The organism is Streptomyces sp. SID5464 (assembly GCF_009862985.1).
In the GTDB taxonomy this organism is placed as follows: Bacteria; Actinomycetota; Actinomycetes; order Streptomycetales; family Streptomycetaceae; genus Streptomyces; species Streptomyces chartreusis_D.
Map to the genome: position 1 here is coordinate 79,602 of NZ_WWIQ01000005.1, position 57,671 is coordinate 137,272.

44 protein-coding genes (1 of these 44 only partly in view) are annotated in these 57,671 nt (G+C 71.3%); 32 read left to right on the top strand and 12 right to left on the bottom strand.

What is annotated here, in order from left to right; translation table 11 throughout:
• Positions 1–8 precede the first annotated feature (8 nt).
• Positions 9–107 (top strand): RICIN domain-containing protein, encoded by a 99-nt coding sequence (locus tag GTY47_RS05280; protein WP_234025770.1) that lies wholly within the window; start codon positions 9–11, stop codon positions 105–107.
• Between the two features lie 57 nt (positions 108–164).
• On the opposite strand, the gene GTY47_RS05285 is transcribed toward GTY47_RS05280, so the two are convergent.
• On the bottom strand, positions 165–935 hold the full coding sequence (locus GTY47_RS05285) for a FadR/GntR family transcriptional regulator (RefSeq protein ID WP_029180988.1): 771 nt from the start codon (positions 933–935) through the stop codon (positions 165–167).
• A 158-nt stretch (positions 936–1,093) separates the two neighbouring features.
• Between GTY47_RS05285 and GTY47_RS05290 the strand changes: the two genes are divergently transcribed.
• From GTY47_RS05290 to GTY47_RS05330, 9 genes are all read left to right on the top strand, one after another.
• Complete coding sequence (locus tag GTY47_RS05290) at positions 1,094–2,365, top strand: extracellular solute-binding protein (protein WP_010037414.1); 1,272 nt, start codon at positions 1,094–1,096, stop codon at positions 2,363–2,365.
• Between the two features lie 4 nt (positions 2,366–2,369).
• Positions 2,370–3,245 (top strand): sugar ABC transporter permease, encoded by an 876-nt coding sequence (locus GTY47_RS05295; RefSeq protein ID WP_010037415.1) that lies wholly within the window; start codon positions 2,370–2,372, stop codon positions 3,243–3,245.
• Complete coding sequence (locus GTY47_RS05300; RefSeq protein ID WP_010037417.1) at positions 3,245–4,072, top strand: carbohydrate ABC transporter permease; 828 nt, start codon at positions 3,245–3,247, stop codon at positions 4,070–4,072. The genes GTY47_RS05295 and GTY47_RS05300 overlap by 1 nt, the downstream gene beginning before the upstream one ends.
• Positions 4,073–4,075: 3 nt before the next feature.
• The gene (locus GTY47_RS05305) at positions 4,076–5,278 is read left to right on the top strand and encodes a mandelate racemase/muconate lactonizing enzyme family protein (protein ID WP_010037419.1); all 1,203 of its coding nucleotides are present in this window, start codon (positions 4,076–4,078) and stop codon (positions 5,276–5,278) included.
• A complete protein-coding gene (locus GTY47_RS05310; RefSeq protein WP_010037420.1) occupies positions 5,275–5,508 on the top strand; it encodes a hypothetical protein in 234 nt (77 codons plus the stop codon). The genes GTY47_RS05305 and GTY47_RS05310 overlap by 4 nt, the downstream gene beginning before the upstream one ends.
• A 68-nt stretch (positions 5,509–5,576) precedes the next feature.
• Positions 5,577–6,398: a sigma-70 family RNA polymerase sigma factor gene (locus tag GTY47_RS05315; RefSeq protein WP_010037421.1), complete on the top strand. Its 822-nt coding sequence runs from the start codon at positions 5,577–5,579 to the stop codon at positions 6,396–6,398.
• 516 nt (positions 6,399–6,914) lie between these two features.
• Entirely contained in the window at positions 6,915–8,396 is a 1,482-nt protein-coding gene (locus GTY47_RS05320; RefSeq protein ID WP_010037422.1) for a ricin-type beta-trefoil lectin domain protein, read from the top strand.
• A 121-nt stretch (positions 8,397–8,517) separates the two neighbouring features.
• Positions 8,518–11,439, top strand: coding sequence for a glycoside hydrolase N-terminal domain-containing protein (locus GTY47_RS05325; protein ID WP_029180989.1), 2,922 nt, complete (start codon positions 8,518–8,520; stop codon positions 11,437–11,439).
• Positions 11,436–12,755, top strand: a complete 1,320-nt coding sequence (locus GTY47_RS05330) for an RICIN domain-containing protein (RefSeq protein ID WP_102514914.1) — start codon at positions 11,436–11,438, stop codon at positions 12,753–12,755. The genes GTY47_RS05325 and GTY47_RS05330 overlap by 4 nt, the downstream gene beginning before the upstream one ends.
• A 271-nt stretch (positions 12,756–13,026) precedes the next feature.
• Here GTY47_RS05330 and adh read toward each other — a convergent pair whose 3' ends face one another.
• Both adh and GTY47_RS05340 read right to left on the bottom strand, forming a co-directional pair.
• Positions 13,027–14,544 (bottom strand): aldehyde dehydrogenase, encoded by a 1,518-nt coding sequence (gene adh, locus GTY47_RS05335; RefSeq protein ID WP_010037429.1) that lies wholly within the window; start codon positions 14,542–14,544, stop codon positions 13,027–13,029.
• A gap of 106 nt (positions 14,545–14,650) precedes the next feature.
• Positions 14,651–15,883, bottom strand: a complete 1,233-nt coding sequence (locus tag GTY47_RS05340) for a helix-turn-helix domain-containing protein (protein ID WP_010037430.1) — start codon at positions 15,881–15,883, stop codon at positions 14,651–14,653.
• Positions 15,884–16,186: 303 nt separating this feature from the next.
• Here GTY47_RS05340 and GTY47_RS05345 point away from each other — a divergent pair, with 303 nt between their 5' ends.
• Positions 16,187–16,489 carry a hypothetical protein gene (locus tag GTY47_RS05345; protein ID WP_050810205.1) on the top strand — a complete coding sequence of 101 codons (303 nt, stop codon included), beginning with the start codon at positions 16,187–16,189 and terminating at the stop codon, positions 16,487–16,489.
• Here GTY47_RS05345 and GTY47_RS05350 read toward each other — a convergent pair.
• A complete protein-coding gene (locus GTY47_RS05350) occupies positions 16,455–16,943 on the bottom strand; it encodes a hypothetical protein (protein WP_029180991.1) in 489 nt (162 codons plus the stop codon). The genes GTY47_RS05345 and GTY47_RS05350 overlap by 35 nt on opposite strands.
• Positions 16,944–17,652: 709 nt before the next feature.
• Between GTY47_RS05350 and GTY47_RS05355 the strand changes: the two genes are divergently transcribed.
• The 20 genes from GTY47_RS05355 (at position 17,653) to GTY47_RS05450 (ending at position 47,784) form a co-directional block, all read left to right on the top strand.
• Positions 17,653–19,518, top strand: a complete 1,866-nt coding sequence (locus GTY47_RS05355) for a phage tail sheath subtilisin-like domain-containing protein (RefSeq protein ID WP_029180992.1) — start codon at positions 17,653–17,655, stop codon at positions 19,516–19,518.
• A 34-nt stretch (positions 19,519–19,552) separates the two neighbouring features.
• Positions 19,553–20,077, top strand: coding sequence for a phage tail protein (locus GTY47_RS05360; protein WP_004003113.1), 525 nt, complete (start codon positions 19,553–19,555; stop codon positions 20,075–20,077).
• A 105-nt stretch (positions 20,078–20,182) separates the two neighbouring features.
• The gene (locus GTY47_RS05365) at positions 20,183–20,917 is read left to right on the top strand and encodes a hypothetical protein (protein WP_010037438.1); all 735 of its coding nucleotides are present in this window, start codon (positions 20,183–20,185) and stop codon (positions 20,915–20,917) included.
• Complete coding sequence (locus GTY47_RS05370) at positions 20,910–21,662, top strand: hypothetical protein (RefSeq protein ID WP_010037440.1); 753 nt, start codon at positions 20,910–20,912, stop codon at positions 21,660–21,662. Before GTY47_RS05365 ends, GTY47_RS05370 begins: the two co-directional genes overlap by 8 nt.
• Before the next feature lie 79 nt (positions 21,663–21,741).
• On the top strand, positions 21,742–22,656 hold the full coding sequence (locus tag GTY47_RS05375; protein WP_010037450.1) for a DUF4255 domain-containing protein: 915 nt from the start codon (positions 21,742–21,744) through the stop codon (positions 22,654–22,656).
• A 35-nt stretch (positions 22,657–22,691) separates the two neighbouring features.
• Positions 22,692–24,719, top strand: a complete 2,028-nt coding sequence (locus tag GTY47_RS05380; protein WP_010037461.1) for an ATP-binding protein — start codon at positions 22,692–22,694, stop codon at positions 24,717–24,719.
• Positions 24,710–25,045 (top strand): hypothetical protein, encoded by a 336-nt coding sequence (locus tag GTY47_RS05385; RefSeq protein WP_010037462.1) that lies wholly within the window; start codon positions 24,710–24,712, stop codon positions 25,043–25,045. The genes GTY47_RS05380 and GTY47_RS05385 overlap by 10 nt, the downstream gene beginning before the upstream one ends.
• The gene (locus tag GTY47_RS05390) at positions 25,042–32,052 is read left to right on the top strand and encodes a DUF4157 domain-containing protein (RefSeq protein WP_010037463.1); all 7,011 of its coding nucleotides are present in this window, start codon (positions 25,042–25,044) and stop codon (positions 32,050–32,052) included. The genes GTY47_RS05385 and GTY47_RS05390 overlap by 4 nt, the downstream gene beginning before the upstream one ends.
• Before the next feature lie 23 nt (positions 32,053–32,075).
• Complete coding sequence (locus GTY47_RS05395; protein WP_010037464.1) at positions 32,076–32,690, top strand: HEAT repeat domain-containing protein; 615 nt, start codon at positions 32,076–32,078, stop codon at positions 32,688–32,690.
• Complete coding sequence (locus GTY47_RS05400) at positions 32,687–33,373, top strand: hypothetical protein (RefSeq protein WP_010037465.1); 687 nt, start codon at positions 32,687–32,689, stop codon at positions 33,371–33,373. Before GTY47_RS05395 ends, GTY47_RS05400 begins: the two co-directional genes overlap by 4 nt.
• Positions 33,374–33,382: 9 nt before the next feature.
• On the top strand, positions 33,383–33,751 hold the full coding sequence (locus tag GTY47_RS05405; protein WP_010037466.1) for a hypothetical protein: 369 nt from the start codon (positions 33,383–33,385) through the stop codon (positions 33,749–33,751).
• Entirely contained in the window at positions 33,744–34,883 is a 1,140-nt protein-coding gene (locus GTY47_RS05410) for a hypothetical protein (protein ID WP_010037472.1), read from the top strand. The genes GTY47_RS05405 and GTY47_RS05410 overlap by 8 nt, the downstream gene beginning before the upstream one ends.
• 39 nt (positions 34,884–34,922) lie before the next feature.
• Positions 34,923–35,459: a phage baseplate assembly protein V gene (locus GTY47_RS05415; protein WP_010037474.1), complete on the top strand. Its 537-nt coding sequence runs from the start codon at positions 34,923–34,925 to the stop codon at positions 35,457–35,459.
• Positions 35,460–35,478: 19 nt separating this feature from the next.
• Complete coding sequence (locus tag GTY47_RS05420; RefSeq protein ID WP_010037476.1) at positions 35,479–35,823, top strand: hypothetical protein; 345 nt, start codon at positions 35,479–35,481, stop codon at positions 35,821–35,823.
• Positions 35,820–36,212, top strand: a complete 393-nt coding sequence (locus tag GTY47_RS05425) for a GPW/gp25 family protein (protein WP_010037478.1) — start codon at positions 35,820–35,822, stop codon at positions 36,210–36,212. Before GTY47_RS05420 ends, GTY47_RS05425 begins: the two co-directional genes overlap by 4 nt.
• Complete coding sequence (locus GTY47_RS05430) at positions 36,209–39,319, top strand: putative baseplate assembly protein (protein WP_010037479.1); 3,111 nt, start codon at positions 36,209–36,211, stop codon at positions 39,317–39,319. The genes GTY47_RS05425 and GTY47_RS05430 overlap by 4 nt, the downstream gene beginning before the upstream one ends.
• On the top strand, positions 39,316–43,137 hold the full coding sequence (locus GTY47_RS05435; RefSeq protein WP_010037480.1) for a putative baseplate assembly protein: 3,822 nt from the start codon (positions 39,316–39,318) through the stop codon (positions 43,135–43,137). Before GTY47_RS05430 ends, GTY47_RS05435 begins: the two co-directional genes overlap by 4 nt.
• Positions 43,137–45,284, top strand: a complete 2,148-nt coding sequence (locus GTY47_RS05440) for a hypothetical protein (protein ID WP_010037483.1) — start codon at positions 43,137–43,139, stop codon at positions 45,282–45,284. The genes GTY47_RS05435 and GTY47_RS05440 overlap by 1 nt, the downstream gene beginning before the upstream one ends.
• 59 nt (positions 45,285–45,343) lie before the next feature.
• Complete coding sequence (locus GTY47_RS05445) at positions 45,344–46,888, top strand: DUF6519 domain-containing protein (RefSeq protein WP_010037485.1); 1,545 nt, start codon at positions 45,344–45,346, stop codon at positions 46,886–46,888.
• Entirely contained in the window at positions 46,888–47,784 is an 897-nt protein-coding gene (locus GTY47_RS05450; protein WP_010037487.1) for a peptidoglycan-binding protein, read from the top strand. Before GTY47_RS05445 ends, GTY47_RS05450 begins: the two co-directional genes overlap by 1 nt.
• 38 nt (positions 47,785–47,822) lie before the next feature.
• On the opposite strand, the gene GTY47_RS05455 is transcribed toward GTY47_RS05450, so the two are convergent.
• The 6 genes from GTY47_RS05455 to GTY47_RS05480 all read right to left on the bottom strand — a co-directional run bounded on the left by GTY47_RS05455 (position 47,823) and on the right by GTY47_RS05480 (position 53,774).
• Positions 47,823–49,073 (bottom strand): glucarate dehydratase family protein, encoded by a 1,251-nt coding sequence (locus GTY47_RS05455; RefSeq protein WP_010037489.1) that lies wholly within the window; start codon positions 49,071–49,073, stop codon positions 47,823–47,825.
• Complete coding sequence (locus tag GTY47_RS05460; RefSeq protein WP_010037490.1) at positions 49,070–49,978, bottom strand: 5-dehydro-4-deoxyglucarate dehydratase; 909 nt, start codon at positions 49,976–49,978, stop codon at positions 49,070–49,072. Before GTY47_RS05460 ends, GTY47_RS05455 begins: the two co-directional genes overlap by 4 nt.
• Positions 49,979–50,006: 28 nt before the next feature.
• Positions 50,007–50,951, bottom strand: a complete 945-nt coding sequence (locus GTY47_RS05465) for a carbohydrate ABC transporter permease (protein WP_010037491.1) — start codon at positions 50,949–50,951, stop codon at positions 50,007–50,009.
• Positions 50,948–51,859 (bottom strand): sugar ABC transporter permease, encoded by a 912-nt coding sequence (locus GTY47_RS05470; protein WP_010037492.1) that lies wholly within the window; start codon positions 51,857–51,859, stop codon positions 50,948–50,950. Before GTY47_RS05470 ends, GTY47_RS05465 begins: the two co-directional genes overlap by 4 nt.
• Entirely contained in the window at positions 51,856–53,175 is a 1,320-nt protein-coding gene (locus GTY47_RS05475; RefSeq protein WP_010037494.1) for a sugar ABC transporter substrate-binding protein, read from the bottom strand. Before GTY47_RS05475 ends, GTY47_RS05470 begins: the two co-directional genes overlap by 4 nt.
• Before the next feature lie 206 nt (positions 53,176–53,381).
• The gene (locus tag GTY47_RS05480; protein WP_010037496.1) at positions 53,382–53,774 is read right to left on the bottom strand and encodes a DUF5997 family protein; all 393 of its coding nucleotides are present in this window, start codon (positions 53,772–53,774) and stop codon (positions 53,382–53,384) included.
• 58 nt (positions 53,775–53,832) lie between these two features.
• Here GTY47_RS05480 and GTY47_RS05485 point away from each other — a divergent pair, with 58 nt between their 5' ends.
• Positions 53,833–54,594 carry a LysR family substrate-binding domain-containing protein gene (locus tag GTY47_RS05485; protein ID WP_029180995.1) on the top strand — a complete coding sequence of 254 codons (762 nt, stop codon included), beginning with the start codon at positions 53,833–53,835 and terminating at the stop codon, positions 54,592–54,594.
• 34 nt (positions 54,595–54,628) lie between these two features.
• On the opposite strand, the gene GTY47_RS05490 is transcribed toward GTY47_RS05485, so the two are convergent.
• Positions 54,629–55,381, bottom strand: a complete 753-nt coding sequence (locus GTY47_RS05490) for a DUF4142 domain-containing protein (RefSeq protein ID WP_010037500.1) — start codon at positions 55,379–55,381, stop codon at positions 54,629–54,631.
• 142 nt (positions 55,382–55,523) lie between these two features.
• Positions 55,524–57,671 carry the 3' portion of a beta-L-arabinofuranosidase domain-containing protein gene (locus GTY47_RS05495; protein ID WP_029180996.1) on the bottom strand. Its footprint extends 675 nt past the window's final position, so 2,148 of the gene's 2,823 nt are visible here — the last part of the coding sequence; the start codon falls outside the window, past its right edge — the gene reads right to left on this strand; the stop codon is at positions 55,524–55,526.

Here is a 57,671-nt window from a genome sequence, read left to right on the forward strand (position 1 = left end):
AGTCCGGACTGTGCCTCGACGCCAACGCCGGCGGCACCGCCAACGGCACCAGGATCATCCTCTGGTCCTGCAACGGCGGCAGCAACCAGCAGTGGGCGCAGCGATAGCGGAACGCGTCGGCCTCGCTCGCGGCAGGACCTGTCGGTCGCGAGCGGGGCTCGCCTCTAACGCCGTAGTCGGGTCGGCTCGCCCGGTCCGCTGCGGCGCACCACCCACGCCTCGGTGATGTGGGTGAACATCGCCTCGGCCGCACCCCTGGGGTCGTGCGCGGCGATCCGCTCGTAGATGCGCCGATGGCCGTGGTTGGAGGCGACGCAGAAGGCGCGGCCGGTTCGGCCCACGTAACGGGCGGAGTCGATGACCTGACGCTCCAGCGAACGCACCACGGCACGGCCGATGCGGTTCCCTGACGCCTGCATGACGGTGTCGTGGAACGCCCGGTCCTCTTCGTGGTACGCGGCGGGGTCGTCGACGAGCTCGTCCATCCGCTCCACCAGACTGCGTAGCCGGTCGATCACCTCGGCGTTCGCCAGGCGGGCGGCGACGTTGGCCATGTCGGCCTCCAGCGCGCGGCGGGTCGCGACGAGGTGATCGAGGATGGCCAGGCTCTCGTCCTCCGTGATCGTCGCGCGGAGGACCAGCTCGTCGAGCATGTTCCACTTCGCCGGCGGGGTGACCATCGTGCCGGCGCCCTGGCGGACCTGAACCAGCCCCTTCTCCTGAAGGATCTTCACCGCCTCGCGGACCACGGTGCGGCTGACCGAGAAGGTCTCGCAGAGTACGGGCTCGGGGGGAAGCGGCGAACCGGACGGATGGACTCCACGGACGATCCGCTCCACCAGCTCAGCCGTGACCGCGGCGGCAAGGTTCGCCGGGCGCCGGCTCCAGGCTGGGGCCTCGGAGGCCTCTGCGGATGACTGCGGTACTGCCGTCATGACACCCCCCGGGGCCCGTGCCGTACCACGGATGCTCGCCAACTATACGGCATCCGGTTGACGTCATACGTCATACGAGTTACATACGTCATACGAGTTGCGTTCCTCCTCAGCCTCAACCGCCGGACAGCCGGCCACCTCAGGAGAGTGGGGCAGCAATGAAGCAACGAACACTGTGGTCGGTGACCCTGGTTGCCGGCCTCGTCGTCTTAGCCGGCTGCGGCAGCGCCTCCGACCCGGATGCGGCGTCCGGTGGTTCGAAGGGCAAGCTCGTCGTCTGGGACTGGAAGTCCGGCGACGCCACAGCGTCCTCCTACGTCAAGAAGGCCAAGGCCGACTTCGCCCAGCGGCATCCCGGCGTGACGGTCGAGTTCGTCGCGCAGCCGTTCGATCAGTACTACACCCTGCTCGGGGCCGCCATCCAAGCCGGCAAGGGGCCGGACGTCATGCTCTTCAACGGTGGCGGGCAGATCCGTGACCGCGCGGACTCCCTGCTGCCGCTGGACGAGTACGTCCGTGACGACAGGAAGCGGCTGGCCGGGTGGGATGCCTTCACCAAGGACGGCAAGACCTACGCCGCCCCGGTGACCTTGCAAGGTCACCCGATCTACTACAACAAGTCGCTGTACCGGAAGGCGGGGCTGGACCCGGAGCAGCCGGCCACCCGTTGGGACGAGTTCGTCGCCGACTGCCGGACCCTCACCAAGGCGACCGGTGCCAGATGCTTCGCGCAGGGCAACAAGGAAGGCATCGGCATACAGTTCTTCCTGTCCGGGCTCGGCTCGGGCGTCCTGTCGCCCAAGGAGTACGACGACTGGATCGCCGGCAGACGAGACTGGTCCTCGCCGGCGGTCAAGCGGGTCTTCTCGCTCTGGAAAGAGGTCAACGACAAAGACCTGAACAACGACGGGGCGAACTCGACGGCGATGTTCAACGACGCGTTCGCGGTGTTCCAGTCCAACAAGGCCGCCCACGTCATCGGGCTGATGTCGGACACCGGGCACTGGAAGGACTTCACCGAGTTCCTCGACGCCGACGACGTCGGCGTCATGAAGTCGCCGGTCGTCATGGCCGGCGCCACGCCGAGCCTTCCCTACGACGGCGGCATCGGCTACGCCGTCGCGAAGTGGACCAAGGACCCCGAGGTCGCCGCCGACCTGGTGCGATCCCTGACCTCGACCGACGCGCTGAAGTCGTTCTACGCCGACGCGGGCGCCATCGCGGCCGACCGCACCGTGGACGTCTCGGGCGGCGGCCCGGCCGTCGCCACCATCGTGTCCGGGATCGACCGTGGCAAGCCCGCTCTGCACGTGGCCCTGCCGTCCAGGACCGTGGAACTGATGGGGCGGCTGTCTCAGCAACTGCTGAGCGGATCGGTCACGGTGGACGCGGCGGTCAGGCAGCTGGCGGCGTCCGACCAAGCGGGCTGAGGCCATGTCACCGGTCGGCCGGCGCGCCGAACGCCTCGCCCCCTACGTCCTGGTCGCTCCCGCTGTCCTGATCATCGTGGTGCTCCGGCTCTGGCCACTGGGACTGGGCGTCAGCTTCTCCTTCACCGGTGACGGCGAACGCAACGGCGCCACGGTGGGGCTCGACAACTACGCGGAGCTCATCCACGACCCGCTGTTCCGCACCGCGCTGCGCAACGTCGGATGGCTGGTGCTGCTGCTGCCGGTCGCGGTCGCGATCCCGGGACTGCTCGCCACCTTCATCCACCTGCGGGTGCCGGGGCATTCGTTCTTCCGGAGCGTCTACTTCTTCCCGGCCGTGCTCTCCCCGGTGATCGTCGGCGCGATCTTCAACCTGCTCCTGGCCTTCGACGGTCCGCTGAACACCGTGCTCGGCGGCTCGGGAGTCGGCCCGGTCGACTGGCTCGGCGATCCCGACGTAGCCATCTTCACCGTCGTCGGCGTGCACATCTGGGCGACGGCGGGGATGGCGCTGGTGGTGTTCCTGGCCGGGTTCGCGACCCTGGACTCCGCACTCCTGGACGCCGCCCGGGTCGACGGCGCCTCGCTCGCGCGGATGATCTGGCACGTCATCATCCCGGGTCTGTCCCGCACCATCCAGTTCGTCGTCGTCACCACGATGATCGGAATGCTGACCTCGATGTTCGGACTGCTCTACGTCATGACCAGTGGTGGCCCGGAAGGGTCGACATACCTGCCGGAGTACTACATCTGGGTCCAGCAGGGGCAGATGAGCCGCCCGGCGCTCGCCTCGGCCGCGTCCACCGTCCTCTTCCTCGTCATGCTGGTCGTGGGCCTGCTCCAGGTCGGCCTGCTGCGCCGGGCGGGGAGGGAGGACTGATGTCCCGCCCGGGGCCGGGCAGATGGCTGGTCGCCGTGCCCATGGGCCTCCTCGCCATGGCGACGGTCTACCCGCTGCTGTTCACCGCCAACGTCGCGATGAAGACCCGCCGGGAGTACATCCTCGACCGGTTCTCCCTGGCGAGCACTCTCCGGTGGGACAACCTCAGCACCGCGTGGAACAGCGTCGGCATGGGGCGGTACTTCCTCAACTCCGTGATCGTGGTGGCCTGTGCCGTGGCGCTGTTGCTGCTGATCGGGTCCATGGCCGGGTTCGCGCTGGCCCAGGTGCGGTTCCGTGGCTCGTCCGCGCTGGCCCTGGTCTGCCTCACGGCACTGTTCATCCCATTCCAGGTGATCATGGTGCCGCTGGCCAGGATCATGGCCGACGGCGGTCTCATCGACACCTATCCCGGGCTGGTCCTCGCCTATGTCGCTCAGTTCCTGCCGTTCACCGTCTTCCTGCTGACGAGCTACTACCGAGCGGTGCCCACCGAACTCGTCGACGCCGCACGGATCGACGGAAACACCCTGTACGGCGTCTACCGGCGGATCATGCTGCCGATGGGTGCTCCGGCACTGCTGTCGGTGGGCATCCTCGACGCGCTGTTCTGCTGGAACGACGTGCTCATCTCGCTGCTGATGATGCCGTCGGCCGACCATCGCACCCTGATGGTGGGCATCACCTCACTGCGCGGCCAGTACTCCGCCGACATCCCCACCTTCGCAGCCGGTGTCCTGATCGCCGGGCTGCCCGTGTTGGTGACCTACCTGTTCCTGCAGCGCCAGATCGCCGACGGCGTGACGGCCGGCGCGACGAAGGGCTGACGCATGCGCATCACCGGGTACAGAACCCTGACGACGGCACAGCGATGGGGCCGACCCGTCGGTGACGCCAACGGCGTCTACGCCGACGGCGTCATGCCCGTGCCGGTCGTCATCGTCGAGACCGACGAGGGGATCACCGGAGTCGGCCTGGGACCGCACGTGGAAGCCGAGGCGATCTTCGCCGCCATCGACGGCCAGGACCCGCGCGCGGTGACCGCCCTCTACGACCGCATGCTGCGGCACACCTTCAAAGCCGGGCACGCCGGCGTGGTGTTCGGCACGATCGGCGCGTTCGACACGGCGTTGTGGGACATCAAGGCACAGGCGGTGGGGGAGCCGCTGTGGCGGTTGCTCGGCGGCAGCGACCGCGTGGTCGACGCCTACGCCTCCGGCCTGGACATCGGCCTCACCGATGACGAACTCGTCGCCACCTACCAGGTCTATGCCGAACGGGGGCTGAGGGCGGCGAAGCTCAAGGGCGGCCTGGACATCGAGCGTGACCTGCACCGGCTGTCGCTCGTACGCGAGGTACTGACCGAGGCCGCGCACGGGAGGCGGCCAGGGCTCATGCTGGACGCGAACGAGTCCTGGAGCCGCAAGCAGGCGGTACGCCACGTCGGTGAACTGGAACGCGCACTCGACCTGACCTGGATCGAGGAGCCGGTCCGGCGCTGGGACGCCGACGGCCTGGCCGCTGTCAGCCGTGGCGTACGGGCGGCGGTCGCCAGTGGGGAGAACCTCACCGGCCTCGAGCAGTTCGGCCCGCTGATCGCGGCGGGAGGCGTCGACATCGTCCAGACGGCCGCGGTCTGGGGAGTCACCCACTTCCTGCGTGTCGCCGCGCTGGCGCACGCCTACGACCTGCCGGTCAGCCCGATCGGCAACACGCCCGTCGCGCTGCTGCACGCCGCGACATCGGTGCCCAACCACCTCGTCAGCGAACTGCAGGGCCTGCGGCCGCCGATCGGCGTCGCGATGGACCTGCACGTCGAGGACGGCGCCTTCGTGCTCGGTGACACGCCGGGCCTGGGCATCCGGATCGACGAAACGGCGATGACCTCGGCCCGTCAGCGAACGGCACACGCACCCGACGGACCGCACATACGGCCGGAGCGGGCCGGTCGGCGGCTGCTCGCGGTCACTCCTGGACCATGCCGATCCACCGCTGAAGGGACGTTCGACACCATGGGGATGGAGGATCGATGAAGGCGGTTGTCCACCGCGGGCCCCGGCCCCTGGAGATCGAGAGCCGGGCCGCCGAGGCGCCGGTCCCGGCGAAGGAGCGCGGCGGGCGCGGCGTCCTCGGCCGGATCCCGGCCGGTCGCCGGAGGTACGCCGACGATCTCGCCGCGGCCACGGTGTTCCTCGCCTTTTCGGCGCAGGAACAAGTCGACGGCATCGTTCTTCCCGTTGACGGCGGACGGCCGGGGCGATGACGGGCTGCCAGGCATTACCAGCCGGCCGCCCCCGAGTCGGTCGTGCGCGCGAATCCGACGGTGGCGACATGCGCGGCACGCGGGGCGGCCTTGCCCGAGGCAACGCGTACGGGCACGTGATGCGAGCCGGCCGAGCCGACGAGACGAGCCTGGTCGTCGCCGCACAGGCCGGCGATCCACGAGCGCTCGACGACCTGGCCGCGACGTACCTGCCGCTGGTGTACGCGATCGTGCGCAGGGCGCTGGGTGAGCTCGCGGACGTCGACGACGTGGTGCAGGACACGATGCTGCGCGCACTTCCCGAGCTGCGCACGTTGCGCGCCCCGGAGTGCTTCCGGCCCTGGCTGGCCACGATCGCGACACGGCAGATCAGCACCCATCTGCACCGGCGGCAGGCGGACGCCGAACGGACGGCCCCACTCGACGAGATGACCGACCCGCCGGACGCCGACGCCGAGAACCTGGCCCTGATCCACGTCGAGCTGTCCGGTCATCGCCGAAGGACCGTACGCGCCAGTCGATGGCTCGACCCGGACGCCCGGGCGCTGCTGTCGCTGTGGTGGCTGGAGACCGCGGGCCGCCTGACGAGGGTGGAGCTCGCGGCAGCGCTGGGAACGAGCGTGGCTCACGCGGGTGTGCGGGTCCAGCGGATGCGCAACCAACTGGAACTGAGCCGGGCAATCGTCGCCGCGCTGGAAGCCAGCCCTCGGTGCCCACTGCTGACCGCCGCGCTGGGGGGCTGGGACGGCGTACCGAGCGCGCTGTGGCGCAAGCGCATCACCCGGCACACCCGGTCCTGTGCGGACTGCGGCCGGGCCGCCGACGAACTGGTCCCCCTTGAGCGGCTGAGTGTCGCCTTGGCGCTGCTCCCTTCGCCTGACGCCGCTTAAAGAGAGCTGCCGTGATTTACACGCGAGCGTCACTCGGATTCACCGACTGAAAAGGTTATGCGGGGTGGCAGCCGAAAGTCGCGCTTCTCCATTTGGTTGCGCGGCGGCGCAGGCCCAAAGATAACCATGCTTCTCCTCTTGAATAGACCATGACAATCTGCCAATGTTCTAGTGCTCTACTCGCTGCTTTCTCCATTCATGACCTGTGAAATCGAAAGCGGCACGCCCAGCATTCCGGCGGCGTTCGCCGGCGGTGGTGATGACGGTCGATGGGGCTACTCACCCAGACAACTCCCCCTGCCGACCGGAGATTCGGGCGAAGCGGGGGAGTGAGGCTTTCCAGGCGCCACGGCAGCGGCATGACGCTGACATGCTCGCTGCGCGAGCGATCTGGGAGGGGCCGGCGCGGAGAGGGCAAGCTCCGCGCCGGCTCGGCCGACTGCCGCCGGGCGGCCCGCGTCAACGGACCCCGCACAGCGCAGACGTGACCACACCGCCAACCGGGAAGGCACGACCATGCCCCACACCCCTCGCCGGCGCCACCTCGCCCGGGCGCTCGCCTGCGTCCTGACCGCTCTCAGCGCGCTCGCGGTCGCCGAGCACCAGAGCGCCTCGCCGGCCGCCGCCGACACCGCCCAGTTCCGCGGCGTCAACTGGGCCCGACTCGGTGACAACTTCCACGGTGGACCGCTGGTCCTGCATGGGTTGAGCGCCTCCGACAGCTACGAGACGGTCGTGGCGAAGGCCAACGCCGTCTACACCGGCTTCGAGAACAACCTCGGCGCCAACACCGTTCGGCTCCCGATCAACACCTACACAGTCGGGACGAACTGGTGGAGCGCGTACGCGGGCGCGATAGACGCGGCCACCGCGAAGGGATTCAAGGTCGTCCTCTCCTACTGGGACGACGGGGTGGCCGCCCGCGACGGTCGCATCGTCAACCCGAGCGCCTTCGACACCATGTGGAACACCGTTCTCGCCCGGTACGGCACCAACAGCCTCGTCCACTTCGAGCCGATGAACGAACCGGGCGGGCACAGCGCCGCCGAGTGGGCGAACGTGGTGAGCAACTGGATCAGCAGCCACCCGTCGATTCCGCGGAACCGCGTCTTCGTCAGTGGCGCCGGCCTGAACACCGACATCAAATCCATGTGCGCGGACCGCCGCCTTGACGGGACGTTCCTGTCGCTGCACCACTACACCTTCTTCAGCGGCGCGAAGACCTACGACCAGTGGGTGGCGTACCTGCGGAACGCGATCGGCTCCTGCGCCGACCGCACTGTCGTCGACGAGTTCGGCGCGCCGATGGATACCGGGCTCAACTACCACGACGCCGGCAGCACCGACAACTTCGTGCGCTACTTCCGGGCCACCACCACGGTGCTCCGGGAACTGCGGATCGGCTCGATCTACTGGCCCGGCCTAGGCGGGAAGATACGCGCCGGCCAGGGCGACGACTGGTACGCCATGCAGAAACTGCACGGCACCGGTACCAACCTCACGCTCAGCACCCCCAGCCCCAGCGGCCGCGAGCGCCTCAGATACGGCTGGGGCCTGGACGGCGACGTCCCGGCCCCGACCAGCCTGCTGCGCGACGTCAGCACCGGGCGCTGTCTCGACATCCCCGGCGGGACCACCGCGAACATCCAGGTCCAGGTGTCCACCTGCGCCAACACGGTTGGCCAGCAGTGGACCTTGACGGCGGGCGGGCAGATCACCGCACTCGGGGGCCAGAAGTGCCTGGACGCCTACGGCAGCGGGACGACGAACGGCACCGTGGTCGGCACGTGGGCGTGCAACGGCGGCGACAACCAACGTTGGACGGTGGGCGCTGACGGCACCATCCGCAGCGTGCGCTCCGGCCTCTGCCTCGACGTGAACACCGCCACCTTCAAGGTGCAGCTGTGGGCGTGCTGGGGCGGCGACAACCAGAGATGGCAGATCCAGAACACCGACGCGCGACGTGGCGCCCGACTCGGCGGAAACGGTGGACGGTGACCGCTCGGCCTGTTGGCCACCCGGCCACGCGCCCACCGGGGCAGGGGTGGCGGCCGGGGCCTCGACCGTGACGGGTGACGAAACGTCAGTGACCTGCTCCATTCCGTGAAGGGAGAACGACATGTCCGAGGTGACACGCAGACGGTTTCTCGCCGCGGGAGCGGCGGCTGGAGCAGGGATCGTGCCGGGTGGGTGGACGGCCACCGCCAGGAGCGGCTCGGCCGCGCCGCCGAAGGTCCTGGCCGCCAACGATTTCGCACTGTGGTACGACAAGCCGGCCGGCACGGAGTGGCTGCGGGCACTGCCGATCGGCAACGGACGCCTCGGCGCGATGGTGTTCGGCAACGTCGACAACGAACGGCTGCAGCTCAACGAGGACACCGTCTGGGCCGGCGGTCCGTACGACTCCGCCAACCCCCGCGGCGCCGCCAACATCGCTGAGATCCGGCGGCGGGTCTTCGCGGATCAGTGGGGGCCGGCGCAGGACCTGATCAATCAGACGATGCTGGGCAGCCCGGCCGGACAGCTCGCCTACCAGCCGGTCGGAAACCTTCTGCTCTCCTTGGGCAGCGCTACCGGCGCGTCGCAGTACAACCGGACGCTCGACCTCACCACCGCCACGGCCGTCACGACCTACGTGCTGGGCGGCGTGCGGTACCAGCGTGAGGTGTTCGCCAGCGCGCCGGACCAGGTGATCGTGGTCCGGCTGACGGCCGACCGGGCCAACTCCATCGCCTTCAACGCCACGTTCGACAGTCCGCAACGGACCACGGTGTCCAGCCCGGACGGGGCCACGATCGCCCTCGACGGCGTCTCCGGCACCATGGAGGGCATCACCGGGCGGGTCCGGTTCCTCGCCCTGGCCCACGCCGCCGTGACGGGCGGCACGGTCAGCAGCTCGGGCGGCACACTGCGGGTCTCCGGCGCCACCAGCGTGACGGTGCTGGTGTCGATCGGCTCCGGCTACGTCGACTTCCGGAGGGTCGACGGCGACTACCAGGGGATCGCGCGGCGCCACCTCAACGCCGCCCGCGACATCGGCATCGACCAACTGCGCAAGCGGCATCTCGCCGACTACCAGGCGCTGTTCAACCGCGTGTCGGTCGATCTGGGACGTACCGCGGCGGCCGACCAGCCGACCGACGTACGCATCGCACAGCACGCGCAAGCGAACGACCCGCAGTTGTCCGCCCTGTTGTTCCAGTTCGGCCGGTATCTGCTCATCTCGTCCTCGCGGCCGGGCACCCAGCCGGCGAACCTGCAGGGCATCTGGAACGACCAGATGGCTCCCTCCTGGGACTCCAAGTTCACCATCAACGCCAACCTGCCGATGAACTACTGGCCCGCCGACACGACGAACCTGTCCGAATGCTTCCTCCCGGTCTTCGACATGATCGACGACCTGACCGTGACCGGCGCCCGGGTGGCCCAGGCGCAGTACGGCGCGGGCGGCTGGGTGACGCATCACAACACCGACGCGTGGCGGGGCGCCTCGGTCGTCGACGAAGCGCGGTGGGGGATGTGGCAGACCGGTGGCGCATGGCTGGCCACCCTGATCTGGGACCACTACCTGTTCACAGGTGACACCGACTTCCTCCGCTCGAACTATCCGGCCCTGAAGGGCGCCGCCCAGTTCTTCCTCGACACCCTGGTCGCCCACCCGTCGCTCGGATACCTGGTCACCAACCCGTCGAACTCCCCGGAACTCGCTCACCACGCGAACGCCACCGTCTGCGCCGGGCCCACCATGGACAACCAGATCCTGCGCGACCTCTTCAACAGCGTCGCCCGAGCCGGCGAAGTCCTCGGCGTGGACGCCGGCTTCCGCGCTCAGGCGCTGGCGGCCCGGGACCGGCTGGCGCCGACGAAGGTCGGCTCCAGGGGCAATGTCCAGGAGTGGCTGGCCGACTGGGTGGAGACCGAGCGGACGCACCGGCACGTCTCCCACCTGTACGGTCTGCATCCGAGCAACCAGATCACCAAGCGCGGTACACCTCAGTTGCACGAGGCCGCGCGGCGGACGCTGGAGCTGCGCGGTGACGACGGGACGGGTTGGTCGCTCGCCTGGAAGATCAACTTCTGGGCGCGGTTGGAGGACGGTGCCCGGGCCCACAAGCTGATCCGGGACCTGGTGCGGACGGACCGGCTCGCGCCCAACATGTTCGACCTGCACCCACCGTTCCAGATCGACGGCAACTTCGGCGCCACCTCGGGCATCGCGGAGATGCTGTTGCAGAGCCACAACGGCGAACTGCACGTGCTGCCGGCGCTGCCGGCCGCCTGGCCCACCGGGCGGGTGAGCGGACTGCGCGGCCGCGGCGGTTACACCGTCGGCGCCGAGTGGAGCAGCGGCCGGATCGAGTTCGTCGTCACACCCGACCGAACCGGTGCCGTCCGGGTGCGCGGCCGGATCTTCACCGGCGAGTTCACGCTGCGGGACGAATCGAGCGGCGAGCCGGTCCAGCCGAAGCGGCTCGAGGCCGATCTCATCGAGTTCACCGGCCAGGCCGGCCGCACCTACCGCGCGTCCGCACTCAGGTCGGGTCCGGTGGAGGCCGGCGTGGCCTACCGGCTGGTGGCCCAGCACAGCGGCAAGGCCGCCGATATCAACGGTGCGTCCACAGCCGCCGGTGCGCGGCTGATCCAGTGGCAGATCACCGCCGGTCTCAACCAGCACTTCGAGTTCCTGCCCTCCGACGGCGGGCACTACAAGATCCGGCTCGGGCACAGTGGTCTGTTCCTGCAAGTCGCCGGTAGCGGCAGCGGCGCCGACATCACCCAGCAGCCCGGTACGGACGCCGCCGGCCAGCAGTGGCGGATCGTCGACCACGGCGGTGGCGTGATCGGTCTGGTCAACCGGCAGAGCGGCCTCGCCCTGGACGTGTGGGAGGCCTCCACCGCCGACGGAGCCCGCATCTCCCAGTGGGCGGCCACCGGCAGCACCAATCAGCGCTTCCGACTCGACCGCATCCAGCCCCAGGGCGAACTGCGGTCCCACCGACCAGTCAGAGCCATGTCACCGAGCAGCGAGGGAGTCGCATGATGTCGATCCACAGATGGTTGTTCGGGCGAGCCGTGTCAGCGGCATTGCTCGTTCTGGCCATGGCCGGCGGGGCAGGAGTCAGCGTCGCGGCCGACACGTCGCCCACCGCCGGGGCCACCCTTGCGGGGACCGCCGGATGCGGACGTGCCCCCACACTGACGAGCGGTACGCACACGATTCAAAGCAACGGCAAGAGCCGCTCCTTCATCCTGAGCATCCCTGAGAACTACGACAACACCCGCCAATACCGACTGATCTTCGGATTCCACTGGTTGGGTGGCACCGCCGGGCAGGTCGCCGGGGGCGGAAGCGATGGCGATGTCTATGCCCACTACGGACTCCGGCGACTGGCGGACAACAGCGCGATCTTCGTAGCTCCGCAGGGCCTCAACAACGGCTGGGGCAACTCCGGCGGCGAGGACGTGACCTTCGTCGACGACATGATCAGGCGTATCGACAACGACCTCTGTGTCGACACCACGCAGCGCTTCGCCCTCGGCTTCAGCTACGGCGGAGCCATGAGCTACGCACTCGCATGTGCCAGGCCGAACGTCTTCCGCGCGGTCGCCGCGATAGCCGCGCCCGGGGGGATCAGCGGGTGCAGCGGGGGCACCCAGCCCTTCGCGTACATGGGAATCCACGGCATCAACGACAACATCGGCGCCGGCCGCGGGATGCGGGACAGGTTCGTCAGGAACAACGGCTGCACTCCCCAGAACCCGCCGGAGCCCGCGCCGGGCAGCCGCACCCACATCACCACCGCCTACTCGGGTTGCCGAGAGGGGTATCCGGTCGTCTGGGCCGCGTTCGACGGAGGTCACCAGCAAGGCCCCGTGGACGGGTGCGCCGGCTGTGAGAGCGGCGCCAGGAGCTGGGTCAAGCAAGAGGTCTGGAGCTTCTTCACGGGTGCTGAGCCGAACCCGAATCCCCCGGACCCGACCACCTTCCGGCTGCGGAGCCAGTCCGCCGACCGATGCCTGGACGTCAGCGGTGCCAACTCGTCCAACGGCGCCCAGATGATCATCTGGGACTGCCACACCGGCACCAACCAGCGGTTCACTCAGACCGGACAGACCCTGCGGGTGATGGACAGATGCCTGGACGTGCCGAACGACGCCGCCCCCGGCACCCGAGCACGGATCTGGGACTGCACCGGTGGCGCGAACCAGCAATGGAATGTCAACACCGACGGAACCGTCAGCAACGTCCGGACCGGACTCTGCCTGGACGTCAACGGCGGCAGCACCGCCAACGGCGCCGCGGTGATCGTGTGGAGCTGCCACACCGGCGTCAACCAACGCTGGGCCCGAGCGTGAGCAGACACGGAGCGGCGCGTTGGACATCGCCAACCGGTACGGCGCGCAGCCCCCGTGTTCCATCACGGCACAGGTTGCAGAGACCGTCCGTGGGCCTCCATGCCAGTCCAAGATGTCGATGCTGCGGCGGGCCAGTCGTAGAACCGTTCGCCCTTGGCTCCCGGCCCCGCCGACAGACGCTGCCGCGCGCAAGCCGGGCTCGATCGAGAGCGGGTTGAGTGAAGGGCGCCTGACAGGCGGAGGCCCAGGTCAGGCGCCTTCTCGCATGTGTTTAGAAGAAACCCAGCTTCTTCGGCGAGTACGACACCAGAAGATTCTTCGTCTGCTGGTAATGGTCGAGCATCATCTTGTGCGTCTCGCGTCCGATGCCGGACTTCTTGTAGCCGCCGAAGGCCGCGTGCGCCGGGTACGCGTGGTAGCAGTTGGTCCACACCCGGCCCGCCTTGATCGCGCGGCCCATGCGATAGGCCGTGTTGCCGTCGCGGGTCCAGACGCCCGCGCCGAGGCCGTACAGCGTGTCGTTGGCGATCTTCAGGGCTTCGTCGACGGAGTCGTACGTCGTCACCGAGACCACCGGGCCGAAGATCTCCTCCTGGAAGATCCGCATGTCGTTGGTGCCGCGGAAGATCGTCGGCTCGATGTAGTAGCCGCCTTCCAGGCCGGGCACCGCACGGGGGTTGCCACCCGTGACGACCTCGGCGCCCTCCTTCCGGCCGATGTCGAGGTAGGAGAGGATCTTCTCGTACTGGTCGTTGCTCGCCTGCGCGCCGAGCATGGTGTCCGGGTCCAGCGGGTCGCCGCCCACGATGGCCCGGGTGCGCTCGACACAGCGGGCCATGAAGTCGTCGTAGATCGACGAGGGGATCAGGGCGCGGGACGGGCACGTGCAGACCTCGCCCTGGTTGAGGGCGAACATCACGAAGCCCTCGACCGCCTTGTCCAGGAAGTCGTCGTCGGCGGCCATGACGTCGGGCAGGAAGATGTTCGGGCTCTTGCCGCCCAGTTCCAGCGTGACGGGGATGATGTTCTCGCTCGCGTACTGCATGATCAGGCGACCGGTCGTGGTCTCCCCGGTGAACGCCACCTTCGCCACGCGCGGGCTGGAGGCCAAGGGTTTGCCCGCCTCCACGCCGAAGCCGTTGACCACGTTGACCACGCCGGGCGGGAGCAGGTCGGCGATCAGCTCGATGACGTAGAGGAGACTGGCCGGGGTCTGCTCGGCCGGCTTGATGACCACGCAGTTGCCGGCGGCCAGCGCGGGGGCCAGCTTCCAGGTGGCCATGAGGATCGGGAAGTTCCACGGGATGATCTGGCCGACCACGCCCAGCGGTTCGTGGAAGTGGTACGCGACGGTGTCGGCGTCGATCTCCGCGATGCTGCCCTCCTGCGCGCGGACGACGCCGGCGAAGTACCGGAAGTGGTCGACGGCCAGCGGGATGTCGGCGGCCAGCGTCTCGCGGACCGGCTTGCCGTTCTCCCAGGTCTCGGCGACCGCGATCTTCTCCAGGTGCTCCTCGATGCGGTCCGCGATCCTGCCCAGGACACGCGCGCGTTCCGCGGTGGAGGTGCGGCCCCACCGGTCGGCCGCCCGGTGCGCGGCGTCCAGGGCCAGGTCGACGTCGGCCGCGGAGGAGCGGGCGACCTCGCAGAAGACCTTGCCCGTCACGGGGGTCGGGTTTTCGAAGTAGCGGCCCTCCACGGGGGCGACCCAGTCGCCGTCGATGAAGTTGTCGTAGCGGCGGGCGAAGGCGACGATGCTGCCGTCCGTTCCGGGCTGCGCGTACACCATGGCGGCTCTCCTCGGTGAGATGACGGGCGGGTGACGGTTCACGCCGTCGTGACGACCTCACTGTGCTCCCGGGAGGTTGGCGCAAGGTTGGCGCCGTGGCGGGCCGTCAGTCCCGTCGGGCCGTGGTCAGGCGGCCCCGCGCGATCGCCCGGCGGGTGTCGCCGGGGCCGAGCAGGTGCAGCGCGTGTTCGTGGATCTCCGCGTCGTACGGGGCCCGTTCGCCGTAGCGCAGGGCGTGTTCCGGGTGCGTGCTCGCCAGTACGGCCTCGCGTACGGCCACTTCGAGGCGGGTTCGCCACTCCTCGATGCCGGGGGCCTCTGAGCGGGGGAGCAGCGGGCCGCCGTAGAGGCGCAGGGCGGTGTCGGTGTCGCCCTGCTCCAGGGCGCGCAGGACGTCGTCGGCGTCGCAGGAGACGGGGATCGTCAGGGCGTAGCGGCGTGGGGAGACGCCGCCGCCGAGGGCGCGGCGCAGGTGGGAGATCTCCGCTTTGAAGGTGGACGCGGTGACCGGCCGGTCGCCGTAGAGGGCGGCGCGCAGCCGTTCCGGGGAGAAACCGTCGGGTTCGAGCGCGAGCAGGGTGAGGATCTCCACCTGGCGGGGGCGCAGGGGGAGTGGCCGTCCCTCCCGCACGGCCGGGACGGCTCGTTCCGCGCCGAGGCAGGTGAGCCGCAGCTGTCCCGGGCGAGGCTGTTCCGTGGCGAGGCGGGCCTCGATGGTGGACACCAGTGTGCGTACGGTGGACATGGCCAGGGGGTGCGAACGGTCCCAGGTGGTCGACAGGTCCAGCACGCCGAGGACGCGCCCGTCCGGGCCGTGGACCGGGGCGCAGTAGCAGACCCAGCCGTGCAGGGCCGACACCAGGTGCTCGGCGGAGAAGACGGAGCTGGGACGGCCGGTGCGCAGGGCGAGGGACAGGGCGTTGGTGCCCATGGCCTGCTCGTCCCACCGGCCGCCCGGGGCGAAGTTGACGCGCTCGGCCCGGCGGCGCATGGTCGGGCCGCCGCAGGTCCACAGGATGGTGCCGGACTCGTCGGTGACGGCCGTGACGAAGCCGGCGTCCTCGGCGATGCTGCGCAGTTCCCCGGCGAGGCCCGCGACCGGCCGGTACAGCGGCGAGGACGTCCAGCGCTGGTGGACGGGGCCGGCGTCGGTGACCGGGGCGCTGTCCCGCCCGGGGTCCACGCTGCTCAGTGAGCGCGCCCAGGACTCGGTCACCTCGTGGCGCAACGCCGCGCTGCCGCCCGGCCGCGCGCCCGCGGCGCTCAGCCGCGGCACCCAGCGGGACCACTCGTGCTCCAGCACGGCCCTGCGCTGCCGGAGGTCAGGGCGCTGTGACATGGCCTCTCCCTGCCGTCGTACCGGGAGGCCCGGTTCCGGGCGCGGTGCCGGCCCGGTCCTCGGCCTGAGGTCAGTGTTACCGGATGCGTACGGCCGGGGTCGAGCAGCCCGCCGGAATGCGAAGCGGCCCGCGCCGCCGTGCCGGAAGCCTTCACCGGGAACGACCCCGTCCTGAACGTGCGACCGCCTCACTGGATGTTTGTCCGGTGCCCGGGTGCCGCCGTACGGGTGACGGGTTCACCCGACCCGACGGACGGGACCCGGCCCGCGTACCACCGGCGTGCCGCGTCGCGTTGACCGGGCATGGACAGCACTGAGACGGCGCGGCGCCTTCTCGGGAACGACGCCGCTCCCCGGTCGTTCGCCGAACTCACCAGCGGATACGGGGGGCATCCGCCCATCTACGCGGCCCTCGTCGCCGAATGGCAGGCCAGGGGCCACGCGATCCCGGAGCACCGTGACGGCCAGTGGGTCTCCTTCGCGGCGCCGTCCGCGAGCGAGACCTGGGCCGCCCTCACCACCTGGACCGTCGGCCGGCACCCGGGGACGGCCGCCCCCGACGGCACTCACCTCACCAGCAGTCGGCCACCGCGTGTTCCGCGCTGACCGGTGCCAGCACGGCGAGGGTCTCGGTGGCCTCCCGCAGGGCCGACTCCAGCGTGCCGGGGGCGTGCAGGCTGCCCGTGCCGTCCGGCGGGACGAGCCACTCCAGGCGCCCGGCGGGCCGGTAGGGCGGCGGCACGGCGACCCAGGAGCCCCGGCCGACGTGCCGGACCCCGAAACCGACCCACTCGCTGACGGGGTCGGGTGGCAGGAAGAAGCCCACTCTGCGGGCCGCGCTGTCCACCAGGGTGGGGCCGGGCATCTTCAGGGGGTCGCGCCACAGATAGTCCAGGGCGAGCAGGCCGAGCCGGTCGGGGACGCTGAGCACGTCCCAGTACCGCCCCGCCTCCACCAGCGCCGTCCCCGTGCCGTAGTCCCACTCCCGCTTGCACTCCTGAGGGTCCCTGGCGGCCGCGGCGAGCCACTCGACGGCTTGCTTCCACATCACGCTCTGCATGGCCACCCCAGGCACAGTCGGCAGCGCCCCGACGGGCGCACGCTGGACACGGGCCGGTGACCCGCGGAGCCTCGGGCTCCGCGTGCCGGTCCGGCACTGGCCATGCTCGTAGATATTTCTACGCGCTGGAAGGGGTGGCGCAGCCTGGCGTTCGGGTCGGGCATGTCCCGGTCGAAAGGGGGCACTCGGGGGTGGATCCCGTAAGGCATCGATCAACTCCGTGCGTGTCCATGGCGCCCCGCCGAAACCGGCCATCGAGGGATGTACGACTGGGGGAGAACCTGCGGAGTGCGCCGGGCGGATGAGGCACCGGTGCCGGAGGCGCGGGGTCTTCCAGGCATGCCCTCCGCCCGGCGATCACCGCCGCTGTGCAGGAGGTGTGGACCACTCCACGAGGGCGCGCGGGTGTGATGTGCGGATCGCGGAATTCTGCCTTCACAGAACCTTCCACTGTGCTGGCCAGAACCCGTCTTGTTCGGCCAACTCCGAACGCAAGAAGGTGGGTTGAGCACTTGAGCATCAGGAGTCACAAGCGTGCTGCTTGACCCGGGCGACCGAACCGCACGGGTACTGACGGGGGAACTGATGAGGTGCGCGTGTGTCCCCCGCCGGCGGGCGGGGGCCCGAGTCCTCGCGCATGGCCGGAACGTCCCTCCCTCACCTCTCTTGGTGCCGTCATCCGGTGCCCGAGACAGGGATAGGAGGGGGAATGCCGATGAGTGCAGTGAGCGCCGCCAAGCCGACGTATCCCGGTGTCTACGTCGAAGAGCTTCCCAGCAGCACCCGCACCATCTCGACCCTGACCACTTCGGTGACCGCCTTCGTGGGCCACACCCGCCGCGGTCCGCTGAACGAGCCGGTCCGCGTCACCAGCTTCACCGAGTTCGAGCGCCGCTTCGGGGGGCTGAGCGCCCAGAGCGCCGTCGGCTACGCCGTTCACCAGTTCTTCGGCAACGGCGGCACCGTCGCCGTGATCGTCCGGGTCGCCAAGGCCGGCAGCGGCAAGGCCGCCCGCGTCACGCTGGAGTCCACCGAGGGCCACAGCGAGTGCGACGTCCTCGCGGTGCACGCCAAGGAACCCGGCGTGTGGGGCAACGGCCTGCGCGTCGCCGTCGACTACGACACGCCCCGCCCGGAGGAGACCTTCAACCTGCGGGTCCACGACGCCAAGGGCGAGGCCCGCGAGAGCTTCACCGGCCTGTCCACCGACCCGTCCCACGGCCGGTACGTGCAGACCGTCGTCAACGCCGGCTCCCGGCTGGTCCGCGTCGAGGTCGTGGGCGAGGGCCGCCCCGACCCGTCCGGCACCGTCTCCAAGCCCTTCGGGCACGACCTGCCCGACCTCGCCGTGGACCTCACCGTCAAGATCGGCGACGTCGAGCGGGAGTTCACGCTCTACGACCCCGACTGCGACGGCGAGGCCCCGCACTCCGTCGCCGAGCTGGCGCTGCTGCTGGAGCGCAAGCTGCGCGCCCTGCCCGACGCGCCCGGCAAGCACGCCTTCGCGGGCGCCGAGGTCACCGCCTTCGGCCGGCGCATCCAGGTCGTCGCGGGCTCCACCGACCCCGAGGACGTCGTCCGCTTCCTCGGCGAGTGCGCCAACGACCTGGGCCTGGAGGCCTCCGTCAACCCGCCCGTCTTCCCGCTGGAGGGCGGCGAGGACGGCGAGGCGCCCGGACCGCGCGACCTCATCGGCTCCGAGGCCGACAAGTCCGGCATCCAGGCGCTGCGCGGCGTCGCCGACGTGAACCTCCTCGTGCTGCCCGAACTCGCGGGCTACGAGAAGACGGAGGACGCCGTCACCGTCGTCTCGGCCGCCCAGCGGCTGTGCCAGGAACGGCGGATCTTCCTGCTGGTCGACGCGCCGGGCACCTGGGTCAGCGTGGACACCGCCCGGGCCGGGCTCGCCGCCTTCGACGCCGTGCGCGGCAACCACGCGGGCCTGTACTTCCCGCACCTCCAGCTCACCGACCCCCTCACGGGCCGGCTGCGCTCCTTCCCGCCGTCCGGCGCCGTCGCGGGCGTCATCGCCCGTACGGACTCCGAGCGCGGCGTGTGGAAGGCCCCGGCCGGCACCGAGGCCCGGCTCGCCGGCGTGCACTCGCTCACGGTCAACCTGACCGACCGCGAGACCGGCCTGCTCAACCCGCTCGGCGTCAACTGCCTGCGCACCTTCCCGGTGACCGGCCCGGTGGTCTGGGGAGCGCGCACGCTGGAGGGCTCCGACGCACTCGACAGCGAGTGGAAGTACGTGCCGGTGCGGCGGCTCGCCCTGCACGTCGAGGAGAGCCTTCAGCGAGGCCTCCAGTGGGTGGTGTTCGAACCCAACGACGAGAACCTGTGGCAGCAGATCCGGCTCGCCGCCTCCTCGTACCTGCACACCCTCTTCCGCCAGGGCGCCTTCAAGGGCGGCACGCCCCGCGACGCCTACTTCGTCAAGTGCGACAGCGACACCACGACCGCCGAGGACATCGAGAACGGCATCGTCAACGTCCTGGTCGGCATCGCGCCGGTCCGCCCGGCCGAGTTCGTGATCGTCAAGATCCAGCAGACGTCCGGGCAGTTCGCGCTCTGAGCAACGCTCCAAGGAATCCCTGAGGACATTTTCGATGGCAGAGTTCACGGTCAACGCCCATCGTTTCGACCCGTACAAGAACTTCAAGTTCCTGGTCCTGTGGGACGGTCGGACGGTCGCCGGCATCAGCAAGATCAGTCCGCTGAAGCGGACCACCGAGGTCGTCAAGCACCGGCACGGTGGCGACCCCTCGTCCCCCCGCAAGTCGCCCGGCCGCTCCGAGTTCGAGGGCATCACCCTGGAGCGCGGCGTCACGCACGACCCCGAGTTCGACCGCTGGGCCAACAAGGTCTGGCAGGTCGGCGCGGGCCTCGGCTCCGAGGTGTCCCTCGCCGACTTCCGCAAGGACATCGTGATCCAGGTCCTCAACGAGGCCGGCCAGGTCGCCGTCTCGCACAAGCTGTACCGGACCTGGCCGAGCGAGTACCAGGTCCTCGGCGAACTGGACGCCAACGCCAACGCGGTGGCCATCCAGTCGCTGAAGCTCGAGTGCGAGGGCTGGGAGCGGGACTACGAGGTGCCCGAGCCGGAGGAGCCGTCGTTCCTGAACCCGGCGTAAGCGCTCCGCTGGGAAGCGCCGGGTGGGGTTGTTGTTCGTCTGCGGGTTCGTGGGGGCTGGTCGCGCAGTTCCCCGCGCCCCCACGGGGCACGTGTTGGGGGAGGCATGGCCATCACACAGGCGGCCGAGTTCCTGGTCACCTGGGAGTCCGGGCTCGGCCAGGCACCGGCCGGGCGCGCCCTGCTGCTGCACCGGGCCGCCCGCCCGGACCTGGGCGATGACCCACAGGCCCTGCTGTCGCTGCCGGTGGGGGAGCGCGAGGCGGATCTGTTCGCCCTGCGCAAGGCCCTGTTCGGCGAGCGGATGCAGGTGCGCCTGGAGTGCGCGGCGTGCGGCACGGACATGGAGTTCGAGCTGGACGCCGGGGAGTTCGCCCGCACCCTGGCCGACCGGGGCGATCCGCTGGTGCGGGTCGCCGAGGACGGCTGGGAGGTCGAGTTCCGGGTGCCGGCCGTCGCCGACCTGACGGCGGCGGCCCGGGACGCCGACCCGCGCCGGGCCCTGCTCGCCCGGTGCGTGGTCACCGCCGTACGCGACGGGCAGCCCGTGTCAGCGGACGCGCTGCCGGTCGCCGTGCAGCGCCGGATCGCCGAGGCGGCCCGGGCCGCGGACCCGGGCGGCGACGTCACGCTGAACGTCGCCTGCCCCGAGTGCGGCGAGGCCACCCGGGCCGAGCTGGACATCGCCTCCTACCTGTGGACCGAACTGGACGCATGGGCCCGGGACCTGCTGCTCGACGTCCATCTGCTCGCCACCGCGTACGGCTGGAGCGAGCCGGAGATCCTGGCGCTCAGCCCGCTGCGGCGCCGCTACTACCTGGAGCTGTGTGCGGATGCCTGAGTCCACCGGGGACGATCGCCCGGAGCCCGACTTCCTCGACCGGCTGCTCGCCCGGCACGCGGCGCCCGCCGCGCGGCGTCCCGGCGTGGTGCGCGTACGGCCCCGGCTGGCCGGACCGTTCGAGCGGATCGAGGCGGTACGGGGCGCCGCGCCGGACCCGGACGGCACCGAGCCGCTGTGGCCCGTCGCCGCCCCGGCCGCCGTCGCCCGGCCGGACCTGGCCCGCCCGGCGGCCCGCGAGGTCGTCCGTACGGAACGGGAGCGGACGGTCGTACGGACCGAGCAGGCACCGGCAGCGGCCGAGAGCGGGATGCGTCCGGCCCGGCCGGCCGAGCCCGAGGGGCCGCTGCTGCGTCCCGTCACCCCGACGGGCCCCGCGCTGCGGCCGGCCACCGACACCGCGCGCCGCGCGGCGGGCCGGGGCCGTACCGAGCGGGCGGCCCCCACGAACGCGGCGTCCGTGCCAACCCCCCCTGGTGCGGACGCCGCTCCGCCCACCGCCGTGTCCGCCGCGCTGCTCCCCAGCGCGGCGGACACGGCGGCCGCACGGGACGCCGTCCGGCAGGCGGCGGCCCGGCGGCCCGGGCGCCAGACCGAGCAGGTGGTGCAGGTGCAGATCGGGCGGCTGGAGGTCACCGCCGGCGGCCCGCCCCAGCGCGGTGGCGGCAGGCCCCGGCCGACGGGCGCGGAGCGCCCGCGGGCCGCGGTCAGCCTGGCGGACTACCTGGCCAGGGGGCGCGAGTGAGGACGACGAGACCGACCGGCGGGACGAGCAGGACCAGAGGGACCGAGGACAGGACCGGAAGGACCGGGGAACCGACGCCATGAGTAACGCACTTGCCATCGCCCATGTCACCCAGGCCCTCGCCCTGCTCATCGAGACCAACCTGCCCCCGGACATCGACATCGCCGTCAAGGTCGAGCCGCGCAAGCCCCCGGCCGACCCGCCGACCGAGCCCACCATCACCGTGTTCCTGTACCAGGTCACGCCCAACACCGCGCAGCGCAACACCGACCTGCCCACCCGCGCCGCCGACGGCACGCTGGTCCGGAGGGCGGCCGCGCCGCTCGACCTGCACTACCTCATCAGCGCCTACGGCGAGGAGGCGGAGCTGGTCGGGCAGCGGCTCATCGGGTCGGTCGTACGCACACTGCACGAGATCCCCGTCCTGCCGAAGGACATCATCGAACTGGCGGGCGAGCGCGCCCACTTGTCCGGGAGCGACCTGGCCGAGGCGGCGCAGCGGGTGCGGTTCACGCCCACCGTGATGGACATCGACGAGACGTCGAAGCTGTGGGGGATGCTCCACCAGACGCCGTACACGCTGTCGGTCGTCTACCAGGCCGCCCTGGTGTTCATCGACGGCCGCGAGGTCCCGGTGCCGGGCAAGCCGGTGGAGCGGCCCGAGGTACGGGTGCTGCCGTTCGGGGCGCCCGGCGCGCCGGTGCCGCCGAAGCTCCCCGACGGGGGAGAGCAGCCGATGGCGCGGCCCGGGGCCGGCGCGCCGCCCGAGGCCGGGCGGGAGGCCGGCGCGGCGGTCGCGAAGGCGGCTCCTGCCAAGGCGCCCGCGACGGCGGCTGCGAAGGATCCCGCGAAGGCCCCGGCCAAGGCCGCCGCCAAGGCTCCGGCGCGTGGACGCCGGACCGCGACCGCGAAGAAGGCCGCCGCCAAGTCCTCTGCCGAGGAGACCAAGGACGCCCCGGCCCGGGCCGACGGCGGCGAGAACGCGGAGAGCTGAGGCGGCACATGGCAGCGACGGGGGCAGGAGACGACATGGGAGCGCACGGTTCGCACGGGGTGCGGGAGCCGCGGGCGGCCGCCGCACACGCCGGCGGACCGACGCTGACCGCCGAGATCAGGCGCGTCCTGGCCCGCGTCGACACCCATGCGGAGCGGGCCAGGGGCGGTGACGGTGGGGCGTCCGGGACGGCTTCGGTGCCGGCCGACGGCGATGCACGTGCTGCGGCCGGAGCCGCCCCGGTCGCCGCTGCCGGTCCCGGGACCGCCGCTCTCGACGCCCTCGTCACCTGCTTCGGACTCACCCCCTTCGAGCGGGACCTCGTCGTGCTCACCGCCGCCCAGGAACTCGACCCCACGACCGCCGCCCGCTGCGCCGCCGCGAGTGCCGACCCCGAACGGGCCCACCCGACCTTCTCGCTCGCACTGGCCGCCCTGGCGGAACCCCACTGGAGCGCCCTCACCCCGGTGTCGCCCTTGCGCCGCTGGCGGATCGTCGAACTGGAGGACGAGACCCGGCTGACGACCTCCCGGCTCCGGCTCGACGAGCGGATCCTGCACTTCCTGCTCGGCTCGCCCTACCTGGACACCCGGCTGCACGGCCAGGCGCGCCGCACCCCCGTACCGGACCGGCTGCCGCCGTCGTACGACGTGGCCGCGAGCCGGGTCGCGGCGGGCTGGGCGGACGGCGCCCGGCCCGACGCGCCGCTGCTCGTCGAGCTGGTCGGCGGCGACCTGCGCAGCCGCGCCGACATCGCCGCCGCGGGCGCCGCACGCGCCGGGCTCGGCCTGTACACCATGAGCGCCGAGGACATCTCCACCGACGCCGCCGAGCGCGACCGGTTCGCCCGGCTGTGGCAGCGCGAGGCGATCCTGCTGCCCGCCGCGCTGCTGGTGGAGGCCGGCGAGGTGGACCGGGACCAGCGGGCGGCGACCGAGGCGTTCCTGGCCGGGGCCGCCGTACCCGTCGTCGTGTCGAGCGCCGACCCGCGCCGTACCGACCGTCCGCACGGCACCCGCGTGTCCGTGCCGCCCCTGGACGACGACGAGCAGTTCGACCTGTGGGCGGACGCCTTCCGGGACGTGGCCGACCTCGACGACGGCGAACTGCGGTCGCTCGTCGCGCAGTTCCGGCTGCCGCCGCACGTCGTGCGTTCCGCCGCCGCCACCGTACGGCGCGAACTGCCCCACGAGGACGAGCTGGACGCCGTGCAGCTCGCCTGGCGGGCCGGTCTGGACGAGGCCCGGATCGGCATGGACGAGCTGGGCCGCCGCATCGAGCCGCAGGCCGGCTGGGACGACCTGGTGCTGCACGAGCGGCAGACGAACGTCCTGCGGGAGATCGTCGCGCATGTGCGGCAGCGCGCCACCGTCCACCAGGACTGGGGCTTCGCGCGGACCCTGCGCCGCGGCCTCGGCGTCACCGCGCTGTTCGCGGGCGGCTCCGGCACGGGCAAGACGCTCGCCGCCGAGGTGATGGCGAAGGAGCTCGGCCTCGACCTGTTCGTCATCGACCTCTCCCAGGTCGTCAGCAAGTACATCGGCGAGACCGAGAAGAACCTCCGCCGTGTCTTCGACGCCGCCGAGGCGGGCGGTGCGCTGCTGCTGTTCGACGAGGCCGACGCCCTGTTCGGCAAGCGCAGCGAGGTCAAGGACAGTCACGACCGGTACGCCAACCTGGAGGTCAGCTATCTGCTCATGCGGATGGAGGCCTACCGCGGGCTCGCCATCCTGACCACCAACATGAAGAAGGCCCTCGACAACGCCTTCCTGCGACGCATCCGCTTCGTCGTCGACTTCCCCTTCCCGGCCGAGCACGAACGCGCCGAGATCTGGCGCCGCGTGCTGCCGCCGCAGGCTCCCGTCAAGGACCTCGACCCGCGGCTGCTCGCCCAGCTCACGGTGGCGGGCGGCTCGATCCGCAACATCGCCCTGTCCGGGGCGTTCCTGGCCGCCGAGGAGAGCGAGGCGCTGCAGATGCGGCACATGGCCGCGGCGGCCCGGACCGAGTACCTGAAGCTGGAGCGCTCCTTGACGCCGACGGAGGTTCGCGGATGGGTGTGAACCGGGACGGCAGCAACCGGAGCGCGGGCACGGGCCTGGTCCCCGACGGGAACCACGCGCCGAGCGCGATCCGGGTGGACATCGGCGAACTCGTCCTCGACGGCTTCCGCGTGGACCCGGACCGGGTCTCCGCCGCGTTCGAGCGTGAACTCGACCGGCTGGTCCGCGAACACGGCGTACCGCTGGCGGCCGACGGCGCCCTGACCGTGGACACGCTGACCGGACTGCCGCCGCTGCCCGCCGGGCTCTCCTCCCGCCGGCTCGGCCAGGAACTGGCACGCGCCGTGCACGCCGGGCTCTCCGGCCGCGGGGAGGTGACGCGATGAGCGCGTCACAGACCCAGGACTCCCGTTCCGGACAGTCCGCCGAGCAGCGCCGCCGCAAGCGACGGGAGAAGGCGGCCAAGGCCCGCGGCCCGGAGCCCAAGAACATCGTCAGCGGCGCCGGGCAGCCGCTGGACGCGGGCGTACGGCGGGACCTGGAGGAGCAGCTCGGGCACGACCTGAGCCGCGTACGACTGCACACCGGGCCGGAGGCAGGGCGGCTGACGGAGCTGCTCGGCGCGGACGCGGTCGCGGTCGGCCAGGACGTCTTCTTCCGCGAGGGCGCCTACCGCCCCGGCACGACGGACGGCCAACGCCTGCTGGTCCACGAGTTGTTGCACACCGTGCAGAACCCGCACGGCCTGGGCGCGCTGCGGGCCGGGCGCGAGCCCGGCGCGGTCAGCCTGCCCCAGCAGGCGATCGAGCAGGAGGCCGAGTCCGTCGCGCAGGCTCTCGCGCGCCCGGAGGCCGCGGGGAACGGCCGGTCCGCCCCGGGCACCCCGGAGCTGGAGACGGGGCAGACCACGCCTGGCTGGCTGCGGTACGCCACCGTGGACGCGGACCGGAACCGGCTGGAGCAGATCGATCCGGCGACCATGCTGGACCGCCTGGCGAACTCGGTCGTACGGTCGCTGCGCGCCGACCCGGAAGACCTCTCGAAGCGTACGCGGCAGCAACTGGGCCGGCTCCCCGAGGAGTTGCTCGACCGGGTCCTGGAGCGCCTGGAGGACAGGCTGCTCGGCTCGGAGCAGGACAAGGTGCTGGACCTCGTCGAGGAGATCGAGGCCGACGCGGCGCTCGGCGGTGACGCGGAGCGTCCGCCGCTCGACGCCCCGGCCGTCGAGCCCGACGCGGCGGAGGAGTTGCGGCAGGAGCGGGAGAGCGAGCAGCGCTCCGTCGAGGAGGAACAGGCTCGCCAAGAGCGGCCGGCCCTGGCGCCGGGACCGGAGAAGGACCGTGCCGAGGGGGAGAACGCCCCGGGCAGCACCCCGCGCAACGGCGGGACAGCGGAGAGCGGAAGCACACCGCAGGGCGGGGGAGCGCCCCGGGGGTGGCAGGAGCCTGGGGCGGCCGCGGGCCACGAGCGTGCGCCGGCCGCGTCGCAGGGGCAGCCGGGGGCGGCCGGGGGACCGGGTGCTGCCACGAGCGAGCCGGCCGGTGCCTCTGCCGGGGGCGCCGGGCAGGCGCGGGAGCAGAAGTCCGAGGGCTCCGGCGCGGGCGCCCGGGAGGACAAGCAGGACGGCGGCGGGAACAAGCACGGCGGCCAGGACAAGCAGGGCGCAAAGGACAAGGAGGAGGCCAGCCGGCAGGGCGCTGCCGCCGCGAACAAGGAGGAGTCCGCGGCCGAGAACCGCCCCGGAGCGGCCGAGCAGCCCACCGCGGGTCACAAGGTGCAGCAGGAGGACCAGGGCGGCAAGGAGAAGCCCGGGGGTCCGGCCACGGCGGCGGGAAGGGACACCGGGCTGCCCGGCAGGACGAGCAGGCTCGACGGCGTACGCAACCAGGATCTCGAAGGGCCCGAGGAGACCGCCGAGGACGACCCGTTCGGCTCGGGCAGCGAGTCGGAGGTGGACGTCGGCGGCGCCGAGAAGAGCGCCTGGGACGTCAAGCTGCAGCCGGATGACTTCCTGCCGGAGCAGGACCCGGACGTGTCCGGAGTGCCGACCGCGGACAAGCTCGACCCGTCCTCGTCCGGCGGGCAGTCCGCACCGTCGTTCCCCGCTCCCCCCGTGACCAGGGCCGACAAGGTGCAGGCCGAACGTGACGCGGAGGACGCCGAGGACGGGGCGGCCGGGCTCGAGCCCGAGGGGACCGATGCCGAGGCGCCCGCGGAGCCCGACCCGTCGGTGGAGACCGAGGGCGGCCCGGGGGACGGCCTCCTCGGCGGCCTGGAGGCGGAGCGGGACGGGGAGTCCCGGACCGGGCCCGGCGCACCGTCGAAGGACCCGAAGAGCGGAGACGACCCTAAGGCCGGGCCCGTCGCCGCGCAGAAGACGGTGCAGGAGGCCCCCGGGAACTCCGAGGGTGGCGGTGCTGAGAAGGAGGCAGCCGCCAAGGAGGCGGAGAACACCCCGGCCGCGGGCGACAAGGACCAGGGCGCGCAGGAGAAGCAGTCCCAGAAGGCGGCGGGCGGTACGGCGGCGGCGCCGGGGACCGCGGGCGAGGGCGAGCAGAAACAGCCGGGCGCCGCGTCCAAGGGCAGCGCCACCACCGGCCAGGCGCAGGCGGGCGCCGCCGGATCGGCGGGCGGCGAGGAGCAGGCGGCGGACGCCAAGTCGCCGTCCCCCGCACGCGGTACGCACGTCCCGGGCGGTTCCGGCGCCGACACCCCGGGCGGCGCGAGCAAGGAGGCGGCCGACGGGACGCAGAGCGGGTCGTCCGACGCGGGGCCGACGAGGAGCGAGGACGCGGCACCGGCGGCGTCGTCCGCGAAGGCAGCGGAGGCCCCCGCCCCCGCCCCTGCCGCACCTGTTTCGGCGCCGGCGCCGAAACAGGCCCCCGGCGAAGCCCCCAAGGACGCTCCGAAGGCCTCGAAGGAGGCGCCGGCGCCCGAGGCCGCGCCCGCGCCCAGGGCACCGCGCGGCGGAGGTGGTGGCGGTGCTGCCGGGGTTGGTGGCGGCAAGGGGTCCGCGTCCGGCAAGGGCAGGAAGAAGGACTCGGCACCGGCGCCGAACCTCTCCCAGGTCTCCCCGGAGGCCGGTCTGTCCACGGCGTCGAAGCTCAAGCCGCACACGGCACTTCAGGCGATGGGCGGCGTCGGTGGCGCGGTGGACCGCACGGTCGGCGACGAGCATCAGCAGCTCGCCGCGGCGCCGCCGACGATGCAGCGCCCGGCGGGCGCGCCGCAGACCCTGGAGGGCAAGCCGAAGGCCGACGCACCGGCGCGGTACTCACAGGACCCGGCGCGGAAGTCCGAGGCACCCAAGGACGAGAAGGCCGAGGTCACGGGCGAGAAGAAGCCCGAGGGCCAGATCGAGGCGGAGAAGGCCGAGGAGCCCGGCGGCTGGGACACCTTCAAGATGGCGCTGGGCTTCGTCGGCGCCAAGATCGTCAACGGGGTCACGAGCTTCTTCGGCGCCGACGAACCGGTGGTGGATCCGCAGGAGCTGGCCGCCAAGTTCGCCGGGCTGCCGACCAAGGACGAAGCCCTGAAGCAGGCCCAGGCCGGCAACGCGCCGGGCGTGGGGATGCAGGGCGCCGCCGAGCAGACGGCCGGCGAGCAGGGCGCCGCGGTCGACAGCAAGGGCCGGGAGACCGTCGCGACGGGCAAGGACGACGCCGCCCGCCCGATGGGGGAGAACCAGGTCTACCCCAACGCTCCCGAGGAGCAGTTGAAGGGGAAGGTCCCGGGGCAGCAGGGCGGCAAGGGCGGTGTGCCCGGGGGCGAGGGCGCGGGCACCGGCGCCGTGCCGGCCGAGGCGGCGTCCGAGGTGGCGGAGCACGACCGCGGCCCGGAGTTCCAACGGGCTTTCACCCACGGCCAGAAGGGCATGTCCGAGGGCCGCCAGGTCAAGGACAGGGACTTCCGCGACTCGCAGCAGAAGCACAAGCAGCAGGTCGACAGCGAGGTCGGCAAGAACACCGACGCCCAGGCGAGCGAGCGCGGGAAGACCCTCGACGAGGTCACCTCGCAGCGCGCCGACTGGCGCACCGAGCAGGACGAGGAGCTCAAGAAGCTCGGTACGAAGAAGACCGAGAAGCACGAGAAGGTACGCAAGGACGTCAAGGAGCGGGAGAAGAAGACCGACGACGACGTCGAGCAGGAGAAGAAGGACAGCGACAAGAAGATCCAGGACAAGGCCACCACGGCGGAGTCGGACGCGAAGAACAAGACCGACACGGCCGCCAAGGAGTCCGGCAACTGGGTCACGAAGGCCTTCGAATGGCTCAAAGAGAAGGTCATCGAGATCAAGAACGCGATCGTCCGGATCATCCGGGCGGCGCGTGACGCGGTCGTCGGCTTCATCAAGAACTTCAAGGAGAACGCCGAACGCTGGATCAACGAGGCCCGCGCGTTCATCGTCGACACGGTCAAGAACCTGATCAACGATCTGATCGAGTTCGCCAAGGCGATGGTCCGGGCCGTCATCGAACTGGCCAACCGCGTCAGGAAGTTCATCACCGACCTCATCGCGGCGGCGATCGCGTTCGTCACGAAGCTCGCGGCACAGCTGAAGCAGATCGTCTCCGACCTGCTGAACGCCATCGCGAAACTGCTGAGCGACATCCTGAACGTCCTCAAGAAGATGCTCATGGACGTCGTCAGGGCGGTCGTGGACGCCGTCAAGACGGTGCTCGACTACGCCTCGAAACTCCTGGCGGGGCTAGGCGAGTTCATGATGATCGCCGTCGACTTCCTCTCCGACCCGGGCGGCTGGCTGGGCGGCGCGAGGAACTCCGCCGTGGACGGTGCGAAGAACCACCTGTTCCGTGAGGTCCAGGCGGCGGTGAAGTCATGGTTCCAGTCCAAGATCGAAGAGATCATCGGCATCCCGAGGGCGATCCTCGACAAGCTGATCAAGGGTGGCTACACCCTGGAGAAGATCGTGAAGGAGACGTGGGACGCCATCGTCCCGCAGCTCCCCTTCATCATCGGCGAGATCGTCATCACCAAAGTCGTCGCCAAGCTGATCCCCGGCGCCGGCTGGGTCATGGCGGTCATCGACGCGATCCGCACGGCCATCGGTGCCCTGGGCGAGATCCTGCGCGCGATGGGCGCGGTCCTCGACTGGCTGAAGGCGGTCCGCCAGGGCGGCGCGGGCGTCCTCTTCGCCAAGGCGGTCGCGGCGGGCATCGTCGCCCTCCTCGAACTGGCCTACGAGGCGCTCCTGAGCGGCATCGGCAAGTACGTCGCGAAGGTCGGCCGCCGCCTGAAGGGTGTGGCGGCGAAGCTCGGCAAGCCGGACAGGGGCGGCGACAAGCCGAAGCCCGCCCGGGGCGACGACCCGAAGCCGGCCGACACGAAGCCGGCCCGGCCCGCTTCCACCGACACCTTGCCCAAGCCGGGCAAGGCCACGGGCCCCGGCACGAAGCCGAACGCGAAGCCGGAGCCGAAGGCCGATCCGAACAGGCCGACGAGGCAGGCGCCGGGCAGGAACAGGGGCCCCGGCAAGGACCAGGACACGACTGCGGGCAAGCCCAAGGACGACATTACCGGCGGTGACAAGAGGCCCACGGGCAAGGACGGGCCGGGCCGGCCCGCAACGGACAAGGACGCCCCGGGCAAGCCGGACACTCGCCCGACTCCGGCCCCGAAGCCGAAGCCGAAGCCCGAACCCAAGCCGAAGCCGAAGCCCGAGCCGGACGCGAAGCCGAAGCCCAAGGACGACGCCTCGGGCAAGCCCAGGGACGACAAGGACACGACCAGGCCGAAGGACGACGGCAAGACTCCCCCCAAGGACCAGGACCCGGCCAAGCCCACGTCGGACGAGCCCAAGTCGGACGAGCCCAAGCACAAGGGCGCCGACCGGGACCCGAAGAAGCCCGCGTCCAAGGGTGAGAAGGACGGCGGCAGGAAGCCGAAGCCCGAGGACCGGGACAAGGGGCCGAAGAAGCCGACGGACGGCAAGCCCAAGGAAAAGGGTCCGGCTGAGGAGAAGCAGAAAAAGAAGGACGAGCGCAAGAAGGAAGAGGACTCGAAAGAGTCCAAGGACGCCCGACTCGAGAAGATCGTCGCACGCCTTCGCCCCAAGCTCACCGGTGTCACTCAACGCGGTATCGGGAACCTGCCTCTGCGGGCACTGCTCAAGACGTTGCGCTCCTGGTACCGGCTCACCGCTCTCCAGCAGCAGAAGACCGGCGAGCAGGAGAAGATCACCGCTGTCCTGAACCCGCAGAAGGATGCGCGTGACCACCTCGAGCACGCTCGCAACATCATCGAGGGCAATGAGCCTGATTTCGCTCGAGCCATCGGTAGCCAGGCCAACAGGGTTGCCACCGACCCACGTGTCGCCGGACTGGCGGCCGCCGTCAACGCGGCCCAGGCCCAAGGGCAGAGCGCGCGGGATGCAGCGCGCAAGGCCGCACGTGAGCAAGGGGAACGGGACGGCCTTTCGGACAAGCAGATCAAGGATCGGGAGCGCCAGGCAGCTGCCACCGTCCCGCCGCGCCCGGCAGCCGCACCCATCGTCGAATCCGTGGCCATGCGGACGGGTGCTCGCCCCATTGGCTACGAGACCATCGACATGGCGGCGCGTTCCCACATGGCCGCCATCGTCGGGGAGCTGCACAGAGGAGCTCGCGGGAAGTCGAATCCGGCCAACACCCAGGTGCAGACAGGTCTGGGCAGTGGCCACTACCACCAGAAGCCTGCAAAGGCCGGGGGTACGCCGCGGGATGCCATTCCGCAAAAACTGCAGAAGCTTGAGGACGCCATCGTCCGGGACATGCAGGGCACCACGCTCAGCAGCACCCAGAAACACGCCACGGCAAGGGAACGGATACAGAAGGCATATTTCGAGATCCTGCAAGGCCGCATACCTTCGGACAAGTTCTTCCGTCAAGACCCCGAGGCTGTAAAGACCATCGCGGGCGCTGCGCGACTCATGGGCGTCGTGGAAGGTGGGCGACACATAACGGCGTCCCTCACCGGCATAATGGCGTGGAAGGCCTCCACGATTCCGGACGTAACCTGGGAGAACGTCGTAAACGACATGAACTACATGGCGCCCAAGGATGCCCCGAAATCGGCCGACTACATGTATGACCCTGAGCAGCTCGCCAGGGACCACTCGAAGAAGACGGAACCCGGACTGACGAGTCATGGCCGAAAGATAAACACCGCAACTCCGAAGATGCAGGCCAGGATGACCAGTCTGCTCATCCACAGCTTTGCCCAGTACAAGGCCGAAAACATTTACCTGGGTAAGCAGCAGCTCATCGACGAGTTCCCGGACTGGGTCCTGAAGAATTCCGTGCCGTATCTTTCACCCGAAGGCGGCCTCAAGGCTTCCAGCGCCCCAGGGCCCGGCTGGGTGCAGACGGGTGACGGTCTGTGGGTCCCGCAGTGATCTCGAACCAAGGAAGACAGGAAATGACTGACCTCGTTCGCCTCGTGCCCAGGATGCCCTTCGGCAGGGACGAGATGAAGCAACTCGCCGAGCGCTTGGGGTGGACCCTGCATGCTGTCCAGGAGGGGGAACCCGACGCGCCCGAGGGCGTGCCGTTCGAGATGATCTGGATTTCCGTCGACCAGAAGTCAGCGATTCACTGGATCGAGGACCATCTGCTGCAGGTGAACTACATCGGGATCACCGGGCCTTCTCGCGCGCACACGGAAGTACTGCTGCGCGACGTCTTGGACGTCCATTCTCCGAACTCCATGACCGACCTTTTCGACAGTGCGCGCGATGCTGATTCCCTTATGAACTCCGTGAGGATGCTCAGCATTCAATGTCAGGGGGACTACGACCCGCAGTTGTTCGCCCTGTTGCGTTGGGCAGTGAATGACCCGTCACCGATTGTTCGGCGAGTCACCCTGCTGGCCGCTTCCACGATCAGCTGGGCTGAAATCGATCCGCTCGTGCAGTACGTGCGCGACCACGACCTGGACGAGACGGTCCGCGCCGAAGCGGCTCAAGTGCTCGACATCATCCGAAGCCGTGCAACTCGCGCCGCGACCTCTGAGAAAACGGGGGGCGAAGAGTGACCCGCTACGCAGACATCCCCAAACCCATCCGCTCCGGCATAGTCCTCGTGGACCCCGAACGCGGCACCCCCCAACGCATCATCGTCCTCCAGTTCAACCCCGACACCCTGGAACGCAGCCTCTCGCCCCAGTCCGCAGGAGGCAGCGGTGACTCCGCAGGAGGCGGCAGTGGCAACGGGGACAGGAACGAGGCCCTCCGCCTGAAGGGCCCCGCGCAGGAGACCTGGAAGTTCACCGCCGAGATCGACGCCACCGACCAGTTCGAGATCGCCGCGCCCGACGGTATCCACCCCCAGCTCGCCGTGCTCGAAATGCTCGTGCAGCCGACTTCCGCGCAGCTCAGGGAAGCGAGCCGGCTGTCGAAGAAGGGGACCATCGAGATCAGTCCGATCGAGATGCCGCTGACCCTGTTCACCTGGGGCAGCAAGCGCGTCATGCCCGTGCGGCTGACCGAGCTGTCCATCAACGAGTCCGCCTTCGACGTCGACCTCAACCCCATCCGGGCCTCCCTGAGCATCGGCCTCAAGGTGCTGACCGTCAGCGATCTGCCGCTCGGCCACCCTGGCGCCGAGCTGTACTACGCGCACCTCGCGCAGAAGGAACGCCTCGCCGGCGCGGCACGCACCGCAGGACTCGGATCGCTGGGGCTCAGGCCCGGCGACATCACGGTGGGAAGGGGCTGAGTACCGGACATGGCCGGCATCGAACCGTACGAGAACGCACTCGACGCGATACCCGGGGCGCACCCGTACCCGCGCACCAGCCGCTACCACGACGCCGAGATCGGGGTGCACCGACAGCCCGACGGGACCGAAGTGCGCTACACCAAGCGCCGGTTGCTGCCGCCCCTCGAGGAGAGCGAGGACACGCAGGCTCATACCGTCCGCACGGGCGAGCGCCCCGACCTCCTCGCCCGGCGCTACTTCGGCGACCCCGGCCAGTGGTGGCGGATCGCCGACGCCAACCCCGTGCTGGACCCGCGCGAGCTGACCGCCGAACCGGGCAGCGAGGTCGACATCCCGCTCGCCGGGCACTTCCCGCGGGGGGACCGGCGTGGCTGAACTGCCCGTGGGCCGCGGCCCCGTTCACATCACGCTGCACATGGGACCGCAGCTGGTGCGTCCCGTGCCCGCCGAGGTGACCGAGGCCCTGCTGTCCGCCCAGATCACCGCCACCGCGGGTGAACGCAGCGGTTTCCAGCTGGCCTTCGACCTCACCAAGAACGGCCTGATCAACCGCACCCTGCTGCCCGAGGGCTTCTTCGATCCGAAGACGCGTCTCGTCGTGACCGTCACCGTGCGCGGCACGCCCGAGGTGCTGTTCGACGGCCTGATCGTCCGCCAGGAGGTCGGGGCCAGCAACCAGCCGGGCCACTCCACCCTGACCGTCACCGGAGAGGACCTGGCCCTCGTCATGGACCTGGAGGAGCGCACGGACCGGTACCCGAACATGCCGCCGTCGCAGCGCGTCCTCACCCTCCTGCGCCGCTACTCCGACTACGGCATCCGGCCCGACGTGTACACCGAGAAGGTCACTCAGCCCCCGCACCAGGACCTCCGCGTCCACTACCAGACGGGCACCGACCTCCAGTACATCAACGAGCTCGCCAGGGCGAACGGCTACACCTTCTACCTGGAGCCCGGCCCGACCCCAGGACAGTCCAGCGCACGCTGGGGACCCGAGGTCCGCCTCGGCATCCGTCAGCACGCCCTCAACGTCAACATGGACGCCCACTCCACCGTCGACCAGCTGACCTTCGCCTACGACGGGACGGCGCGGGAGGAACCGCAGGCCCGCTGGCAGGACCCGGGGACCCGGCAGTCGACCCTGCTGCCGCAACCGCCGATCAGCCCGCTGCGGCCGCCCCTCGGCAAGCGGCCCACCCCCGCCCTGAAGCGCAAGACGCTCTCCGGCACCGCCAAACAGCAGCGGGAGCAGGCCGAGGCGGAACTGCTCGCCCGGGCCGCCGTGTCCGCCGACGTCATCTCCGGTTCCGGCTCGCTCGACGTGAACCGGCACGGCTACATCCTCCAGCCGCGCCAACTGGTCGGCGTGCGCGGCTCGGGCCGTACGTACGACGGCGACTACTACGTCAAGTCCGTCACGCACACCCTGCGCCCGGGCTCCTTCCGGCAGAACTTCACGCTCTCCCGAGAGGGACTCGAAGCCCGCAGCGCCCACGTCAGGCCCTGATCCACCCCGAACCGAACATCACGACCAGGAGCAGTACACATGGCGGCATCCGGCAATCGCTACCTCGGCAAGTTCCGCGGCCGAGTCGTGGACAACAACGACCCGCTGCACATCGGCCGCATCACCGTCGAGGTCCCGGACGTCCTGGGCGACGAGCCGTCGACCTGGGCGCTGCCCTGTCTGCCGTTCACGGGGCCCGAGGCCGGGCAGTTCGTGGTGCCGTCGCCCGGGGCCGGGGTGTGGGTCGAGTTCGAGCAGGGCGACCCCAGCTTCCCGGTGTGGACGGGGTGCTGGTACGGGGAGCAGGCCGAGCTGCCGCCGGACGCCCGCCGGCTCGTCCAGCCGGCGTCCCAGGCCAAGCCCCTCGTGGTCCAGACACCCGAGGCGCACAAGATCGTGATGAGCGATCCCCCCGGCACCGACCAGGGGATCCTGCTCCAGGCCCAGGGCGGGGCGTACATCCGCATCACCAAGGAAGCCATCGTGATCTCCAACGGCCTGGGCGCGGAGATCACCCTGCGCGGCGACCAGGTCGACGTGAACGAGGGCCAGTTGACCGTCGCGTCCAAGCGATAGATACGGGGGAACGAAGAACGTGTCCGGAACATCCGGGAGTCTGCTGGACACCGCCGCCGTGATCGGCTGCCCGCACGGCGGGCGCGTCACGGCGGCCACCCCACCGGCCGGCGGCGTACGCGTCGCGGGCGCCGCCGTCGCCACCACCGCGCACAGCTACGTGGTCACCGGCTGCCCGCACACCGTCGACCGTGTGCCCGTGCCGTGCGTCACGGTCCGCTGGACCGCGGGCAGCAGCGGCATCACCGTCGACGGCGCGCCCGTGCTGCTCGACGTCTCCGCCGCCCAGTGCTTCACCGCGGCCTTCGTCCCGCAGGGGCCGCCCGTCGTCCAGGGCACGCAGCGAAAGGTCACCGTCCGATGAGTCCCACGAGCCGCGGCACACGCCCCCGCAGCGACATCGCCTTCCCGTTCCGCGCGGACCGCCGCGGACGCACCGCGCACGCCACCCACGGCGAACACGTCCACGACCTGATCGAGCAGTTGCTGTTCACCAGCCCCGGAGAGCGCGTGATGCGCCCCGACTTCGGCTGCGGGCTCCTCGACCTGGTGTTCACCCCCAACAGCCCGGAACTGATCAGCACGCTCGAACTCTCCGTGCAGGCCTCGCTCCAGAGCTGGCTCGGCGACCTCATCGACGTGGAGGCCCTCGACGTCGTCAGCGACGACCACGTCGTGCGCGTGTACCTGTCGTACGCCCTCCGCGCCACCGGCACCCGGCACGAGGACGTCTTCGAAGGGAGGGCCGCATGACCACCGGCACCACCACGTCCCGCCGGGCCCGTGTACGGGCCGCTCAACTCAACGGAGTCGACACCGTCGAGGCCGGCGACGACGGTCTGCTGCTCACCGTCACCTTCCTCGGCAAGGCCCCGCACGGCCTGGGCCCCGAGAACGTCCGCATCGACGGCGGCCGCCGCATCACCGGCATCACCGCCGTGGACGTCAGCGTCGAACGCGAGGAGGACCCCGAGCTCGACGACCGGCTCTACGTCACCCTCGACCAGGCCGGCGACACCTCCCGCTACCGGTTCTCCCTCGTCGAGACCGACCCGTACGGACGGCCCGGCACCGAGCCGTACCGCGGCTTCGACCAGCGCTACCACAGCGCCACGTTCTCCTTCCGGCCCGACCGCCCCACCCCCTTCGACTGCAAGGACGACGACCGGGCCGAGCCGGACTTCCCCGCCGCGCCCGTCATCGACTACACGGCCCGCGACTACGACACCATCCGCAAGCTGCTCCTGGACCGGCTCGCGCTCACCACCCCCGACTGGGTGGAGCGCAACCCCGCCGACCTGGGCACGACCCTCGTCGAGCTGCTCGCGTACACCGGCGACCAGATCAGCTACCAGCAGGACGCGGTCGCCACCGAGGCCTACCTCGACACCGCCCGCCGCCGCGTCTCCGTACGCCGCCACGTCCGGCTCATCGACTACGCGATGCACGACGGCTGCAACGCCCGCGCCTACGTCACCGTCCGCACCGCGGACGACCGGACGCTCGCCCCGGGCACCTTCCGCTTCGCCTCCGTCGACGTGCGCAGCCTCGACCCGCACGACCGCCCCGAGCCGGGCACCGTCATCGACGAGACCGAACTCGGCGACCTCGACGAGCGCGGCTCGGTGGAGGTGTTCGAACCGGTCGTCGCCACCGACCCGCTGGAGCTGCGGGTCGCGCACAACGCGATCCGGCTGTGGACGTGGGGCGGCGAGGTGTGCGCCCTGCCGCAGGGCGCCACCGCCGCGACCCTGCGGGACGCCTGGGTGGACCCCGAGACCTGCCGCGAGCGCCGTCTCGACCTCAAGCCCGGCGACGTCATCGTCCTGGAGGAGGTGAAGGGCCCGCGCACCGGCACCCCCGGCGACGCCGACCCCGCCCACCGCCAGGCCGTCCGTCTCACCTCCGTCACCCCCGGCCTCGACCGGATCGAGGACCAGCCGGTCCTGGAGGTCACCTGGGCCGCCGAGGACGCGCTGCGTTTCCCGCTCTGCCTCACCACACGCGGCGGACGCGACTGCCTGCCCGTCGAGGACGTCACGCTCGCCCGCGGCAACGTCGTCCTCGTCGACCACGGCCGGACGCTGACCGGGCTGCCCGAGACGGTCACCGTGCCGCCCGCGCCCGCCGTGACCGCCCCCTGCGACCCTCCGGCCTTCGGCTGCCGGGACACCGAGGAGGGCAACGCGCCCGCGCGCCTGATCAACTCCCTGACGGACAAGACGCAGTCGGGCCGGGCGCTCGTCCCCGACGACGTCCGGGAACTCTTCGAGGTCGTCGGCGAGCGCGCCACCGTCCGCGCCGGCCTCGGCCTGGAGAGCGCCGGGCAGCGGCACGAACAGGTCGTCCCCGGCACGGCGTACGCCCAGGCCGCCGCGCTGCGCACCCTGCTCGCCCAGTCCGTCTACCCCGGCATCGCGCCCCGCTTCCGCCCGGTCCTCGGCCGTACGCCCGTCACTCAGGCGGTGCCCTTCCCCGACCCCGGCACCGTCGCCGCCGGGCAGGCCGAGCGGATCGCGGCCGTCCCGGGCCGGATCCGGCAGCGGCTCGTCGAGCTGTGGCGCAGCGCCCGCGACCGGGACGGGCTCGGCGAGCAGGAGATCGCCGAACTCGCCGTGGTCTACGGCCTGACCGTGCTGGAACGCTTCGAACTACGCCGCCACCCGGTCCGCGCCCTGCGCGAACTGCTGTACCACAGCGACCAGTTGCTCGACACCAAACTGCGCCGCGTCGAGGTCCTCGCCGCCCGGGCCCGCGCGGGCACGGTCCTCGACGGGCACATCGCCTGGGAGATCGCGCACAGCTGGGGCCCGGCCTACGCGGCCGGCCTCCACCCCGAGGAGACCGTGCTGCGCGGCTCGGCGACCGCCGCCCTCGCCCAGGATCCGCGCCGGGCTCTGCCCGCCGTGCGCGTCCACGGCGACGACGAGACCTGGGTGCCGCGCCGTGACCTGCTCGACAGCGGACCGCGCGAGCGGCACTTCGTGGGCGAACTGGAGGACGACGGCCGCCTTGCCCTGCGGTTCGGCGACGGCCGGCACGGCGCCAGGCCCACGCCCGGTTCCCGTCTCACACTGCGCTACCGGCTCGGCGGCGGCACCGCCGGCAACGTCGGCGCCGAGGCCATCAACCACCTCGTCGTGCAAAGCGGTTGCGAAGCACCGGCCGTCGTCGTGCGCAACCCCCTGCCCGCAGCCGGCGGCACCCAGCCCGAACCCGTCGAGCAGGTACGCCAGCTGGCCCCGCTCGACCTGCGCCGCACCCGGCTGCGCGCCGTGACCGCCGAGGATTATGCGGCCCTCGCGGGTGAACTGCCGGGCGTGCAGCGCGCGGCGGCCGAACTCCGCTGGACGGGCAGCCTCCAGGAGGCGCACATCGCGATCGACGCCTACGGCACCGCCGCCCCGTCGCCGGACCTGCTCGACTCGGTCGCCCAGGTGCTGGAGACGTACCGGCGCATCGGCCACGACCTCGTCGTGGGCCCCGCCCGCCTGGTACCGCTCGACATCGCGCTGACCGTGTGCGCCCGGCCGGGCCACCAGCACGGGCAGATCCTGGCCGAGCTGTACCGCGTGCTCGGCAGCGGGCGGCTGCCGGGCGGACGGCTCGGCTTCTTCCACCCCGACGCGCTCACCTTCGGCGAACCGGTCCGGCTCAGCCGCCTGGTCGCCGTCGCCGCGGCAGTGCCCGGAGTGGAGAGCGTTGAGGTCACCCGGCTGCGGCGGCTGTACGGACAGGACCGAGGAGAGAGGGAGGACGGCGTGCTGCGGCTCGGCCCGCTGGAGATCGCCACCTGCGACAACGACCCGGACCGGCCGGAGAACGGCCTGCTGGCGATATCCCTGGGAGGTGCCCGATGACGGACCCGCACCCGGTCACCGCGACCGACGAGTGCGGCTGCGGCGGCGCCTGCCGCGGCGGCCACGACGAGCGCCTCGCGCCGGCCCCGTTGCACAACCCGCCCGGCCGCACCGCGCTGGACTACCGCGTCGGCGAGTACGGCTCCTTCCTGGCCGCCCAGCTCGACCGGCTCGCCTCACCCGCCTACCCGGCGCTGAACCGGCTCACCGTCCGCACCCCGGACGACCCGGCGATCGGCCTGCTCGACGCCACCGCCGTCCTCGGCGACCTGCTCACCTTCCACTCCGAGCGCATCGCCGACGAGGCCTACGTCCGCACCGCGAACGAGCACCGTTCCCTGGTGCTGCTCGGCCGGCTCGTCGGGCACCGGCCGCGCCCCGGCGTCGCCGCCGCCACGCACCTGGCGTACACCCTCGAACGCGACCCGCGTGCCGAGGCCCACAACGTGCTGATCCCGCGCGGAGCGCGCAGCCACAGCGTGCCCGCCTCCGCCGACGAGGAGTCGCTGACCTTCGAGACCAGCCGGGACCTGACGGCCCGCTGGGACTTCAACGAACTGAAGGTCCGCCGCCGCCGTCCCTCGCTCCTCACGCCGAAGGACCTCGAGAAGCGCTCGGAGCTCTTCGTCGAGGGCACCGCGCACTCCCTGCGGACCGGCGACCAGTTGCTGTTCGTCTTCGGGGAAGGCGCCGGCGGCGAGCGCAAGCTGCTGGCGGTGGCGGACACGCGCGTCGACCGGGACGACGACGTCACGGCGATCTCCCTGCCGAAGTCGGCGCCGCCGAGCCTGAAGGAACTCGTCGACGAGGTACGGCGCTGGACGGCTCCGCCTGCAGCCCCAGGCGAGCCCGGTGAGGAGCCTCCCACGCCGGAGGTCCCCAACCCGCGGCCTGTCAGCAGGCTCATCGAGGACCTCGAGGACCAGGTCCTGGAGCCCTTGCGTGACGACCTGGACGGCGTCAAGACCCCCGAGCGGCTCGCGGCCCGCCTCGCGGAACCCCTCGCCCGGCTCGGTGAGGCTCAGGTGCTGGCCGAGCCGTATGAGGACGTGGCGGAGTGGTTCGGGCAGTTGGAGGCGGTGTTGGCGGAACTCGCCGAGCGGGCACTGGAATTGGCTCCGGCGCAGACGGATGCGGTGGGTGCCTCGACGGGCCGTCGAGCGTCTGCGGCGCCGTCTGGGCTGGTCGCGCAGTTCCCCGCGCCCCTGGAGGGCGACTCGCGGGCTGCCGCTCTGGAAGCCCTGGGCGCCATACTTCCCGCCCTGCGCGCCACCGCCACCCGGGGCGCCACCACCGCCCGTCAGCTCCCCGGCACCGACACCGCCCGCCTCCTGTCCGTACTCAACCCCGGCCTCGGCAGCCTCTACCCGGCCTGGCGCACGGCCGCCGCCCCCGGCGCCCCGCAGCTCCTGCGCGAACTGCTCGCCCTGCGCGTCACCGCGGCCCCGTTCGGCGCCACGGCCCCGCTCAAGCCGGTCCAGGACGACCGCGGCCGGGTCGTCCGCACGGCTGACTGGCCGCTGACCGGAGCGGTGCTGGCGACCCTGCGCGTCGTGTACGACACGGCGGGCAGGACCCCGGTCCGGGCCGAGTTCCAGTATGTCGAGGGCAGCAGCTCCGACCAGCGCGCCGAGAACCTGCCCGTCACCCAGCCGGTCACCTTCACGCTCGGCCCCGGACAGGTCGAGCTGTCCGTGCGCTCCGGCCAGGACCGCGACCTCAGCTGGCTCAACCGGCGGCCCGCCGACTCCCAGGAGCCCGGCGTCACCGCCCGCCTCCACTCCGGCCTGCCCGAGCGCACCCTGTTCGTGTCCCGGCCCGACGACGAGGGCCTGATCCACGTCGGCGTCCACAACGGCACGTCCGAGCAGATCGCCCTCCGGCCGGGCGCCAGTGAGCAGTTCACGCACGGCGAGCACGAGGTCGGCCTCAGGTACACGGTGGGCGGCACCGAACCCAACGTCGAGATCGTCATCGCCACCAAGCCGGAGCCCGTCAACCGCCGCACGCTCCAGCTGGACACCGTGCACGAGGGCGTCACCGTCGGCAGCTGGGTGGCGATCCGGCGGCCCGCCAAGGGCTCCGAGGGGGGCGTCCCCGGCGATCCGAAGCTGGCGTTCGTCACCACCCAGGTGACGGCCGTGCGCACGGCCGCGTACACCAACTACGGCATCACCGGCCGCGGCACCGAACTCACCCTCGCCGACCCCTGGCTGGACGAGTTCGACGTGCTCCTGTCGCACATCCGCGACACCACCGTGCACGCGGCGGGCGAGCCCCTGCGCCTCGCCGACGAACCGCTCGGCGAGGACGTGCACGGCAACGAGATCGAACTCGCCGAGCTGTACGACGGGCTGCGCCCGGGCCGCACGCTCATCGTCGAGGGGGAACGCAGCGACATCCCGGGCACGGCGGGCGTCCGGGCCACCGAGGTGGTCACCGTCGCCGCCGCCGACCCCGCCGCGGACCCCCGGCTCCCCGGCGACCACGTCCACACCCGGCTCACCCTCACCGCCGACCTCGCCCACCGCTACCGCCGCGAGACGGTCCGCGTCCTCGGCAATGTGGTCGAGGCCACCCACGGCGAGAGTCGCGAGGAGGCCATCGGCAGCGGCGACTCGGACCGCGTCAACCAGACCTTCGCCCTCTGGCAGTCCCCGCTGACCTGGCTCGCCGACGACAACCCCCTCGGCGCCACCCCGGTGCTGGAGGTCCGGGTCGACGGTGTGCTGTGGCACGAGGTGGACAGCCTCGCCGGACGCGGCCCGACCGAGCGGGTCTACATCACCGGCTCCACCGCCGGCGGCCGGACCACGGTGACGTTCGGCGACGGTGTGCACGGCGCCCGGCTGCCCTCCGGCCACGAGAACGTCCGCGCCCGCTACCGCTTCGGCACCGGCAAGGCCGCGAACGTCCCAGCGGACCGCGTCACCCAGCCGCTCACCCGGCCCCTCGGCGTCACCGCGGTCACCAACCCGCGCCCCGCCACCGGCGGCGCGGACGCCGACGGCCCGGCCCTGACCCGCCGCACGGTCCCGCTGGCCGTCTCGGCCCTGGACCGGCTGGTCTCCGAGTCCGACTACGAGGACTTCGCCCGCTCCCGGGCCGGCATCGGCCGGGCCTCGGCGCGCGAACTCTTCGACGGGCGGCGGCGCGTACTGCACGTGACGGTCGCCGGCACCGACGACGTGCCCATCGCGCCCGACTCTGACACCCTGCGCGCCCTGCGCGGCGCCCTCACCGAGTACGGCGACGCCAGTCTCCCCGTCCGTGTGGACGGCCGCGAGCTGGTCCTGCTGCTGATCGCCGCCAAGGTGAAGGTGGCCCCCGACCACGCCTGGCAGACGGTCGAGCCGCGACTGCGGCAGGCCCTGCTGAACCGGCTCGGCTTCGAAGGCCGGGAGCTGGGCCGCCCCGCCCGCCTCTCCGAGGTCCTGGCCACCGCCCACACCGTGCCCGGCGTCGACTACGTGGACGTCGACGTCTTCACCGGCGTGCCCGCCTCCGCCACCCCGCAGGAGCTCACCGAACTGCTCACCCGGCCAGGCCCGCCCAGGGCCTCCGTCCCGGCGCACCCGGCGACGTACGACGAGAAGACCCACACGGTCCGCGCCGACAACGGCGAGACACTGTCGGAGATCTGCGCCCGCCACGGCGTCCCGCTCGCCGAACTGCTGCGCCTCAACCCCGACATCACCGACACCCGGCGCCTGCCCAGGGGCCGGTCGGTGTACGTCTTCCGCGGCATCCGCCCGGCCCAGCTCGCACTGCTGTCGCCCCGGGCCGCGGACACCCTGATTCTGACGGAGGTCAAGTGATGTCCCCGGACACCCAGTTGGAGACGCCGGCCCCGGTGGTGCCCAGGGAACCGGACGGGCTCGCCGAACTGCTGCCCCGCTGGCACCTGCTGCGCGACGCCGAGGAGGGCGAGCCGCTGCGCGCCCTGCTCGCGGTGATCGCCGAGCAGCTCGACCGCGTCCGCGACGGCGTCCAGCAGGGCTACGAGGACCTGTTCGTGGAGACGGCGGCCCCCTGGGTGCTGCCGTACCTCGGCGACCTGGTCGGCTACCGCACCCTGCCCGGCTACGAGCGCGTCCTGACGACCGGCCTGCACGGCGGCGGCCGGGCGGCCCTGGCCGAGGCGGTCGCCCCGCGCCGGGACGTGGCCGCCACGGTCGGCAACCGCCGCCGCAAGGGCACCCTGCACCTCCTGGAGGAACTGTCCGAGCGGGTCGCGGGCTGGCCCGCGCGGGCCGTCGAACTGTCCCGGCAGGTCGCCCACACCCAGCCGGTGAAGCTGTACGGCACCGGCCCGCACCGGGGCGAGCGCGGCCGCCTGGCCGACCTGCGCGACGGCGCCGAACTCGCCCTCGGCAGCGGCCCGTTCGCGAACTCGGCCCGTACGGTCGACGTCCGCCGCGCCGAGTCACGGCACCGGCAGGGCGGCTGGAGCCCGGCCGGCGTCGCGCTGTTCGTGTGGCGGCTGAAGGCGTACGCACTGACCCGGACCCCGGCCTACTGCATCGACCGGGCCCGCAACCTCTACACCTTCTCGATCCTCGGCAACGACACCCCGCTGGTCACCAAGCCGTTCCCGGAGCCCTCACCGGCGCACATCGCCACCGTCGACAACGTGCCGGCGTTCATCACCCGCCGCCTCCTGCACGACCGGCTGCTCGACTACTACGGCCCCGGCAAGAGCTTCGTGATCCGCCTCGACGGCGAGGACAACCCCGTACCGCCCTCGGACATCGTGGTCGCCGACCTGTCGGACTGGCGCTACCGACCCAAGCGGGGCCAGGTGGCGGTCGACCCCGAGCTGGGCAGGATGGCGTTCGGCTCGCGCTCCGCGCCCCGGCAGGGCGTGTGGGTGGACTACCACTACGCGTCCGCCGCCGACATGGGCGGCGGCGAGTACGAGCGCGACCGCGAACCGCGGCCGGACGCGGAGTTCTACCGGGTCGGGCCGGGGCAGCCGTACCGGCAGATCATGGACGCCTACCGGGCCTGGCAGCACGACCGCCGGGCCGACCGCACCGGGCCCGCCGGCATCATCGAGATCACGCACAGCGGCGCCTACCAGGAGCAGCTGGACTTCGACCTCGACCCGGGCGACCGGCTCGAACTGCGCGCGGCCGAGGGCACCCGCCCGGTCATCCGCCTGCTCGACTGGTACAGCAACCGCCCCGACGCCCTCAACATCCGTGCGGTGTCCGACGACTGCGCCCCGCACGAGCGGCCGCGGGTCGTGCTCGACGGGCTGCTCGTCGCCGGGCGCGGCATCAACGTGGCGGGGGCGATGGGAGCCGTCGTCGTACGGCACAGCACGCTCGCGCCCGGCTGGTCCCTGGAGCCCGAGTGCGAGCCGCACTCGCCGGAGGAGCCGAGCATCGTCCTGGACCGCACCACCGCCTGCCTCCAGATCGAGCACAGCATCCTCGGCACCATCGAGGTCATCGGCGACGAGGTGGGCGAGGACCCCCTCGACATCCACCTCCGCGACAGCGTCCTCGACGCCACCGCCGACGACCGCGAGGCCCTGTCCGCCCCGGACTGCCGCCACGCCCACGCCGTGCTGCACCTGCACCGCACCACCGTCATCGGCGAGATCCACACGCACGCGGTGCAGATCGCCGAGAACAGCGTCCTCACGGGCCGGCTGCACGTGGCCCGGCGCGGCATCGGCTGCCTGCGCCACTCCTACGTCCCCACCGGCTCGCGCACCCCCCGCCGCCACCGCTGCCCGGACACCAAGCCGTTGTTCACGTCGCTGCGCTACGGCACGCCCTGGTACGGCCTGCCGGCCGACCGCTGCCCCGAGGAGATCCGGCGCGGTGCGGACGACGGCGCCGAGATGGGCGCCTTCCACGACCTGTACCGGCCGCAGCGCGAGGACGGCCTGCGGGCCCGGCTCGCCGAGTACACGCCCGCGGGCACCGACGCCGGGATCTTCTTCGTGACGTGAGGCGCACACCCGCCACCGATCTTGTGAACCCGCACTTCTGAACCAGGGGGACACCCTTCATGCACGCAGACCTCTCCCGCTCCACGTTCCGCCCGGAGCGGCACTACTCCGCGGTCGTCGCCCAGCAGGGCCGCGTCCAGCTCGACGCGGACCTCAACGAACAGACCGCGATCCAGCTGCACCAGGCCCGCAGCCTCGCCGCCGACCTGATCGGACCGCACGGCGGGCCGCGCGACGCCGCCGGCTTCCGCATCGAGTACGTCGGCGGCAAGCACGAGATCGACACCCTCCTGATCCACGGCGGCCGTTACTACGTCGACGGCATCCTGTGCGACGCCGACCGCCCGGCGCCCGGGGTCCCCGTCGCCGACGAGGACGGCGAGGAGTCGGCGCCACAGCCGCCCGCGCACTGGACCTACTGGGACCAGCCCGACGGCTTCCGCGACCCGGAGAAGCCCGGCGACCGGCTGCCCTCGCCCGCCCAGACGCCGTTCGTCGTCTATCTGAACGTGTGGGAGCGCTCGGTCACCGCGGCCGAGGACCCCGCGCTGCGCGAGGTCGCCCTCGGCGCGGCCATGCCCGACACCGCCGCGCGCGTGAAGGTCGTCTGGCAGGTGCTGCCGCTGTCCCTGGCCGCGCTGGAGATCGAGGAGACCGACCCCTCCAAGGAGGTCGTCCGCGCCGCGTTCACCCGCTGGGCGCAGCGCCGGTCGGCCCCCTCGGCCCGGCTCGCCGCCCGCAGCGAGCGGCCCGACCACGCCGACGAGGACCCGTGCCTGGTCAAGCCCGACGCCCGCTACCGCGGTCCGGAGAACCAGCTGTACCGGGTGGAGGTGCACGAGGGCGGCGAGGCGAAGGACGCCACCTTCAAGTGGTCCCGCGAGAACGGCTCAGTCGTCTTCCCCGTCGACGAACTCGACGGCACCTGGGTGCAGTTGGCATCCCTCGGCCACGACGACAAGCTGGACCTGGACGTCGGCGACCACGTGGAGTTCGTCGACACCGCCTACGCCTCCCGCCTGGAGCCCCTGCCGCTGCTGCGGGTCGAGGAACTCGACCTGCCGGGCCGCCGCGTCCGCCTGTCCGCCGAACCCGCCCCGGGCGTCGGACGGCTCGCGCACCTGAACCCGTACCTGCGCCGCTGGGACCACCACGGCGGCCCGAAGCGCAAGGGCCGCACCACCGCCCTGCGCGGCGGCGCGGTCCCCGTCACCGAGGGGGAGTGGCTGCCCCTGGAGGACGGCGTCGAGGTGTACTTCGCCAAGGGCGGCGCCTACCGCACCGGCGACCACTGGATCGTCCCCGCCCGCACCGCCACCGGCAGCGTCGAGTGGCCCGTCGACGCGGCCCGGCGCCCCCTGCTGAGGGGACCCGCCGGCATCGCCCGGCACTTCGCCCCGCTGGCCCTGATCAAGGGCGAGGGCAGCGCCGTCGACCTGCGCCTGGCGTTCGGCCCGCTGGCGAGCAGCATGCCCCCCGCGGACGAGGCGACGCTCGCCGCCGAGGAGCAGGCCCACCGCGAGGAACTGGCCGCCGAGGACCCCTCCCACGGGCGGTCCCAGACCACAGCGGAGGCGGAAGCCGCCGTGGACGGAGACAACTGATGGCCAAGCCGCTGAGCGCGTCCAAGCTGGTGGAGATCCTCCGGGCCGAGGGCCTGACCGTCCACGAGGTCCGCAACTGGCGCACCCACAACCGCAACAGCAAGGGGCCCTGGGGTCCCGTGAACGGCGTGATGATCCACCACACCGTCACCTCCGGCACCGCCGCCTCCGTCGACATCTGCTACGACGGCTACTCCAGCCTGCCCGGCCCGCTCTGCCACGGCGTCATCGACAAGAAGGGCCATGTCCACCTGGTCGGCAACGGCCGCGCCAACCACGCGGGCCTCGGCGACAGCGACGTCCTGCGCGCCGTGATCAACGAGTCGAAGCTGCCGCACGACAACGAGGCCGACACCGACGGCAACCGGCACTTCTACGGCTTCGAGTGCATCAACCTCGGCAACGGCAAGGACCCCTGGCCAAAGGCGCAGATGGAAGCCATCGAGAAGGTGGCCGCGGCGATCTGCCGCCACCACGGCTGGTCCGAGCGCTCCGTCATCGGCCACAAGGAGTGGCAGCCGGGCAAGGTGGACCCGCGCGGTTTCACCATGGACAGCATGCGGTCGCGCATAGCCCGGCGGCTGAAGCGCGGCGGCGGGGGCGGTGCCGAGCCGGACCCCGATCCGAAGCCGGCGCCCAAGCCGTCCTACGAGCCGTTCCCCGGCGCCGCGTTCTTCCACGTCGGGCAGCGCTCCCCGATCATCACGGCGATGGGCCGCCGCCTGGTCGCCGAGGGGTGCAGCCGCTACGAGGAGGGGCCGAGCCCCGACTGGACCGAGTCCGACCGCCGGTCCTACGCGCTCTGGCAGCAGAAGCAGGGCTTCTCCGGCAAGGACGCCGACGGCATCCCCGGCAAGCTCACCTGGGACCGGCTGAAGGTGCCGAAGTCCACGTGACCGGATGCGCCCCTCCGCTCGGGAGGGGCGCCCGCCCGTCACCAGCGGGGGAGCCTCAGCTCGTACTCCGGCCGGAACCGCCGCATGTAGCCGGTGTCGTCCCTGCTGCGCATCCCGGAGTCGACGTAACGCCGGTGCAGCTGCTCCAGCTTGTCGTGGTCGAGCTCGACACCCAGCCCCGGCCCGGTCGGCACCCGGACCTCCCCGTCGCGCAACTCCAGTACACCGGGGACGATCACGTCGTCCGCCGAGTTCCACGGGTAGTGCGTGTCGCAGGAGTGGTCCAGGTTCGGGATGGCCGCGGCGACATGGGTCATCGCGGCGAGGCTGATGCCCAGGTGCGAGTTGGAGTGCATCGACAGGGCGATCCCGAACGCCTCGCACACGGCGGCCAGTTCCCGGGTGCGGCGCAGCCCGCCCCAGTAGTGGTGGTCGGTGAGCAGGACCTGGATCGCGTTCTGCTCGATCGCCGGCTTCAGGTGGTCCCAGGCGATCACGCACATGTTCGTCGCGAGCGGCAGGGGCGACTCCTTCGCCACCTCCGCCATGCCGCCGATGCCCTTGGTCGGGTCCTCCAGGTACTCGAGGACGCCGTCGAGTTCCCGGGCGACGTACGTCGACGTCTCCACCGTCCAAGCCACGTTCGGGTCCAGCCGCAGCGGCTGCCCGGGGAAGGCCTCCGCCAGTGCCCGGATCGCGGCGATCTCCTCGTCGGGCGGGAACACGCCGCCCTTGAGCTTGAACGACCTGAATCCGTACCGCTCCTGCATCAGCCGGGCCTGCTCGACGATCCCGGCCGGGTCGAGGGCCTCGCCCCAGTCGTCGCCGATCGCCGGACGGCCGTCGAGAGCGGGATGCTCGGCCCACTTGTAGAAGAGGTACGCGGCGAACGGCACCGCGTCGCGGACCCTGCCGCCCAGCAGATCGCTGACCGGACGGCCGAGCAGCTTGCCCTGCGCGTCGAGGCAGGCCACCTCCACCGCCGACGTGGTCCAGCCGCGCTCGTGGGAGCTGGGCACGGTCTGCAGCAGGGCCGCGTCGATCGCGGCGGCGACGGTGGTGGTGTCGAAGACGTCCATCCCGGCGACCACCTTCGCCGCGGCCTGAAGCCGCTCCAGCCGGGCGGTGCCGCCGGGGGACTCGCCGAGCCCCACCGTGCCGTCCTCCAGGACGAGTTGCAGGATGATCCGCAAGGCGAGCGGCTCGTGCACGCCGTTGGAGTTGAGCAGCGGCGGGTCGCCGAAGGCGATCGGGGTGACGATCAGCTCCCGGATGCGCGTGTGGCTCATGCGCCGACGACCTCCAGACCACGGTCGATGAGTTTGGACAGCCGGGCGATGTGCTCCGCCGTCGGATCCAGCAGCGGAGCCCGTACGCCTCCGACGTCCAGGCCGCGCAGCGTCACCCCGGCCTTGACGAGCGACACGGCGTACCCGGGAACCTCGTCGCGCAGGGCGACCAGCGGGCCGTAGAACTCGTCGAGGAGCCGGGAGACCAGCGGCTCGTCGCCCTCGGCCAGGGCCCGGTGGAAGGCCAGGGCGATCTCCGGGGCGAAGGCGAACACCGCCGAGGAGTACAGGTCGACGCCGATGTCCCGGTAGGCGGGCGCGGTCATCTCGGCGGTGGGCAGGCCGTTGAAGAACTGGAAGTCCTCCGTGCCCGGCACGGCACGCACCGCGCGGACGACGCGGTGCATCCGTTCGATGTCCCCGACGCCGTCCTTGAGTCCGACGACCCCGGGCAGGGCGGCGATCTCGGCGGCCGTGTCCGCGGTGAGCCGGGCGGTACCCCGCTGGTAGAAGACGACGGGCAGATGGGTGGCCGCGGTGACCTCCCGGACGTAGCGCAGCAGGCCCTGCTGCGGGGCGCCGACCAGGTAGGGCGGCAGCAGCAGGATGCCGTCGGCGCCGGCGCGTTCGACGCGGGCGGCCTGGTCCCGGGCGACCGGCACAGGACCGCCGGCGGCGGCGAAGACCGGGACGCGTCCGGCCGTGGTCCGCACAGCCACCCTGGTGGCCCGCTCGATCTCATCGGCCGACAGGGCGTGGAACTCGCCGGTGCCACAGGCGACGAACACACCTCCCGCGCCCGCGGTGACACCCGACTCGATGTGCTGGGCGAGCCGTTCCTCGTCCAGTGAGCCGTCCGCCGCGAACGGCGTGACCGGGAAGAACAGCACTCCGTGGAACTTCATGTCTCCCTCATACGTGGGGGGTGGGTGGTCAGCCCTTGGTGGCACCGGCGGCGATGCCGGTGACCAGCGAGCGCTGGAGGAGCAGATAGACGATCAGGCTGGGGACGAGGGCGATCACCGCACCGGCCAGCACCACCCCCGAGCCGACCTCGGGGTCGGTGCGCAGGATGGACAGGGCGACGGTGACCGTGTAGTCGGTGGGGTCCTTGGCGGCGATCAGGGGCAGCAGGTACTGGTCCCAGATCATGATGAAACCGAGCACCCCGGCCACCCCGAGCGCGGGCTTGCACAGCGGCAGGATGACCTGCCACAGCATCCGCAGCTCACCGACGCCGTCGATCCGGGCGGCCTCCTCGATCTCGGCGGGGATGTCCTTCATGAACTCGGTGAGCACCATCACCGAGAAGCCCCAGGCACCGAGCGGCAGGATGACGCCCCAGACGGTGCCCTTCAGATCGAGGCCGACCACGGGCACATGGCCGAGGACCAGCGACAGCGGGATGGCGATGACCTCCTCCGGGAGCATCATCGTCAGCATGAACAGGGTCAGGATCAGCGCCTGCCCGCGGAACTTGTGCCGGGCCAGCGCGTACGCGGCGAGCGTGCAGACGACGAGCTGGAGCAGCAGTCCGCCGCCCGCGATGACCAGGGAGTTGCCGAAGTAGTCCCAGATGCCGCGCTCTCCCGCCACCTGGAAGTTCAGCAGGGTCGGGCGGTGGGGGAGGAACGACAGGGTGGAGCCGCTGGCCTTCTCGCTGAACGAACCGGAGAAGACGGTCAGGAACGGCGCCGCGAAGACGCCCAGGGCGAGTGCGCAGAGCAGGACGCGCAGCGCCCAGGCGGGGCCCGGCCGGTCGCTCCAGCCGAGGGCGGTGTCGAAACGGGCGGGGGTGGTGCGCTGCTTCCCGGCGGACTTCCCCGCGGGCGAGGCGGTCACCGGGGTCCGGACGGGATCGATGGCGGGCGCGCTCATCTCACGTCTCCCCTCTTGCGGAAGTAGTTGACCGTGACGGTGAGCAGCAGCGTCACGCACAGCAGGAGCACGGAGGCGGCCGAGGCGCCGCCGATGTCGTTGCGGGAGAAGCCGAGGGTGTAGGCGCGGGTCATCCAGACGTCGGTGGACCCGGCCGGGCCGCCGCCGGTGAGGACGTACACCTCGGTGAAGACGCGCAGTCCGCGGATGGCGGCGAGGGTGAGGACGATGCCGAGGGCCGGGCGGATGGCGGGCAGGGTGATGTGCCGCAGTCGCTGCCACAGCGAGACCCCGTCCATCGCGGCGGCCTCGTACAGCGAGCGGTCCACACCCGCCAGTCCCGCGAGGATGATCACCATGTTGTAGGGGGCGAGCATCCAGATGCCCATGGCCATGGTCGCCCACAGCGCCGTGTCGGGGTTGTCGAGGTAGGGCACGGGCCCCAGGCCGAGGAGCCCGAGACCGCTGTTGATGAGGCCGTCGGAGGTCGGGTAGTACATCAGCCGCCACATCTCGCCGACCACCGCGGTGGCGGTGACGACGGGCAGGAAGACGGCGGTACGGATGATCCTCAGCGAGCGGGCCTGACCTTCGAGCAGCAGGGCCAGCAGGAAGCCGGCGACGATGCCGCCGAGGGACATGCCGATGCCCAGGACCAGCGTGTGGCTGATCGCGTCCTGGAACCGGTGGTCGGTCAGGACCCGTGTGTAGTTGTCGAGGCCGACCCACTTGTCACCGAGGAAGGGCCGCACGTCGAAGAAGCTGAGCCAGACGCCCTTGCCCATGGGGAGGAACTTGAAGACCAGGGCGAGCAGCAGACCCGGCGCGAGGAACAGCCAGGGAAGTACGGACTTCTTGCCGAGGAACCGGGCTCTGCGTGGCCCGGGCGTCGTCACGGTCGCGGTCATTTCAACAGGTCCTGGTCCTTGAGGTCACCGGCGAGGGTGTCGTTGAGTTCCTTGAGGCCGGCCTTGACGTCACTGCCGCAGTACGTGAAGAGCGCGTTGAGTGCGTCGGCGGTGTCCTGCTTGATCGGTGCGAAGTCGGGGGCGTTGGGGAACTGCACGGAGGCCGTCTCGTACGCCTTCTGCACCACGCTCCAGCGCGGATCGTCGCGCACCTTCGCCGCGTCCAGCGTGGAGTTGACGGGGATGCGCACGACGGGCTGGTGGTCGCCGGTCATGGCGAGCTCCTGGCCCTCGGGAGAGATCAGGAAGGCCGCGAGGGTCTGCTCCAGCCTGGCCTTGCCGGTCTTCGCGCCGAAGTAGATGTTCTCGCCGTCGGCGAGCACGTCGTTGTTGCCGGCCGGGCCCGACGGCGCGGGCAGGACCTCGTACTTGTCCTTGCCGAGCGCCTTGTCGAAGGTGGAGATGTTGTACGGGCCGGTGAGGTACATCCCGGCGTTGCCGTCCTGGAAGTTGGTGGTGTTGGCGGTGACGGAGGTGAGGGCGCTGGGCTGTATGACACCGTTGTCACCGCAGAAGAGGTTGTCCTTCATCCAGGTGACGGTGCGCAGGGCGGCCGCCGAGTCCATGGCGGGCCGGTAGCCCGTGCCGTCCTTCTCGATGATCCGCACGCCGCCCTGCCACAGCCAGCTGGCGCCCCACCAGGCGACATAGCCGTTCTGCGCGCTGCCGGGCACGACCATGCCGTACGTGTCCTTCTTGCCGTCCCCGTCCGGGTCGCGGGTGGCGAAGGCCTTGGCGAGGGCGAGTGTGTCCTGCCAGGTCTTCGGCTGCGGCAGGCCGAGCTTCTCGCGCCAGTCCTTGCGGACGAACAGCGTCATGGCCTGACGGGAGTAGGGGATGCCGTAGTGCCTGCCGTCGCGGCCCACGGTGGACGACCAGGACTGGGCGGTGATCTCGTCGTGTCCGGCGATCGAGGCCGGGGTGATGGGCTTGAGCAGCCCCTGGGCCTGGTAACTGCCCATCAGCGCAGTGTCGTTGATCATGACGTCCGGCAGGTCCTTGGTGGACGCCCGGCTCTGCAGCTGCTGGTCGAAGTTCATGACCGGCTGGTAATCGATCTTGATACCGGTCTTCTTGGTGAAGGCGGCGAACACCCGCTCGTAGGTCTGGGCGGACTCCGGATCGCTCCGGGTCCACACCTCCAGCGTGTTCGGATCACCGGCCCGGGCGCTGCCGGAACCGGAGCCGCAGGCGGCCGTTCCGAACAGGAGACCCGAGACGGCGAGCGCGGCGGCCAGGCGTCGGCGATCCCGCATGGATGGTTCTCCGTTCATATTCGTGAACCAACTTCACGAATCTAAATGATCGGCCAAGCTAGGATCGTTTCATCACCCTGTCAATACATGGCTGAAATGTTTCACCGAGGTCACACGAGGCCACACGAGGCCGTGCGCCGGCCCGGAGAACGACAGCGGCCCCAACCGGATGGACCGGTTGGGGCCGTCTGAGAGAAGGGCCGAGGTCAGCCGCGGTGCTCGGCGCGCTCGGCGTTCTTCTTCTTGATGCGGGCCGCCTCCTTGCGGACCTCCGCCTGCGTTGCGCGCTCCCGCTCCAGCCAGGCGGGGTTCTCCTGCTTCAGCGTCTCGATCTGCTCGGTGGTGAGGGGCTCGGTGAGGCCGCCGCGGGCGAGACCCGCGATGGAGACGCCGAGCTTCGCCGCGACCACCGGGCGAGGGTGCGGGCCGTTGCTCCGCAGGTCCTGAAGCCACTGCGGCGGGTTCGCCTGGAGCTCGTTCAGCTCGGCGCGCGAGACGACACCCTCCCGGAACTCTGCGGGTGTGGCCTCGAGGTACACACCCAGCTTCTTCGCCGCGGTCGCGGGCTTCATGGTCTGGGTGCTCTGGTGCGACGTCATGGCACCCAGCGTATCGAGCGTGTGCACGACCCCCGACCACGGCCGGTAACCTGGCCAGGTGACAGGCTCGGATGAATCTCCCTCGTTCCGGCTCGTGTACGTCCCCGGGGTGATGCCCGACAAGTGGGTGCGCATCTGGAACGAGCGGCAGCCCGATGTCCCGCTGGCCCTGACGCAGGTGCCGGCCGCCGCTGCGGCCGGGCGGCTGCTGGGCGGGGACGCCGACGCGGGCCTCGTGCGCCTCCCCGTCGACCGTACGGTGTTCAGCGCGATCCCCCTCTACACCGAGCAGACGGTCGTCGTCGTGCCCGCGGACCACCTGGTCACGGCGGTCGACGAGGTGTCCCCCGAGGACCTGTCCGACGACATCGTGCTGCACCCTCTCGACGACGTCCTCGACTGGGAGGACATGCCCGGGCGGCCCGCCCTCGAACGCCCCGCGACCACGGCCGACGCCGTCGAACTGGTCGCGGCGGGGATCGGCGTGCTCATCGTCCCCCTGTCGCTCGCCCGCCTCCACCACCGCAAGGACCTCACCCACCGTCCCCTCGGGGACGCCCCCGAGTCGAGCGTGGCGCTCGTCTGGCCCGAGGACGCGACGACGGACCTGGTGGAGGACTTCATCGGCATCGTCCGCGGACGCACGGTCAACAGCACCCGCGGCCGCCGGCAGCCTTCGGCGCAGGAGAAGCCCAAGCGGGACGACCACCGCAAGCAGCCGGCCAGGCCGTCGGGCGCGAATCGCCGCGGGTCCTCCACCGCCACCCCCAAGGGCGGCAAGGGCGGCGCCAAGCGGGGCAAGCCCCGCCGGCGCTCCTAGGAGACCCTCCTGCCACGCGGTTCCCGGGCCTCGCTCACCCGGCCGACGGCGACGGCTGGATTGCGTTCGGAGCCTCCGTGCGCAGGTCCTCCAGCCCCTTGGGGATGTTCAGCGTCAGCACCGGCGCGCCCGGCTGCGGGGGCGGCGGCGTGGTCTGGTCCTCCGGCATCTTGGGCGGGCTCGTCTGCTGGAGGTTGACCTGCTCGTGATTGACCAGGCCGGTCTTCTCCAGGATCGTGATGTGGTCCAGCACCGTGGAGTTGGCCTGGTCGGCGAGCTGACGCACCAGCGTGTTCCGTGTGTTGGCACGGATCTTGGCGATCGTCGAGAAGATCTGGCCGTGGGTGACCCGCATGATGCTCACCGCGGTCGAGTCGAACTCCTGGCCCTGGGCGCCCTCCACCGTCGCCACGAACTGCTGCTGCTGGGGCGACGCCTGGTTCGGCAGCGTGATGCCCAGCTCCGGGGCGACCTTGCGGCAGGCGGCGTCCAGCCGCCCGTGTCCGACGACGAGGTGCTCGCCGGCCTCCTTCATCGCGGCCGACCCTCCGCGCTGCATCACCAGCAGACCCAGCGGATGCTCCCACAGCCCGGCCGCGCGCACCTTCACCACGAAGTCGCGGTCCGCCTCGGTCAGCGGACCGTACTGGGTGTTGGCGATGATGCGGTCCTGGCCGGAAGCCGTGTTCTGCACGCCCAGCATGCTCGGGTAGGCGAGCGCGGTGAGCGTCAGGATCATCGCACCGCCCACGAACGCGGTTCCTGCCGTGCTGCGCGAGATGCGCATCGTGCCTCCTGGGATATGAACGGCCCAACGCCAGGAGGTACGTATGCCAGGGGCGAAACAATCACCGCTGACGCAAAGAATTTGGTGAACCGACCGGGCCCGGTGCCGAGTGCGGCACGGCACCGGACCCGGTCGGAAGGGCTCAGGGCCGGTACGAGGCCGTGCCCGCCGTGCTCACCACCTTGTCGCCGTCGGCCCTGCTCAGCAGCCCGGCCGCCACCCACGCGTCCACCGTGGAACGCACCCGCGCCACCAGCGCCCCCTTGTTGCGGAACGGGGCCCCGGCCCACACCTCGTCCAGCAGCGTGGTGCCGTCGGCCTTCGCCGGGTTGGCCACGCCCGAGTCCCGGCCGCCGAAGACGACCTTCGGCTCCGAGCGCCGGAAGTAGGCGTGCGTCGGATCCTCCGTCCCCTCGAAGAACGGCGCCCACTCCGTCCCGTCCAGCGTGAAGTGCAGTGGCTCGCCCGGAACCGGCGTGAGGGAGTGCGAGAGGTCGCCGGACAGTCCGGCATCGCGGTACAGCCCGACCTTCAGGTACTCCGTGGCGGCGTCGCGTGCGACCAGGTTGACCGGGCCGTGGAAGAGGGTCTGCAGGGACGGGTCGTCGAGGGCCTTCTCCACCCGCGTCCGGAACGGCATGGCGATCCGGACGGTATCGCCGGCCCGCCAGGTCCGGGACACCTCGAAGTAGTTCCCGGGCTTCGGAGTCCCGGACACCGCCCGCCCGTTGACGGTCACCCGGAACCCTGCGGTCGCCCACGACGGCACGCGCAGCCGCAGCGTGAAGGAGGCCCGGCCGCCCCCGAAGGCCAGCGTGCTGCCCTGCTCCTCGGGGAAGCCGGTGGTCTGCGTGACCGTGACGCCCTTCTCGGCCCAGGTCAGCGTGGACGGGCTGTACAGGTTGACGTACAGGGCGCTGCCGTCGGCCTTCGCGAAGTACACCGAGTCCTGGTACTTCGTGGCGCTCTCCATGCCGGTGCCCTCGCAGCAGGTCGTGCCCTGCTTGGGCGTGTAGTCCCGGACGTGACCGGGCGTCAGCCCGATGAAGTACGTGACGAGCGGCTTCTCCGCATCCGGCTTGTCCTGCTTCGAACCGAGCACCTGGTTGTACAGGGCCCGCTCGTAGTAGTCCATGTACTTCGGGTCCTGCTCGTGGAAGAACAGGGTCCGGCTCAGCTTGAGCATGTTGTACGCGCAGCACGTCTCCGCGGTGGTCGCGCTGATCGTGCCCGCGATCACGTCCCGGGCCTTCCAGAACTCCTGGGTACTGGTGCCGCCGATGCCGTACATGCGGTGGGGCACGACCATGTCCCAGAAGTTCTTCGCCGACGTGAGGTAGCGCTCCTCGCCCGTCTCGTCGTAGAGCCGAACGTACCCGGTGAAGATCGGGATGTGCTGGTTGGCGTGCAGTCCGTCGAGGATGTCGGTGTTCGCCGCGCACGCGTCGATCAGCCGGTCCAGGTCGAACAGCTGGGCCAGCGCGAGGTGTTCGGCCTTGCCGGTGATCGTGTGCAGGTCGCAGACCGCCTCGACGATGCCGCCGAACTCGCCACTGGAGAAGATCCCCCACATGCGCTGGAGCGTGGACTCCGGCAGCTTGGACAGCCGGGAGTGCATCCAGTCGCACATGCCGGACGCCAGGTCGAGGGCCCGGTCGTCGTCCGTGGCGCCGTACGCGTCGAGCAGCCCCCTGAGGATCTTGTGCGCGGTGTAGTACGGCGCCCACACCTTGGTGTAGTCGGAGGTGGTCCGCGACTCCAGGTCGATGAACTGCGTCTCCGGGTAGGCCGCGAGGAACCCGGGGTGGCTGGGCCCGCCCCAGGTGCGGCGCAGGGTGGCGGTCAGGTTCCGGCCGGAGACGTCCGTGAACGTCCCGCCGGCCGTCTCGTCGAAGGCGTACGACGCGAGATCGCCCCGGCCCGTCGAGGCGTCGGCGGCCCGGCGGCTCTGCAACTCGGTGATCTCGGCGGCGGTCAGCGCCCGCGAGAACACGTTGAACTCCTCGTAGGCTCCCGCGAAGACCGGGTCGGCGGAGTAGTTCGAGCGGCCCAGCCAGTTGTTCTTCAGCGCGCCGAGGGCCGCCGGGGTGAGGCTCATCGCGGTGTTGCGCGCGACGGCGGTGCCGTTGACGTAGAGAGCGCCGGTGCCGCCCGCGATCGTGACCGCCAGGTGGCTCCACTGGTTCAGCGGCAGCGCGGCCGTGCCGTCGAGACCCTGCTCGCCGCCGGCGCCCGACGTGGTGATGGCGAAGCGCGGCACTCCGGCCTGGTTGCGGGCGGCCAGGTACAG

What these genes read in the sequence shown, in the direction of transcription:
- GTY47_RS05285 (WP_029180988.1), bottom strand. Translation starts at nt 935, where the DNA reads ATGACGGCAGTACCGCAGTCATCCGCAGAGGCCTCCGAGGCCCCAGCC.
- GTY47_RS05290 (WP_010037414.1), top strand. Translation starts at nt 1,094, where the DNA reads ATGAAGCAACGAACACTGTGGTCGGTGACCCTGGTTGCCGGCCTCGTC.
- GTY47_RS05295 (WP_010037415.1), top strand. Translation starts at nt 2,370, where the DNA reads ATGTCACCGGTCGGCCGGCGCGCCGAACGCCTCGCCCCCTACGTCCTG.
- GTY47_RS05300 (WP_010037417.1), top strand. Translation starts at nt 3,245, where the DNA reads ATGTCCCGCCCGGGGCCGGGCAGATGGCTGGTCGCCGTGCCCATGGGC.
- GTY47_RS05305 (WP_010037419.1), top strand. Translation starts at nt 4,076, where the DNA reads ATGCGCATCACCGGGTACAGAACCCTGACGACGGCACAGCGATGGGGC.
- GTY47_RS05310 (WP_010037420.1), top strand. Translation starts at nt 5,275, where the DNA reads ATGAAGGCGGTTGTCCACCGCGGGCCCCGGCCCCTGGAGATCGAGAGC.
- GTY47_RS05315 (WP_010037421.1), top strand. Translation starts at nt 5,577, where the DNA reads ATGCGCGGCACGCGGGGCGGCCTTGCCCGAGGCAACGCGTACGGGCAC.
- GTY47_RS05320 (WP_010037422.1), top strand. Translation starts at nt 6,915, where the DNA reads ATGCCCCACACCCCTCGCCGGCGCCACCTCGCCCGGGCGCTCGCCTGC.
- GTY47_RS05325 (WP_029180989.1), top strand. Translation starts at nt 8,518, where the DNA reads ATGTCCGAGGTGACACGCAGACGGTTTCTCGCCGCGGGAGCGGCGGCT.
- GTY47_RS05330 (WP_102514914.1), top strand. Translation starts at nt 11,436, where the DNA reads ATGATGTCGATCCACAGATGGTTGTTCGGGCGAGCCGTGTCAGCGGCA.
- adh (WP_010037429.1), bottom strand. Translation starts at nt 14,544, where the DNA reads ATGGTGTACGCGCAGCCCGGAACGGACGGCAGCATCGTCGCCTTCGCC.
- GTY47_RS05340 (WP_010037430.1), bottom strand. Translation starts at nt 15,883, where the DNA reads ATGTCACAGCGCCCTGACCTCCGGCAGCGCAGGGCCGTGCTGGAGCAC.
- GTY47_RS05345 (WP_050810205.1), top strand. Translation starts at nt 16,187, where the DNA reads ATGGACAGCACTGAGACGGCGCGGCGCCTTCTCGGGAACGACGCCGCT.
- GTY47_RS05350 (WP_029180991.1), bottom strand. Translation starts at nt 16,943, where the DNA reads ATGCAGAGCGTGATGTGGAAGCAAGCCGTCGAGTGGCTCGCCGCGGCC.
- GTY47_RS05355 (WP_029180992.1), top strand. Translation starts at nt 17,653, where the DNA reads ATGCCGATGAGTGCAGTGAGCGCCGCCAAGCCGACGTATCCCGGTGTC.
- GTY47_RS05360 (WP_004003113.1), top strand. Translation starts at nt 19,553, where the DNA reads ATGGCAGAGTTCACGGTCAACGCCCATCGTTTCGACCCGTACAAGAAC.
- GTY47_RS05365 (WP_010037438.1), top strand. Translation starts at nt 20,183, where the DNA reads ATGGCCATCACACAGGCGGCCGAGTTCCTGGTCACCTGGGAGTCCGGG.
- GTY47_RS05370 (WP_010037440.1), top strand. Translation starts at nt 20,910, where the DNA reads ATGCCTGAGTCCACCGGGGACGATCGCCCGGAGCCCGACTTCCTCGAC.
- GTY47_RS05375 (WP_010037450.1), top strand. Translation starts at nt 21,742, where the DNA reads ATGAGTAACGCACTTGCCATCGCCCATGTCACCCAGGCCCTCGCCCTG.
- GTY47_RS05380 (WP_010037461.1), top strand. Translation starts at nt 22,692, where the DNA reads ATGGGAGCGCACGGTTCGCACGGGGTGCGGGAGCCGCGGGCGGCCGCC.
- GTY47_RS05385 (WP_010037462.1), top strand. Translation starts at nt 24,710, where the DNA reads ATGGGTGTGAACCGGGACGGCAGCAACCGGAGCGCGGGCACGGGCCTG.
- GTY47_RS05390 (WP_010037463.1), top strand. Translation starts at nt 25,042, where the DNA reads ATGAGCGCGTCACAGACCCAGGACTCCCGTTCCGGACAGTCCGCCGAG.
- GTY47_RS05395 (WP_010037464.1), top strand. Translation starts at nt 32,076, where the DNA reads ATGACTGACCTCGTTCGCCTCGTGCCCAGGATGCCCTTCGGCAGGGAC.
- GTY47_RS05405 (WP_010037466.1), top strand. Translation starts at nt 33,383, where the DNA reads ATGGCCGGCATCGAACCGTACGAGAACGCACTCGACGCGATACCCGGG.
- GTY47_RS05415 (WP_010037474.1), top strand. Translation starts at nt 34,923, where the DNA reads ATGGCGGCATCCGGCAATCGCTACCTCGGCAAGTTCCGCGGCCGAGTC.
- GTY47_RS05425 (WP_010037478.1), top strand. Translation starts at nt 35,820, where the DNA reads ATGAGTCCCACGAGCCGCGGCACACGCCCCCGCAGCGACATCGCCTTC.
- GTY47_RS05430 (WP_010037479.1), top strand. Translation starts at nt 36,209, where the DNA reads ATGACCACCGGCACCACCACGTCCCGCCGGGCCCGTGTACGGGCCGCT.
- GTY47_RS05435 (WP_010037480.1), top strand. Translation starts at nt 39,316, where the DNA reads ATGACGGACCCGCACCCGGTCACCGCGACCGACGAGTGCGGCTGCGGC.
- GTY47_RS05440 (WP_010037483.1), top strand. Translation starts at nt 43,137, where the DNA reads ATGTCCCCGGACACCCAGTTGGAGACGCCGGCCCCGGTGGTGCCCAGG.
- GTY47_RS05445 (WP_010037485.1), top strand. Translation starts at nt 45,344, where the DNA reads ATGCACGCAGACCTCTCCCGCTCCACGTTCCGCCCGGAGCGGCACTAC.
- GTY47_RS05450 (WP_010037487.1), top strand. Translation starts at nt 46,888, where the DNA reads ATGGCCAAGCCGCTGAGCGCGTCCAAGCTGGTGGAGATCCTCCGGGCC.
- GTY47_RS05455 (WP_010037489.1), bottom strand. Translation starts at nt 49,073, where the DNA reads ATGAGCCACACGCGCATCCGGGAGCTGATCGTCACCCCGATCGCCTTC.
- GTY47_RS05460 (WP_010037490.1), bottom strand. Translation starts at nt 49,978, where the DNA reads ATGAAGTTCCACGGAGTGCTGTTCTTCCCGGTCACGCCGTTCGCGGCG.
- GTY47_RS05465 (WP_010037491.1), bottom strand. Translation starts at nt 50,951, where the DNA reads ATGAGCGCGCCCGCCATCGATCCCGTCCGGACCCCGGTGACCGCCTCG.
- GTY47_RS05470 (WP_010037492.1), bottom strand. Translation starts at nt 51,859, where the DNA reads ATGACCGCGACCGTGACGACGCCCGGGCCACGCAGAGCCCGGTTCCTC.
- GTY47_RS05475 (WP_010037494.1), bottom strand. Translation starts at nt 53,175, where the DNA reads ATGCGGGATCGCCGACGCCTGGCCGCCGCGCTCGCCGTCTCGGGTCTC.
- GTY47_RS05480 (WP_010037496.1), bottom strand. Translation starts at nt 53,774, where the DNA reads ATGACGTCGCACCAGAGCACCCAGACCATGAAGCCCGCGACCGCGGCG.
- GTY47_RS05490 (WP_010037500.1), bottom strand. Translation starts at nt 55,381, where the DNA reads ATGCGCATCTCGCGCAGCACGGCAGGAACCGCGTTCGTGGGCGGTGCG.